The following is a 57,671-nucleotide window of genomic DNA, read 5'->3' on the forward strand; positions in this document are numbered from 1 at the left end:
AAACGGCAGTATCGCACCCAAACGAGTTACAAGCTGGATAGCCAGAGGCTCCGCCAGCAATATTCGGTGTCTGAGCCAATCCAAGCTGCTGGTTATTACTCAGTTGTTTTATACATTTTTTGTTCAGTGATATTTTCATGTCCATTTCCTTTTATGTAGTTTGCTCAATTAACGTACTGCCATATTGAATAAAAATCAACCAACCAATATCTTGACACAATACTTACGGTAAACTTTGTCCTTCTTAGTTTTCTCTACCATGATAAAATGAACGTTAATTGCTTTTGACTAAGGACTTCATCATCTATGAAACTCAGGATGCTCGCTTTCTTGTCTTTTCTGGCGTCCGCGCCGCTACAGGCCAGTGAACCGCAGGACCAGGATGACCTGGAGATAATAAAACAATGTGTACTGAACGAAATCATTGCCGGTGATCAACAACAAACCGTTGCCGAGCTCAAAATTTACTGCCAGCAACTACAAAAAACGAGCCTCAGTAAATTGGATCGCCGCATGGCGCGCGAGATGGTCACAGAGAATAACCGCAATGTGCTGACACCGCACAATCGCAACTATATCTTGCCGGTTACCTATGTCAAAAACCCAAATTCCAGGCCCTTTGATGGTCTGAAAGCCATTCAGGAAGAAGAAGGTGAGCCACTCGATCATATGGAGGTCAAATACCAGATCTCGATGAAAGTGCCCCTGTATCGACACTTTAAGGACAAAGACCAGGCAGTGTATGTCGGCGTCACACTGCAATCTTACTGGCAGCTTTATAACAAAGACATTTCCTCCCCGTTTCGTGAAACCAATTACGAGCCTGAAATCTTCTGGGTCAACTTCCTGGATGATGAAAACGTTCTGTGGGGCGACGAAATGGCCATTATTCTGGGTGCCTCGCATCAGTCAAATGGCCGCAGTCAGCCGAATTCACGTTCCTGGAATCGCATCTATGCCAATTTTATCTGGGAATATGAAGGCTTTGTGTTTAGTTTTAAGCCCTGGTATCGCCTGCCAGAAGATGATAAACCAGAGCCTCTGGTTGCCAAAGGCGATGACAACCCGGACATTCACAAGTACATGGGTTACTTTGAGCTCAGTGGTGCCTATCGCTACGGCGACCATGAATTTGGTTTTATGACCCGTAACAACTTCAACAGTGATAACCATGGTGCCATACAACTTGACTGGTCATTCCCACTGCTGGGCTCCTCTCGGGTGCGCGGATATGTGCAGTATTTTAACGGCTATGGCGAGAGTTTGATTGACTACAATGCCCATATTCAGCGTCTGGGCCTGGGTATTGCGGTCACTGATCTACTTTAAGGTCACTGTCACGGCCTGCGACAGCAGGCCGTACAAGCATTTATTTGATAACGACAAACAAGCCTTCAAATTTCGCCACCAGCACATCACCATCATAGACATTTACCGGCACCCGGTATTTCGCTTTGCCCTCATCGTTGAGTGCACTCAGCTCGCCATTGCACTCGGCCAGCGTGACCGTTGCACTGGGCGCGGTGGTCAGCGGTTTAAGATACTGAATATTGGCGTCGGCAAGGACAATATTCCCTTCCAGGGCCTGCTCTTTGAGTGCCAGATAGGTAGCACCCCACCCGGTTAATGTCGCCATACTGTAGACCGAACCTGCAAACATCGAATTGTGCAAATTCAGGTTAGCTTTCAGGTCTGCGCGAGTTGAAAACTGCCAGTCGGTGTAACTTTCTACCTTAATCCCCATCGCATCACTGATAGGGATCGACTCGCGCCAGGTATCCTGTAACACCTGAGTCCACTGCGGGTGACGGAACCAGCCAGGCTCAGATGGACGTTGCTTAACCATTTTCCAGTGCTGCACATCGCCATAAGACAGATGGGCTTTTTCAATCATCTGGTAACCGTGGCGTTCATAGAATGCCAGTGCTCGTTCTCTGGCAAACAACACCAGCTCTTCGGCTTGTTGCGTCCAGGCTATTTTTTCCAGCTCATGCAACAGCCGACTGCCTAGGTGATGGCCACGATGTGCCTCATCAACCGCCATATAACGGACTTGTGCCTGCTGTTGATTATTGAAATGCAGACGTGCCACACCAAGCACCTGACCTTCGTTATTTTTGATATAACGATGTTCGGCCTCCTGCTCAAGATCATCCTGTTCGCTGCCTCTGGGCTGCTCCCAGGGGGCCCGTAAAACCTGCCATCGTAGTTGATAATACGCTTGCCAATCTTCACTGCTCTGTGGCGCTGTTACTTGAAACATGGTGACTCCTGTGCTTTTCCTGTCGCCGAGGCGATACGCCCGGCCTGTGCAATCTGCTCCCGCTTTTTAACGGGGAACTTTTGTCTAATTTATGGACCTTACCTTACAAGAAAAGTGTGCAACAGGGAATGATCGGCCAGATTTGGCCAATTTGTCATGTAAATTCAACGCAACGCGGTGGCAGAACTGTGAGGCCAAGCTATGCTGATGTAACTATGCAAGATTTTATTACCGAACCCGGCACTATCAGTAACGAGTTTGTACACCAGAGCCATCAACTCGGGCATCTGTTGTATTGGCATAAACATGGCAAAATCAGCATACAGGTACGCCAGGAAAAAACCTTACGCTGGTTACTGATTAACGACACGCTGCAATCCGTGATTGAGCTCAATCATCCGGAGAGACTGCTTTTTCCACATTTACAGGTGTTAGCCGCGCTGTGGAAAAAGTGCCCCGCTCCTGGAAAAGTACTGGAACTGGGCCTCGGCGCAGGAGCTATCCGGGATTATCTGCATATCAGCTATCCGGACTGTCAGATCACCTCTATCGATAACAACCCTGATATTATTCACTGTTATAAACGTTATTTTGGTGGCGATCCTATCTCAAATGTTAGTTGTAGCGATGCGTATCAGGCGCTCGAGAATAATGGCCATTATGACTGGATCATCCTGGATTTGTTCAGTCAGCTCGATGCCCCCCGATTTTTGTACGAACACAAGTTTTACACACAAATTCGTGCCACCCTCAATGAAGGCGGCCGTTTATATATTAATTTTCTTGCAGAACATGATTCGCAACTAAAACAGCTGGAGCACCTGCTTATTACCAACTTTGGCAAAAAACCCTTCGTACACAAGGTGCCCGATTACGCCAATCACATTATTTCTTTAACCCGTTAGCCCTACTCGTCAGACCGACAAATTAAACGTGACTGGACCGTCATTGCACAGGCGCACCTGCATATCGGCAGCAAACCGCCCTGTGGCCACCCGTAACCCCGATTCTTTCGCCTTTGCTACAAAATACTCGTACAGTGCTTCGGCTTGTGCCGGTGTGGCAGCAGAAGAAAAGCTCGGGCGCATGCCTTTTTTGGTATCCGCCGCTAAAGTGAACTGAGACACCACCAGCAGCTCACCTCCGATGTCTCTCAGGCTCAAATTCATTTTTCCCTGATCATCGGTGAAAATACGATAGTTACTAATCTTGTGTAACAAGTTGTCTGCACTTTTTTGGTCGTCAGCCTTCTCCACCCCGAGCAATACCAGGATCCCCTGACCAATTTGACCAACGCACTCTCCCTCAACGACCACATTGGCCTGACTGACCCTCTGAATTAATCCCTGCACGCTTACCTCTAAAAATCATCACGTCATTAATATCCACTATGCCGCTAATGTGCCAGCTTACATAACAGCAGATCGGCGGCACGCCGTATGGCTTCAGAATATACTGCATTTGTGGCACAGTGCCCAACTTCTTCGAGGATCAGCAAACGCGCATTAAGCTGCTCTGCCAGAGCCTGAGCCATGGCAAAACGACAGACATAGTCGTGGCGGCTATGGATCATCCACACAGGCAAACTTGCTATTTTATCGGCCTGATGGAATATCTGTTGTTCCTCAATAAAACAGCGGGTATGAAAGTAATGCACCATAATCCGGGCTTGCTGGACCACAGCCTGTTCATGATCCAGCTGATAACGTTGCGCCTGGCTGCCAACGCTAAGCTGACGATCCCAGTCATGCCACTGCTGCGCAGCGCGGCGCACCGCCACTTCATCATCGCAATGCAATAGCTGGGTATAACGGGACAATACCGCTTTGTAATCCCCAAGTCCCTGACTGAAAACCTGATAACGCTCTGGATAGAACTGTGCCCCGGCACCGCTGATCCCATAGAGCCACTGCAAATCACTTTGGCACCCCAGAAAGGTCGCCCATAGCACTAATCCCTGCACTCGCTGCGGATAGCGCTGCGCAAACAAGAGGGCTAACGTGGCGCCCCAGGATCCCCCCGCCAGTACGCACTGACTGATATCTAAGTACGACAGCAGACTGTCTATATCCTGGAGCAGGTGTTCGGTGGTGTTGTGCGTAAGTTGCTGGGGGGAAGACTGGCCACAACCGCGCTGACTAAACAAAATAATACGATAGCGCTGTGGATTAAAATAACTGGCAGACTGACGACATAAGCCGCTGCCCGGGCCACCATGACAAATAATCACAGGCAACCCGGTCTCCAGACCAAACTCTTCTACCTGTATTTGGTGTCCATGAGACACCGCCATATGAAAACTGCGTCGTGGCGATTCCAGCCGATACAATTGAGTCATTGCACACCTCTTTATTGTGGTGTGTCTTGTTCCTCGCACTCCTTTTCGGACAAACAGGCAGTAAATTCAGCACCCAGCAGCACCACCATCCAGGAAAGATAAACCCAGACGAACAGAATTGGCACTGTGGCCAGCGCACCATAGATCACCTCATATGAGGGAAAATGGCTGATATACAGAGCAAAGCCTTTTTTGGTCAGTTCAAATAGCAAAGCCGCAAAAAATGCCCCTGGTATCGCTGCCTGATAAGACACGCGTGTATTTGGTACTAAAGTATAGAGCATAAAAAAGCCTGCCATGGAAATAACATAGGGCAAAAGCTTCAGCAAAAAGCCACTAAAGCCCGGGATCCCCTGATCGGCAAACGAGACCAGTGACACAATGTAAGATGTTACGCCAATGCTGGCCCCCAATAACACGGGACCCAAGGTCAGGACCATCCAGTAAATGGCAAAGGAAATCATCATTGGTCGTGACTTTTCGACTCGCCAGATGCGATTTAATGCGGCATCCACATTGCGGATCAATAACAGGGCAACCGCCGTCAAAAAGCCAATCCCCACAGCGGTCATCTCATTTGCATTGCCAGTAAAAGCACTGATATGGGATTTAATGGTGTCTGTTGAGGTAGGCACAAAGTTATTAAAAATAAAGTTTTCAATGGCATCTCTGGCATCCTGAAAACCAGGAAATGCACTGAAAATCGCCACCCCAACTGCCACCAGCGGGATGAGTGACAGCAAGGTCACATACGCCAGATAACCGGCGTTGATCGTCAATTGATCTTCCTGACAGCGTCTAAAAAAACGCTGCCACCAGTCAGGCTGACGTCTGACCATTGCACGACCTTGCAGGTTCAGACGCTGCAGCCGCAAGCGCCATAATTCATTCATCATTACACAGGTTTACAGAGTGAGTTTTGCACATCTTACCAATCCCAGTCATAATTCATAGGGTCAGATTTAAGTATAAGCCGTTATGTATCAACTGCATTAGGAAAGCCGATGAACAATTCTGTAATAAAAACGAGCCTCATAATCTTAAGCCTGAGCCTGCTCAGCGCCTGTCAAAGCGCGTACTACGCAGCCTGGGAAAAAGTGGGGGTGCATAAGCGTGAGATCTTAGTGGACCGTGTAGAAAATACTAAAGAAGCACAACAGGCCACACAACAAGAGTTTCAGTCTGCCCTGGAACGCCTGACCACCTTGATCAACTTTGATGGTGGCGAATTACAAAGTGTGTATCAACAACTCAATGATGATTATCTCTCCAGTGAAGCCGCTGCGCAGGACGTACGTACAAACATAGACAAAGTAGAAGATGTTGCAGAAGCCTTATTCTCTGAATGGCAGGATGAACTGGCTCAATACTCGAGTGCCAGCCTGAAACGCCAGAGCGAGCAAAAGCTCCGTCAGACGCAACGTCAATTTGACAAGCTGCTACGTTCGATGCGCGCCAGCGAAGCCAAAATGCAACCCGTTCTGGATTCACTCAAAGATAACGTGTTGTACTTAAAGCACAACCTTAACGCACAAGCGATTGCCGCCATCAAAGGCGAATTCAGTGGTTTGAAGCGGGATATTCAGTCTCTGATCAGCGATATGAATCGCTCGATTGAAGACTCAAATGCCTTTATTGCCAGTATGAATAATACCAATCAGCCATAAACGAGACGCCATGTTCAGCAACGGTTAGCGCTGTCAGTTAACCGTTGCTCCCGAGCTACTCGGCATAGATCACCTGCAAATCACAGTTAAAGATAGGGATGGCAGCATAACTGCGATGGCCCATTACCTGGTAAGTGGCAGCGGGTTTCTCTCCGAATCTCGTCTGCACTGTGTGTGAAATAACTTGATAGGCTTGCTGCATGGTCCCCTGACCGCTATCCCAAATCAGAGTTAGATACGGTTCGTTGTAGAGCCACTTCCCTTGCGTCATTGTGCCCGTAAGCAACCAGTCTCCAGTTGTCTTTAGCTCAATCTGAAATGCATCCAACGCGCAATTGTGTGAAAACACCACTTCAGGCAGAGCCACTTGCGCCAGCTCACCGGGAAAGTACAGGCCGTAATTTCCTTCACTGAAACGATGATATTCGCCGTTAAACTCCTGCACATTGAGCCCGCTATACCCTAACGCTTGTACCACCTCAGACAGCTGCGAGATCAGCACATCATTTTGATCCGCGGGAAAACGATTCAGGCGGACAGTATCACTGTCAGTGCTGTACTGTGCAGGCACAGCAAGGTCATTCAACACATAGTTTATATTGGCCTGTTCCAGCTGGTTCACCAGCTGATGTTGTTTTGTGTCGTCCAAAGAGGAGTGAAACACATGTACCACAGGCTGACTGCTACAGGCGCTCAAAAATAGGCACCCAGCCACTGACCATACTTTCATGAAAATTCCCTGTTCTTATTATTATGGTTTGAGTAGACCACAGCCGCCCGACATCTGTCCATTGTGCCATCGCGACTTACGGCATCAGTGACTACGTGTCAGCCAGTTTTGTACCGCGGTTTTGGGATACACAATTTCTTTAAACAAGCGATGACGCTCAAATTTAAGATCGCTCTCCTGACTGGGTAAACCAGCTTGAACCTGGCTGTGATGCTCATTGAATCGTGAGATCAAAGTCAGTTTGTCTCTGCCCTGATTGAGCTGAGTGTTGAGATAGCCACGCACATCATCTGCTGTCATTAACCCCAATGCCTCTAAATTCATCAGGTCTTTTTTTAATGCAGAACGGATCCCCATGGAATGTCTCCTGTTGTCATAATTTACAAAAGTCGCAGCGAATAACTGCCAAAAGTCCCGACCAATGGCCGCCCGACTCCGTATCGGCGTGCAAGATACACACCAAATGCTGCAATTACATTAAAGACACCACGATGTTCGAAAAAGTTTCGTGGTTCACCGCAGCGTCGCGCTATACTGTCGCAAAACATCCAACGGGGTTGTGATATGAATCAAGATTATATTGAAATCGAGCTCGAAGAAGAGCCAATTGAACTTTGTAACCTATTAAAAGTATTAGACTTTGCAGAGAGTGGTGGACAGGCCAAGCAGCTTATCGCCGCAGGATATGTGGGCGTTAACGGCGAGCTTTGTACGGTTAAACGCAAGAAATTGTACGCCGGAGATACCCTCTATTTTAACGAAGAAGCCTTTATGCTGACCCTGGCTGAGGGCGCCATTCCAGCCGAGCGCAGTCAGCCAAACCCGCCGCCTGCGCACCAGCACAGTGCACAGTCAGCTACTGACAAGGGCAGGCAGCCAAGCCAGCCTGGCAAAAAGCGACGCAATAAACAAAAGAATAATGTGGACAGCGTCACAGGCAGAAAACCTATTTCGTTTGGATAATACAGGAGATCACACGGTGAGTATCTGGTATCGCCCGGTCACACTAGCACAATGCCAAGCTCTGGATGAGGGGCTCCATCAAAAAGGCACGCTGATGCAAACCTTAGGGATCAGCATCAGTGAAATTGGCGACGATTACCTCGTTGCCACTATGCCCGCAACCCCGGCACATCATAATCCACTGGGCATGGTCCATGGTGGTGCCAATGTCGCGCTAGCCGAAACGGTGGCCAGTTATGCAGCTAATTTTGCTGTCGACTTTGAACGTTTTTACTGTGTCGGACAGGAGATAAACGCCAATCATCTCAAGGCCTCACGAAACGGGACGCTGACCGCCACGGCCCGCCCCCTGCACCTTGGCCGGCGCACCTCCGTTTGGGAAGTGAAAATCGTCAATGCACGTGATGAATTATGCTGTGTGGCTCGCATGACAGCCGCAGTCGTCGAGCGGCGCTAGTCCTAACGTCAGCGAAGTTGATATAGCGCAACCCGTTTTACTCTTTACAATATCACAATGATCTCACCCCCAGTTTGTGGAGGCTGAGATCATGAAGAAACAAAAACGCCTGATTATTATTCTGCACTGTGTGATTGTATGCGGCCTGTTACTGATCTTCACAGGACACACCCTGCTGAGCGCTCAGTGGTTGACGGCACTCGGTCCCAAGGGGTATGCACTAGGAGCGGCCTGTATAGCCATAGGCCTGATCTGCTCATTACCTACTAAGATTTATCTGACGATCCTACTAATGCGCCGAGAAAAGTCAGACTAATCGGGATTGCACTGCAACCCAATTTGCCACCTGTGGCTTTGCCTCTGCGTGGGCATTTCGCTACAATTTTGCCTTCAGTTGCTCATTCAGAGACATTCATGGACCATATAGATACAGTGATCATAGGCGCAGGGGTCGTTGGCCTGGCCATCGCGGCGCGCCTCAGTCAGACCCGCTCCGTTCTGGTCATCGATCAGATGGGACAATTTGGCGAACATACCAGTAGTCGCAATAGTGAAGTGATCCATGCCGGTCTTTATTATGCTGAGCATAGTCTTAAAGCACGTCTGTGTGTCCGTGGTAAAGCCTTGCTGTACGCACATTGCGAGCGCTTTCATGTTCCGGTTAAACGGCTTGGCAAAATTTTATTCGCGCGCACGACACACGAGCTGGATAAACTCGCAGCCATCGAGGCGCAGGCAAAACGCAATGGCGTGCATGATCTGACGCCACTCAGCCAGACACAAATTGCAAATATGGCTCCTGGCCTGCACACCAGTGCGGCGTTGTTTTCACCTTCAACCGGGATTGTCGACAGCCACCAGCTGATGCTGTCTTTAGTCCATCAGCTTGAGCACGCAGGTGGCAACCTGGTCTGTCACACCCGCTTTGAATCGGCGGAAAAAACAGCGTCAGGATTTGCACTGACGCTAAACTGCGACGGTGCCCCCTTTGAGCTGAGTTGCAATACTCTGATCAACGCTGGAGGCCTGTTTGCACAAGACAATGCTCAGCGAATCACGGGACTTGACAAGGACCAGATCCCACAAAGCCATTTATGCCGTGGTCAGTATTTCTGTTATCAAGGCCCCCACCCCTTCAATCACCTGATCTACCCGATGCCTGAACAACATGGTCTGGGGATCCATGCTACTTTAGACATGGCAGGTCAACTCAGGTTTGGGCCCGATGCCCAGTTTATTGACAAGCTGGATTACCAGGTTGACGCACAGGCCAAAGCCCGTTTTGTGCAAGCAATACAAAGCTACTGGCCCGCTCTGGACCCTGAGCGGCTGCATCCCGACTACGCGGGAATAAGACCTAAGTTGTATCGGGATCAGGGGCAAGACTTTGTGATTGAAGGGCATCAACACCATAGTATTAATGGTCTTATCAACCTGTTTGGTATTGAATCACCCGGGCTGACCGCCAGTCTGGCGATCGCCGAGTATGTTGAAGCACAACTATAGGTTAAATGCCTTCGAGCTTCTTGCTGCGCTCCTGCATTAACTTTTCAACGTTTTGTGCATCCTGGATCAACTTTTTAATGTCAGCAGGACTCATGTTTGCCGGTAAATCTTTCGGGATCCGGCCGGCATCCTGCTGCTCTTTTAGCTGCTTGAGAATGTCAGTATTTTCCGCCGCCATAATGGTGATCTTGCTGGGGTCCAGTGTCATTTCTTCACTCTGCCCACGCGCATTGGGACGGTCTGAATAGTGCCAGTTGCCCTGTGCGTCCTGCCATTTATAGATTTTTGCGGGTTTGTCCTGCGCTGTCGGTGCATCTTTACTGCTGACCATATCTACAGCTTTGTCTAGTTGCTGCTTAGATTCATTCAGCACTTGCTGTGCCTGAGTCTGTGCCTTGCCGAGGATATCATCCAGGCTCAGCCAGGTGCGCCCATCTGGGCGCTTTAAAACAAACAATGACGCCACACCAATCAGCATCACCATAATTAACAGATAACTTGCGTACTTCATTGCGGCACTCCTTTTATATCGAGGCCATACTTTAACAGTATAGAGCGATATTCGGTAGAGTGGCGAAAGCGCCCAAAGAAATCTCGAAATTGCGCACAGCCACGTAACCCCTGTTCTGAATGATTGAACTGCAGTTGTAAAGCCGCGGTATCAACCACTTTATGTACTTTAAGCGCGGTAATAAATTTAGGATTACTCAACTGCAGCCAACGGATCGCAGGCAGGCTCATCAGTGCAAAACGACGGTCTTCTTTCACAGGCGACGCCAGTGCATCCAGCATCTCCCGTTCCGAGTAAAACAGCTTTTGCTGAAGCTGTCCAAGCGCCAATGCCTGCTCAACCGTCGGATAGGTATAACCAAATCGCCCGAGCATAATAAAGTCCTGATAATCCTGGGTGGGCACGGTGGCATTCTGGTGTGTGATCAACACATCCTCTACCCAGTATAATCCCTGGCTCCAGCACATTGATGTTTTACCCCGATACCAGGACTCGGACTCCATACGTACCTGGATCTGATTATGGTTGATCAGCTTTTTTGAGCGCTCTTCCGGGATATAGTCCACATCCAGCGGTTTACCCTCAGGCGCAAAGTGTGCCAGCAGCTCAGGGATCACACCAGGCCGGTTGGGGTCGCCAGTGACAAAGGGGGGAAAGGCATTATAAGGCAAAGCAACACGCAACACCGGTAACTCAGTTCCGGTCGGCGGAAGGGGTGATACAGCAGCCTGGCCAGTGATTGGCACCAGCCACAGCAACAGACCAAACAGACTGTGTATTATGTGCATCGCAGTCACCTTCTCTTTCCCCTCGTTAGTCACAGTGTAGCGTTTGCAGCCCAATAGTGACAAAAAAGCGGACCGGGCTGTGTGGCCGGGTCCGCTGTTATGATTGCGCTCCGATAAGAATCGACTAAATGCCGTCACCATCAATATGTAAACCACATTCCCGGTTTAGACCAAAGAAGCGCGTTTCTTCTTCGCTCATACCCGGCTCAAGTTTACGGGTGGTATGCACATCACCCATAGACACATAGCCTTGTTCCCATAACGGATGATAAGACAAGCCATGCTTGGTCAGGTACTGATAGACGTCACGGTTATGCCAGTCGATAATCGGATACACCTTCACCGTGCCACGACTGATCTCTAAGATCTGTTTGTCGGCACGAGTCGAAGACTGCTGACGGCGTAAACCACTGAACCAGGTCCCGGCCTGCAACTCGTTCAGTGCACGGGTCATCGGCTCTACCTTATTCAGGGTGTTATAACGCTTAATGCCCTCTTCGCCCTGCTCCCATAGTTTACCAAATTTGGCTTCCTGCCATGCCGGGCCCTGTGTCGCACGATAGACTTTCAGATTCAGGTTCAGCTGCTCTGTCAGTTCATCAATAAAGCGATAGGTCTCGGGAAACAAATAGCCGGTATCGGTCAGGACCACCGGGATATCCGGACGCTGACGGGTTACTAAATGCAGCATCACCGCTGCCTGGATCCCAAAGCTGGACGATAAAATCGGGTTATCTGGCAGGTTTTCCAGTGCCCAGATCACACGCTCTTCAACACTTTTCTCAGCCAGCATACCGTTCGCATCATTCAATAATGCCTGTTGCGAGGCTTTATCCAGCGTTAAGATTTGCTTAAAGTCACTCATTACTCATTCCCAGTATTCACCACCACACAAAAGCTGTGGTCAAAGGCGCCGGGCGCCTTCTAAATTAAGCATGGAAGTCGGTTTTAGATACCTTCACTTCGGCCACAATTTCCTTACGGATCACAAAGTCACCAAAACACTCATCCGGCTGACGCTCTTTGGCCCACTGACCTATCAACTCATCCAGTGCCGGCAGGTAAACCTCTTCACCGACATTTTCCAGATACAGTTTCGGGATCCGCGTACCGGCACGGTTACCGCCCAGATACACGTTATATTTGCCCGGGCCTTTACCTACAAAGCCAATTTCTGCCAGCATGGCACGGCCACAGCCGTTTGGACAACCAACCACACGCAAGATGATGTCGTCATCAGCAATTTCATGTTTGGCCAGGATCGCTTCGGTTTTTTCAATCAGATCTGGCAGATAACGTTCAGCTTCTGCCATGGCCAATGGACACGTTGGCAAAGACACACAGGCCATCGAGTTTTTACGCTGCTCGGTGTGCGTGTCATCGATCAGGCCATGTTCACGGGCCAGCTGCTCAATTTCAGCCTTTTGCTCAGCAGGCACACCCGCGATGATCAGGTTCTGGTTCGCCGTCATGCGGAAATCGCCCTGATGGATCTCGGCAATCTTGCGACAACCGGTTTTCAGTGGTTTGCCCGGGTAATCCAAAATCCGGCCACTTTGAATAAACACCGTCAGGTGGTGCTTACCATCAATGCCTTCAACCCAGCCAATACGGTCGCCACGATGGGTGAATTCATACGGACGGCTCGGCGCAAAGGTCACACCGGCACGTTTTTCTACTTCCGCTTTGAACGTATCGGTGCCAAAAGTATCCAGGGTATATTTGGTTTTCGCGTTTTTACGATTCGCACGATTACCCCAGTCACGCTGTACGCCAACCACATGCTCGGCTACCGCCAGCGTGTCGTCCAGGCTGATAAAACCAAAGTCATCCGCCTTACGTGGGTAGGTGTTCACATCACCATGGGTCATGGCCAGACCACCACCAACCAGGACATTGAAGCCAACCAGCTTGCCGTCTTCAGCAATGGCTACAAAATTCAGGTCATTGGCGTGGACATCCACTTCGTTGTTCGGTGGAATAGTCACTGTGGTCTTGAACTTACGCGGTAAGTAAGTGCTGCCCAACACCGGCTCTTCTTCGGTGGTTTCCTGCTTTTCACCATTTAGCCAGATCTCGGCATAGGCACGGGTTTTTGGCAGCAAATGCTCAGAAATGCGTGCCGCCCACTCGTAGGCTTCCTGGTGCAACTCAGACTCAACCGGGTTGGTGGTACACAATACGTTACGGTTTACGTCACCCGCGGTGGCGATGGAGTCAATACCCACATCGTTCAGCGTCAGGTGCATTTCTTTAATATGTGGCTTAAGTACACCGTGGAACTGGAAGGTCTGACGCGTGGTCAGACGAATGCTGCCATACTCGGTTTTTTCTTCGGCAAATTTATCAATCGCCAGCCACTGATGCGGCTTGATGATACCGCCCGGCATCCGCGCACGCAGCATCACGTTGTGCATCGGCTCCAGCTTTTGCTTGATACGCTCGGCACGAATATCGCGGTCATCCTGCTGATACATACCGTGGAAACGGATCAACTGGAAGTTATCGGCGGTAAAGCCACCCGTTAATTGATCGCCCAAATCATTGGTAATGGTGCCACGCAGCAGGTTGCTCTGAGTTTTCAAACGCTCGTTATCAGACAGTTTGGCGTTTGGGTCGAGCTTACTGTTGGGTTTGTAATCGCTATTGCTCATCTTTATTCCTAAATTCTTACACTGTGACGGTGTGTACTGACTAATCCCGCAGGATTAGTACACGTCTTTTTGATAGCGACCCGCGCTGCGTAGCTCTTTGAGATACTCTTCAGCTTCCTCGTCGCTCTTACCTGCATACTGCTTAACGATGTCTACTAATGCCTGATGAACGTCCTTGGCCATACGGCTGGCGTCTCCACACACATAAAAGTGCGCACCATTTTGCAACCATGTATACACGTCCTGACCCTTTTCGCGTAAACGGTCCTGAACGTAGATTTTTTCTGCCTGATCGCGGCTAAAGGCCAGATCAATGCGATTCAGTACGCCCGATTTCACGTACTTTTGTAATTCAACCTGATACAGGAAATCCTGAGTAAAGTGTGGGTTACCGAAGAATAACCAGTTGTCGCCCTCAGCATCGCGTGCCTCGCGCTCTTGCAAGAAGGCGCGGAATGGCGCAATACCGGTACCAGGACCAACCATGATCACGGGGGTATTGTCGTCTGCTGGCAAACGGAAATTGTCGTTATGCTCACTAAACACTTTAACTTGTGTGCCTTCCTCAACGCGATGCGCCAGGAAGCCAGAGCAACCGCCCTGATGGGTTTCACCAAAGGCCTCAAACTCCACCAGACCCACTGTCAGGTGCACTTCTTCTTCTACTTCAGCCTGGCTCGACGCAATAGAATACAAACGCGGCTGGATCTTACGACAGCTGTCAACCAGCGCCTGCGCGCTGAGTGTTCCCGGCTGTTGCTTGATGATATCGAAAATCTGACGCGCTTCGATGTACTCACGCAGCTCGGCTTTGTCACCGGCCAGTGTACTCAGCTCTGCGTTATTCGTTGCAGCCGCATACTTTTCAACAAAGCCAGGGTAAGACTGAGTTAGTTCCAGTTTTTCAATCAAAGCAGTACGCAGTGTCAGTGTCTCGTTACCCAGCGTGACTTCGCTGTCGCCTTCAAGACCAAGCAGGGCGAGCACCTCGTCCACACGTTGTTCGTCATTGAGGAAGAAGACACCCAGTGAATCACCCGGCAGATATTGAATGTCAGACCCTTCGAGCGAAATTTCGACGTGGCGAACATCTTTGGTTGAATTACGGCCAGTGATCTTCTGTACCACAGAGATTTCTGCGCTGAACGGGTTTTGCTTAGTGTACTGGCTGGCATGCGCACCGGCCGTTGCCAATGGCATGGCTACTACATTGGCACCACCTTCTGCCTGCTGCGCCTTAAGCGCAGGTTCAAAGGCATCTAATGCACTGTCAATCCAGGCAGTTGCCTGATCTTCATAGTCCACGTCCAGATCAGCGCGCGCAACCACAGACTCGGCACCCAGCTTTTGCAAGCGCTCTTCAAAATCAATGGCCGTCTGACAAAAGAACTCATAGCTTGAGTCACCCAGGCCCAGTACCGCGATTTTGACGCCGTCCAGTTTAGGGGCTTTTTTGCCAGCCAAAAAGGCATGTAGGGTCTCAGCATCTTCTGGAGGTTCACCCTCACCATACGTTGAGACCGCAACGGCAATAAACTGTTCTTTTTTCAGGGCTGAAGGTTTGTAATCAGCCATATTGACCAACTTGGTTTGCAAACCACGTGCTTTAGCAGCACTTTCTAGTTGCGCCGCAACCCCTTTGGCATTGCCCGTCTGAGAGCCATATAAAATAGTCAAAGGCGCTGCCTCTGAAGCAGCCGCAGGTGCCTGTCCTAAAGTCCCCGCGAGCGCGGCAGTGTTGGCATTGGCAGCCAGATAACCACTGACCCAGGCCTGCTGGATCGGATTAAGCTCCGCCACTAACCCCTGTAATTTTTGCAGTTGTTCTTGTGTCAGCGGACTGGCCGCGGCACTGAGTTGACTTAACAACATGATGATTGTTTCCCCATAACCCTTATATAGCTTGCCCCGCCGAACTGCCTGCGGCTCCACCGCACAGACATGCAATTCGGTCATTTTCTTAGCATGCAGGATACGCAACTCACTGCGCGACAAAAAGAACAGTATCTGCTTTGTTATTCCATTTGGTTATGGATATTCAAAAACTCCAAATAAAACAGATTAAAAATCATTGTACCGATTTATACAATTAAAAAGTTAACGACAATGTAACAAAACTCCTTTAAACTCCCACTCGGTTTTTTACAACCAAACAACAATATTAATTAAAAAATAGAACACGGGAATAATAAAATGATTACAAGAAAAGGGCCTTTGTGCCTGACTATGGGCCTGGCTGGCAGTGCGTTAAGCCTGCTCAGTACCATGGCATGGGGACAGGTAGACAACGGAGATTTCGAACAATGGCAGCTGGGTAAACCCAGCGACTGGACCACCATTGATTCGGGTATCTCATTGACTACCGAACAGAATCGCGTTTACAGCGGACAGACGGCTGCCGCCGTCAATGTACAGACGACGACGCAGGGCAATACAGATCTGGCACAAACCGTCACGGTTGAAGCCGGCAAAACCTACACCTTCAGTACCTGGGTCTATCATACTGAAGGTGGCGTCAGGGCTCGTCTGGTCGCTGACGGTTATCACAATTATTCGGATCCGCAACAATTAAACCAATGGCAACAACTGAGCCACGATTATACGGCGACCAGCAATGGCCAAATCACCGTGGGTCTGCGTTTTTATGACGTCAGCGGATTTGACGGCAATGAAACCGTCTATGTTGATAACTTCCAGCCCAGCGGGACCACAAGCACACCACCACCAACCGGTGGTGCCTGCCAGGCCAATGTGCTGACCTTCAACCTGACCACGGACAGGTATGGTGAGGAGACCAGCTGGGTCATAAAAAATGCGTCCAATACGACCGTCGCAAGCGGACAGAATTATGGCGCCAGTCAGAACTATAGTGAAAGCCTGTGCCTAACCGATGGCTCATACACTTTTACTATATCTGATAGCTATGGCGACGGTATTTGTTGCAGTTATGGAAACGGCTCATATAGCCTGAACGGTCCATCCGGGACGGTAGCGTCGGGTAGTCAGTTCACTTCGTCGGCTTCGCACAGCTTCACGCTGGGTACTGGTAATGGCGGTGGTGACGGTGGTGGTGATACTCCGACTGGTTACTACAGTGCTGCAGCAGGTTTATCGGGTTATGCTCTTAAAACTGCCCTGCATAACATCATTGCCAGCCATAATAATCAGGGCTACAGTGCCATCTGGTCGTTCATCGATCAGTACGAGCGCGACCGCTACTTCGAGAACAATGGTACGGTGCTGGACCGCTATTCAGAAAAGCCATCCGGAACAGATAGTAATGAATTCACGGCCATCAGCGATCAATGTGGTACCGCCCGTACCGAAGGTGACTGCTACAACCGTGAGCATTCATTTCCGAAAAGCTGGTTTGGCGGCAAGGTTGAGCCAATGAACTCAGACATTCATCATATCTTTGCATCCGATGGGTATGTGAATACTCGCCGCAGCAGCTTCCCGTTTGGTGAAGTCGGCAGCAGTACCTATGTTTCAGCTAATGGCAGTAAACTGGGCAGTGCCTCGGGCATAGGTTACAGCGGCACCGTGTTTGAGCCGATTGATCAGTTCAAGGGCGACTTTGCCCGGGCCTACTTTTATATGGCCACGCGTTATCAGGATCGTATCAGTGGCTGGCAAACTAACTCCAGCTACAGCGACGCAGTACTCAATGGCAGCAGTGATCAGGTGTTCGAGGCCTGGGTTGTTACTATGCTCAAACGCTGGCATCAGGCCGATCCGGTTGATGCACTGGAGCGTGCCCGCAACGAAGGTGCCTATCAGTTCCAGGGCAATCGCAACCCGTTTGTGGATCACCCTGAGTTTGTAGAGCAGATCTGGTAACTTCTGCCAATGCATATCCATTAATACAGGTTCAGCGCACAAGGCCGTGGCTGAACCATACCAAAAAGGCAGACATCAGTTTGCCTTCACAGGTTTGCCTTTTTATCCATCGACTTTCAATCCACCACCACGCAAAATCATCCTGACCGTAGTCTGCCGGAAAATCTAAAACCGCACACCCTGAACAAACTGTTTCTGCTTATATTTCATTGTTCACGAAATAAAGTTATATCAATTTGCTTAATTCAGTAAATGGCCATATCTGTCCTCTTCTGACAAGATATCAGTGTGGGCGGTACAACCAGAACTAAGCCAACAAAAAAGCGAGCATACCCAAGGTATACTCGCTGAAGAATAAAAAAACCGGTCTAGTCCGTTAGACCGTAACCTACTCAACGGGTTGTGAGCTAATAAGCTAAGACAATGGGCTGGCCACTGGCTGTTATCTTGGCTCTATGGTTAAGGGAGATAATGTGATTTTTGCATTATTGCTGGCGCCCATATACCCGCTATAGTTCTGGCCTTCAAACAAGGTATAAAACACATCAACGTAGTCATCATCATTGCTGAACCAGTGATCTGGCATCGCTTTGATCAGCTGATTAGTCAGCTGAGGAATAATCGCATAACCCTGTACATTGGGATCCGGAATGGTGCGCATGACCTGAGTGACAATATCCAGGAAAGTCGTCGCTAAATCTTTGTAGTTGGTGTTGTCATCCTGCTCCATGAGCAATACATCAGCCGCTTGCCAGCGATAACGTTCCCAGTGGATAAGGATTTGATTCGGTGTATAGTCAGTGCCGTCATGGTCAAGGTAGGGCATATCAACAATATCCAGAACCGGCTCATCGCGCGACGGGCTCACACCGGTGACAATGCCATACACTTCAGCCTTACCCAGGATCCACGGCTCCTGATCATTGTTTAGACGAATGCGCTTCAAAACACTGGTCGAAATGGCTTCAGACTGAGTCGTCATCTGGTTCGCTTGCAGCATATCGCGAGATAAACGCTCAGCACCCTGTGTCTGTCTGGCGCTGCTAAAAATATCCTGCATCACGGCCAGGCCTTCGCGACGTACCTGTTGCTGATCCAACTCAAGCACAAGCACAGGACGCTGCGGCATTTGCTGGGCATCCAGCAGATGAAGCTGACCGTCACTGTCATAGGCCTCTACGTGGATCCAGGTCTTATCATCCCCTTTAGGTGCAAAGGCGATCAGCGGCTCTTCGCCTTCCTGCCATTGGCTCAGCATGTCTGCAGAGGCCAGACGTAATTGATACAGGTTGCTGTCACTTTGCGGCAATCCTTTCAGTACCCGGGTCTGTGTGCTTGCCTGGCCGATCAGCGATTGCGCCTGTTGCGATACCTGCATGTCCTGTACAGTCAGGTGTGACTGGCTTGCCAGTGTTGACTGCCAACGCGAACCCTGGCTTGACAACTCTTGCGCCAAAGATTTCGCCATCACCTTCTTAATATCACTGACCTGAAAAGCCTGTGGATTAAAGCGATCAATTTGTGCCAGTGGCGCCGCCAGGTTATTCACGGTATCTACCGGGGCTGCGGTTGCGCTCGCTGCTGCACTCAGGCTCAGGGCCAGTGCAGATAAGGTCATCTGAGATATGCGTTTCATTGTTATAATTCTCCAGAAATAATCCTGTTCTGGCCTCACCTGAACCACGGGAAGCCACCTCTCGTGTGCCAAATCAAGATAAAACACGAAAATCAAATTATCAACACATTAATATAAAATTTACACAACTTATTTAACAAATAAACACTAAAGCATTGTTATGTATAAATTTAAAATGTTAAAAAAAGAATGAAGATTAGATCCAGTTAGTAACAAGAGTGATGACTCTATTGGGATTCAGTCACTATTATGGGTTAAGGAATAATGGCGAGGCGGCACGCCAGCATAGTTGGATCCGTGCGGTTTATCGCGCTGATCCAACTCAACGAGCAATGACAGGCTAAATAGAAGGGATTATTTCTCAGCTGGATATAAGGTGATCTCCATCCCGGCACCAATAGCAGAGATCCGTAACAACGTATCGACGTGCAGTGCCTGGGAGTAACATTTAGGCTGTTCACCGCAGCTGAAACCGATATCAAAGGTCCGCTTAGAACACCCCAACCATTGCTTCAGTGCGGCCTTAGAGCATGACTCTATTAATTCACACAGGTGATTAATGGCTTTATCCGGGCTCGTCACCTGAGTGCTGGCTTCTATTCTCGCCAGCTGGCGGTACTCATCCTGATCATAGTGCAGTACCACCGCGTTCTTCTTAAGATCCGCAACCAGGGCAGAAATATCCTGCTTGGATTCTAACTCTAAATCGACATTTAAAAACTGGATTTCTGACATGACGGGACATTTACCTTGTTTCTTTTTGAGTAGTTCGCTGCCAGACCTGAGCCATGTTCACGCGACAGAACACATACGATTGGCAGGTGCGACAATATGTCACTATGGATTTTACGCGAATTCTCATAAGCTATCAGCAATTTTGACGAAAAAACAGCACTATGAATAAATCCAGCTTTAAACCCATCCGACAATTTCACAAGCTGGCCGGCTATCTGCTGGCATTACAGATCTTTGCCTGGCTGCTCGGTGGCCTGGTAATGAGCGCGATCCCTTTGGAAATGGTGCATGGTAAACACCTCGCCAAGCGTAATCTGAATAATCCTTTCACGCTCGCCGACTACCCGGCCGATTTAGACCAGCTGGCGCGCCGCGTTGACCAATTCAATGCGCTGACCTTCAGTCATTTTTTGGATCAGCCCATGATCATTGCCACTGGCGCAGAAACGGGTTATTTCACCGCCACAGGAGCCCCCTTTCCCAGTCCGACCGAAACACAAATCCGTGCTAATGCCCGCGCCCACTATCTGGGCGACGGCGCCATTGAATCCGCACAGCGACTTGCCCGGGGGCCACGGGAAGTTCAGTATCGGCCACACATCTGGCGGGTCATCTTTGCCGACACCTTCAGTACCACCTTGTATCTGGACGCCAACAGCGGTCAGGTGATCACCGTAAGAAGCACGCTTTGGCGTATTTTTGACTTTTTCTGGATGTTGCACATTATGGATTATGACGAGCGTGATGACTTTAACAACCCGCTACTTATAACATTTGCAGTCTGTAGTGTGGCTTTCTGTCTCAGTGGCATGCTGTTACTGTTGCAATCCCCGCCCTGGCGACGCCGCCGTTCACGAGGTTGAACTTTTAATTTGACGCCGCTGTCCTACACTTACTAATTGTGCTGCCGTTGACATTAATTAACAATCAATCCGGTCTTTATATTGTATTGTAGAAACAGTGTTGATAGTTTTTAGTGCAATGACTAAACAGGATAGAACCATGAAGCAATTCAGCAGCTTATACCTTGCCATCGGATTGGCCTTAACTGCGAGTGCACTCTCAGGGTGCGGTGGTGGTACAGACGGCGGAACAACACCCGATAACACCAACAGTAACGGTGGTAACAGCGGTGACGGTAGCACAGAACCGAGTTGGCAGGCCGGTGTATTTGCACCTGCCAGTAACTTCATTAATTTCTGCGCTAACCCGCGCTCGGGGGTCGATCAGTTTAACAATAATCAGCCTTTCCCTGACAAAGCGGGCACCGTGATGCACGAAAAAATGTGGTTGCGCTCGTTCAGTCATGAAACCTACCTTTGGTACAACGAGCTACCAGACAACAACCCGCAGGACTTTAACACCGTTGCTGAGTACTTCGCACAACTCAAAACCACACAACGTAATTCTGATGGGTCGTTGAAGGATCAATTCCACTACTCGGAAACCTACGAAAGCTATCAAAAAGAAAGTCAGTCGGGTGTGACTACCAGCTATGGGATCCGCTGGGCTGCAATAGAAACTGCACCACCACGTAATTTTACCATTGCTTACGTTGAACCCAATTCACCGGCAGCGCAGAGCGGGCTCGTACGTGGTGATAGTTTGCTCAGCATTGATGGCCTTGATTTCATCAACAGCGACGAAGTAGCACAACTCAATGAGGCTCTGTTCCCCACTGAAACGAAAGCCCACACGTTTGTCTTTCGCTCTGTTCAGGGCGATGAGAAATCAGCCGAAATGACCGCCATCGATTTTGCACTGTCCCCGGTACAAAATGCGAAGTACATAGATCATGGCGGGAAACGAGTCGGCTATGTGCAGTTTAATCAGTTTATTGCCAGTGCTCAGGGTGATCTGATCGAGGCTTTCAATGACTTTATCACAGATGGGGTTAGCGAGCTGGTGCTGGATATGCGCTATAACGGTGGTGGGTTGATCCACAGTGCCGCGCAGCTGGGCTATATGATTGCGGGCGATAGTTCGCTGGATCGTAATTTTGGTGTAACCACCTATAATGCTAAACGTCAGGACAACAATCGCATTTATACCTTTGAGCCTCGGCAAATAGACTGGACCCGGGAGGTATTCCTGAACGACACCACTTTACCGACGCTGAACCTCTCCAGAGTGTATGTACTCACTACCGACGATACTGCCTCAGCCAGTGAAATGGTCATCAATGGTCTGCGTGGTATCGACGTAGAGGTCGTGCAGATAGGCACCACCACACGAGGCAAACCCTATGGTTTTTTACCCGCACCTAACTGCGGCATGGTGTATTACACTATTCAATCAAAATCAGCCAATGAAAAAGGCTTTGGAGACTATGCTGATGGCTTTACCCCAACACCAGCAAGCCAGATAAACGGTGAAGCAGGGTTGGATGCCAGAGTGCCAGGCTGTCGTGTTAACGATGATTTCAGCAGTGCTTTGGGCGACGAAAATGAACGTCTGCTTGCTACCGCTTTGCATCACAGTGCAACCGGAAGCTGCTTGTTCAATGACGCCCCGCAAGGCGTCTCAGCCAGACCGGGAGATACCGACTCCAGTCATGCAGTGACTTTGCCATTCAGGCCACTACGTGATGGTGCCATTCACGCTACACTGGAAGGTCAGTGATTATGAAATGTTCGGGCTGGTTTGCAACGTTACTCACTTTGCTACTCAGTGGCTGCCAACACTCTAAAGCAACCCCTGTGTATGCGGCGTTAATTGAGCACACCACTCCGGCCATGATCCGTGAAATTCAAGACGCCATTGTCGCCCTTAAGGGCGGCACTGCGCCCCGACTGGCACATAATGTGTTTATGCAAAACTCAACGCTGTTGCTGGAAAAAGGCAACAGTCTGGACCCTTCTGGGCAGCCGATCCTGGGGAGCAAGGAAGGTGGAGTGACCGGCTTCGAGCTGCAAAAACGCGCTGAGCTGTGTGTCTTGTATTATCCCAGAACGAAAGCGTACCAGGTGTTATCCACTGTGCCCTGTGTGATCAATCCACAGCAGCCTGAACGCTGATAACACCGGCTACATTTTATCGCCTGCGGCTGCTTGCAACCCTTCCCTATATCGGTATTATGACGGCCACTAACTGAGGGAGTCGTATGTCGTTAACATCCACCAAACTGTTTACACCCCAGCTGCCATTTACCAGTCACAGCTGTGCCTTTCATATTGGAACCTATCAGGACAGCGATTTTGCAACTTTTGCTCAGCCATTGCCCGCCAAACTCAGCCGCGCCGTAGCCAAACGCAAAGCCGAATACCTGGCCGGACGACACTGTGCCAGTCAGGCACTAAAAGCATTGGGACTGCCACATACCATCATAGCCAGCGCAGAAAGTCGCGCGCCGATTTGGCCTGTGGGCATTCAGGGTACCATCACTCACACCCGGGAGCTGGCGATGGCCATGGTCTGTGACGATCCTGCAATACTGGGATTGGGAATTGATCTGGAAAGAAAGATGTCACTCAAGCAGGAGCAGGAGCTCCAGACACAGATCCTGGCAAAAGCAGAGCAACCGGCATTCGAACGGCTGGGCCAGGCGCATACCTGTCCGTTGACCCTGATTTTCTCCGCCAAAGAAAGCATCTATAAAGCGCTATACCCGGTGGTACAACGCTTTTTTGGGTTTGAAGCGGCATGCCTGATGGAATACAGCGATAATCAGTTATTCTTTACACTCACAGAAACGCTGCATGAAACTCTGCCGCAAGGCACTCGGGTCAGCGTGTATTTCCAATACAATGATGAACTAGTGCTGACCGAATGCTGTTTGCGCGCTGACGTCTAAGCCGGCTCAGTGTGCTTTGCTGGCGTCTCGGGCGCCACCTGAACAGCTTCACTCAGACACCCGTTGTCCATTTTAAGTAACCGATCAGCCAGAGCAAAATACTTGTCATCATGGGTGATCACCAGTACGGTTTTGCCCTGAGCGCTGAGCTCCGGCAGCAACTCACGATAGAATACCTCTTTAAAGACCGGATCCTGATCCGCAGCCCACTCATCAAAGATATAGAAAGGTCTGTCTTCCATATATGCCACCACCAGCGCCAGACGTTTACGTTGACCTTGCGATAGCTTTTGGGTGGTAAAGGCACCATCCTTAATCGCCACTTTGTGGTGCAGATTAAGTTTTCGGATCAGGGCATTGCCTTTATCTTCTAAATCCTGCCCCTGGCAACCCAGAACCCGATCAAAGAGATAAAAGTCACTAAATACAGTGCTGAACAGCTGACGATAATCATCAAATTGCTGAGTCTCAAGTACCTGATTGTCGACCTGGATTTTGCCTTCCTGAGCTTCATACAAGCCACACAGCAGCTTGGCAAAAGTCGTCTTACCGCTGCCATTGCCACCTACCAGATAAACCAGTTCCCCCTTGCGCAGAGTCAGATTAATAGGCGTGAGCGCAAAAACTTCGTCACTTTGTTCGTGATAATAACCGTGGCTAATGTCCTTAAGAGTCAGTTGCTCGAACGTGGTCATGGCGTGGTCGCTGTGCGGCATCAGGGCCATTTCTTCTGTCAGTGTGGCAATCGTATTGGCCGATGCTTTTGCTGCCGCAGCTTTAGGAATAGCCCCTAGCATCACTTCCAGTGGTGTGAGCATATACAAGAAAAGCAGTGCAAAACCCGACATCACTTTGCCGGTGTCTTCGGCTTGCCCTGACAAATAAAACAGTGCACCACCGATGAAAGCAAACACACTGAATCCACCCCAGGAAGCGGCGTAATGGTAAATACTCGCGCCCTGTACCCGACGTTTTTGCAACAGAGTAATGGTGTCTCCAATCACCTGATTTAAAAAGGTGATACGCTTTTCGCGATGCAGTTTAAGCTCTTTGGCACCGGCATAGATCGCATCAAACTGTTCATACAGCGTATCCTGAATGCTGGCGGCTTCAGAAACTTTTCTGAATGCGGTGGCATTCGCCAGACTGTAACCTACAGAGCCTAAGATCAGGGTTAACATAGCAAAAACAAATACCTGCCAATCCAGCCAGGCCATATAGACAAAACTTCCCAGTACAATCATGCCGTTACTCAGGATATTGGGCAGCCCCTGAAAGAACTCCGCAACCCGAAGACTATGCTCGGTCAGACACGACTTTATTTTACCGGCGCCTTGTGCTTCAACATGACTGAAGCGGGCACCTATAACGTGCTCCGCCACCTGCTGACGTACCGTCGCCTGACTGAGTTCACTGAGCTGCTCTGCCAGTATACGAGATACCAGCTGTAACACGACGCCCAGACAGGCCAGGATTGCAAACAGGGTGAACTGCTCAGCCCGGGATTCTTGGGTGCCATTGATGATTTCGTTGATAAGCGCGACCAAAGACACGCTTATTACACCAAACAGAATACTACTGAAGGCGGTCGCGATGAATCGCCACCAGGTATTTTGGATCAATTTTGCAAGCACTGTGACTCTCTCATTTGCTAACGCGAATTTACTTATATGGCTTGACGATCTGGAAGTAAAAAAATTCACCCTTCAAACGTCTTAACTAAGTCTTTTAAAAAGTAAGTGAAATCGAGGTTCTTTTGCTACCGACACTGCAGCCATTTTTTCAGGGGCCCTTTAGCGAATATGGCGATGCGATGGCACTGTCTCAGTCTCAGTCCGAACCGACGCTGGCACAATGTTTAGACGAACGCGGACTGCTGGCAACAGCAATCACTGGCTGGGCACATTCACAGGGAATAACGGCTGGGCGGGCACAGGCGTCTATCTGGCATATGTTGTATACCATCAGAGTGATGCCATCTGTATTACTGAGTCATAGCGTGTTGATGCGCCCTTTACCGCTGAGTACCCACTCAGTCCGACTGTGTCTGACAAGCCAGCGACTCATGCTGGCGCATTGCGGAGAAATCAGTCCACTCTCAGGCGATACTGACAGCAGATACCATGCATTGATATTCGGGCACTTTGCGCCTCTACACCACTATCTGAACGAACAGTTTGGTATTGCGGAGCGCGTGCTGTGGAGCAGCCTGGTGTATCGCCTGAACCACCTCAGTAAAACGATTGCTGAGCACCTGCCCAACCCGTCCCAGTTAAACCAGGATGTGCACTGGCTTTTGCATACTCAGCAATGGCGTGGTAAGCGCAACCCCTTGTTTAAAGCACACCAAAAAGGCTTTGATGTGGGTGCCATGCGTGTGCGGGGCGATTGCTGCCTGATGCACGAACACCCGGTTAAGGGTTACTGTGATGATTGCCCAAAACGACCTGAGCACATGAACATGCGCGCATCAGTTGCTAAATCTTTGTCGCAATAATACGTCTTGAACACATTCAATCAGTGGCAAATTGTTTCTCACTGACACGATTTGATGAACACGAGGAAGAAATCGCATGCATGCTGGTCACCTATCCGATGTCCCCCAACCCCTAGAGTTGGGGGAGTTCCGGCCTGAGCAAGATTGTTTGTTTGTTTCCGGGCAAAACTGCCTGGTTAGCCGTGGCGTGGCTCAGCGCTTTACGCTACCAATCAGTGACACTGACAATCTGGCCAACCGGTTACAGCAAGCCTTAAACAACGCCGCACAGACCAGCCAGGGTCAGGCCATTGCTTTCGGTGTGGTGCCCTTTTGCAAGCAACAGCAGGCACAGTTTATCATCCCGGAACAGGTCAGCACGCTGGACAAGCACCTGTTTGCTCAGTGCCTGAGTGCACAGCCTACACGTGCTCAAACGCCCAATCGCTTACAGTCAGTGCATTACAAGCAAGACAGAGCCCATTTTGAGCAAACCGTACGCGATGCCAAAACCCTGTTTGCCGACGGTGAACTGGATAAAATCGTACTCAGTAAGCAGGTTGAACTGCAGTTTGAGCGGCCACTGGATCAGGTTGGCGTGCTTTCACAGCTGCTGGCACAAAGTCCCAGCGGCTATCATTTCTCTATCCCCGGCCAGTTACACGATGCCCATGCGCAGCGCGATGCCGGCGTACTCATGGGGGTAAGCCCGGAGCTGTTGCTGCGCAAATCTGACGGACAGATCTTCAGTAATCCACTGGCCGGGTCAATTCCCCGCGATCCGTGCCCCAGCGTCGAAGCACAGCGCCGGTCAACTCTGTTCGCATCAAAAAAAGACCGCTATGAGCACGCTGTTGTACTGCAAGATATGGCACAGGTCCTCGGCCCACTGTGCTCCAAATTACACATACCGGAGCAACCCGATCTGCTTAGCACAGCCACCATGTGGCATTTATCGACTGTTATTGAAGGAACACTCACAGACCCCGAACAGCCTGCCATTGCGCTGGCCAACCGCCTCCATCCCACGCCTGCACTGTGTGGTAAACCCACAGAACTGGCATATCAGCATATTGATGCGCTGGAAGGTCATGGCCGTGGCCTGTTCTCGGGGATTGTCGGCTGGTGTGACAATCAGGGCAATGGTGAGTGGGTCGTGGTGATCCGCTGCGGTTACCTGCAAGCCAACCTCGCGACCTTATTTGCCGGCGCCGGTATTGTGGCCGCCTCCGACCCCAGCTCCGAGTGGCTGGAAACCGAAGCCAAACTAAACACTATGCTGAATGCGCTGGACGTACGGCATGCCTATCACTTAGCAACGAAACACACACTATGAGTATTGAATATACCCCGTGGCCCGAAGAGCTGGCCGCCCACTATCGCGCCCAGGGCTACTGGCAGGATAAACCACTCACCAGCATTTTGAACGAACAACTGGTGCATAACGGGCAAGGCATTGCCGTCGCCGATGCTAATCGACAACTGAGCTATCAGCAGCTCGATGAATACAGCAGCAACCTGGCGGCTCATCTGGCCAGTCAGGGACTGCAACAAGGTGATACCGCGCTTGTTCAGCTGCCCAACTGTGTGGAGTTTTATATCAGCTACTTTGCGCTGCTTAAACTCGGCGTGGCACCGGTGTGTGCCCTGTTTAATCATCAACGCACTGAGCTGCAAAGCTATTGTGAAATTTTGCAGCCTAAGCTGCTGTTGGTTTCTTCTGCTCAGCCACTGTTTGCAGATGAATCCTTTTCTCAGGAGTTGTTTAACCGCTTTGCCTGCATCAGCCACATTATGGTGGATCACAGTAAAGGCAATAGCGAACTGAAACAGGCGTATTTGCACGCACGCGCCTTCCGTGCGCCTGAGCTCAATCCAGAAGACGTCGCCTTCTTTCAGCTGTCCGGTGGCAGCACCGGTACCCCTAAATTGATCCCTCGCACCCACAACGATTACCTTTACTCTGTGGTTGCCAGTCGGGATATTTGCCAGCTGCACGGTGATACCCGCTATTTGTGCGCACTACCGGCACCGCATAACTTCCCGCTCAGTTCGCCAGGCGCACTGGGCGTATTCGCAGCCGGCGGCTCGGTGATCCTGGCCTCAGATCCCAGCCCCAGCCACTGTTTTCCTTTAATCGAACGCTTTGCCATAACCCACACCGCGCTGGTACCGCCAGCACTACAGCTGTGGATACAACACGCCGCACACAGCAATCATGACCTGAGCAGCCTGACGCTGATCCAGGTTGGCGGCGCTAAACTCAGCCGCACTGTAGCCGAACAGGTCAGGCCGGTGTTGGGTGCCCAACTACAACAAGTATTTGGCATGGCTGAAGGCCTGGTGAACTACACCCGTCACGACGATGATGACGAGCTGGTACTGACCACTCAGGGCCGCCCAATTAGTCCCGACGATGAGATCAAAGTAGTGGATGAGAATGGCCTGCCCGTCGCACCTAGTGAAGCCGGCAGACTCCTTACCCGTGGCCCTTATACGTTCCGCGGCTATTACAAGTCACCTCAGCATAATGCCAGTGCATTTGATGCTGACGGCTTTTATGCCTCCGGCGATCTGGTCAGGCAACTGCCCTCCGGCCACCTGATTGTGGTTGGCCGTGATAAAGATCAGATCAACCGAGGCGGCGAAAAAATTGCAGCAGAAGAAGTAGAAAACCATTTACTTGGCCATCCACATATCGAGCAAGTCGCCATAGTGTCTATGCCCGATGCCACTTTGGGCGAGAAAAGCTGTGCCTTCGTGGTGGCAGCCGAAAAACTCACCCCTTTACAGCTGAGAAAGTACCTGCGCCAGCTGGGGATCGCCGATTTCAAAGTACCCGACAAATTCCAGTTTGTAACCGACTTACCCCTGACTGCGGTCGGCAAGGTCGATAAAAAAGCCCTGCGCGCTACTTTCGACGGCCAGGCCTGATTAACAGAAGAAGCAAAAAGACAATGAGTATTCCTAAGTTATCCCATTACCCGTTACCCCGCGCTGCGGAGTTACCTGAAAACCGCGTTGACTGGCAGCTGGATGCCAGTCGTGCCGCCTTACTGATCCACGATGTACAGCATTACTTTGTGGGTTACTACGGTGACAATAACCCCCTGATTGAAACCATGATCAATCATATTCAGCGCCTTAAACAGTTCTGTTACGAGCAGGGTATTCCGGTGTTTTACACTGCGCAACCAATCAAACAGGGCCAGCATGAACGCGGGTTGCTGAGCGATATGTGGGGCCCGGGCCTGCAAGACCCGGCACAACAACCGATTGTCGATGCGCTGGCGCCCGGCGAGCAAGATGTCGTGCTAACCAAGTGGCGTTACAGTGCCTTTCAGAAGTGCGACTTTGAAGCGCAACTTCAAGAACGCGGTCGTGATCAGCTAATGATTGTCGGTATCTATGGCCACATCGGGGTGATGACCACCGCTGTAGATGCCTTTATGCGTGACATTCAGCCGTTTGTGATTGCCGATGCGATTGCCGATTTCAGCCGCGATGAGCATCTGATGGCGCTGAACTTTGTGGCGGGACGCTGCGGTAAAGTGGCTACCGTGGCCGACATTCTCGGTGAAGAAACTCAGGACATCACCACACTTGAGGGCCTTAAAGCGCATATCCTGCCGCTGATCGACTGTGAAGCCGATGAATTTGACGAGCATGAAAGCCTTATCGACTATGGCCTGGATTCAGTGCAGGTGATGAATCTCATCGCGTTGTGGCAACAACAAGGTATTGAAACAAACTTCATAGAACTGGCGCAGATCCCGACCCTGGCTGCCTGGATTGACTTGCTGGAAGAGCGTAAGGAAGACTAATGTCACAGGCATTGCCGTTAACGGACTCACAACAAGCTATGTGGTTGCTGCATACCATCAGCGGCCGTGGCGCGCTGTTCAATGTGGCCGAGTGTATTGAGTTTAAAGGTAAAATTTCAGCGACTATGTTGCAGCAGGCTTTTGCGCACGTCTGGCAAAGCAGTAACTGCCTGAGTTGTCGTTTTGTTCATGACAATGCTTTTACCCCGCAATTAAAGCCGTATGCCGAGGTGCCAACCCTGGATATCATCCAGCTGGATGCTCAGCCAGAGGATATTCCCGCCTTTGCCGAACAGTTTGTGACACCGGCAATGGCCAGGGCCTTTGTTTTAGAACAAGATGCCCTGCTGAAACTGACACTGGTGCGCGCTCCCGAGCAGGATTTACTGTTTCTGGTTGGCCACCACTTATTGCTCGATGGCTATGGGTTTGGTTTATTCACCCAGGCACTTAACCGTTGTTATAACGCGCTGCAAAAAGGCAAGCCACTGCCCAAGTTGCCATTTGGCCAGCAACAAGACTTGCTCACTTTACACAATAGTGAAGCCTATCTGGCACGCCAACAAGTCGCCCGGGCCACACTCAACAACTGGTTAGACGGTGTACCTGCCCCACTGAGCTTTAGTCACCAAAAAGAAGATGTAACAGAACCAAACAGACGTCTGAGTCAGGCCTTTACCCACACCGACTGGCATACCGTGATGTCTGCCGCCTCGGTATGTCAGGCGGGTCATGCCGAAGTCCTGCTCGCGGCGGTCAGCGCGGCACTGGTTGCCAAGACTGCGCAATATCATATAACGCTGGGCCTTATCATGATGAACCGCCAGCACCAGCATGAACTCAGCACGCCTTGTGTACAGAGCAATGTTATGCCGCTGCCACTGGAGCTGGCGACAGACATGACACTCAGCCAGTGTTGCCGGGTCATCAATCAGGGCATTAAAGCGCTCAAAGCACTGCAAACTTACCGGGTTGAGGATCTCAAGCGAACTCGTCAGCAGCAAGGTAAAGGTACACATATATTTGGCCCGACCGTTAACCTGCTGCCTTTCACCAGCAGTCCAAAATATGGTGGAATTGCCAGCCACTCCCATATACTCAGTGCCGGTACGACCGACGACATCATGTTGCAGTGGCATCTGTTGCAGGATCAACCAGCCAGGCTGGATGTCGATGCCAATGTGGCGCGTTATTCAGATCAGCAGCAACAGCAGGTGCAGGCTGCCATATTCCGGGCCGCTCACTACTGGTCTCAACATCCCACCCAAACACTGGGCAGCGTGGTCACAGCATTAAACGGAGTCTATGACCATGTCCTATGATGCACGACTACAGCAGGAGTATCAGGGTCAGATTGTCTGGATCAGTGGTGTGGGTCAGGGCATCGGGCTGGCAACAGCCCAGCGTTTTGCCGCCCTGGGGGCGAAAGTGATTGGCTTTGATCGCCAGTTCAGTGGCACCGACATACTCGAGCGTGCCGTGCGGTGTGATCTGGCAGATTTGACGCAACTGGAAGCCACATTAAACGAGCTGCTGGCTCAGGGCCTGGCGCCATATAACCTGATCAACATCGCCGGGGTCTTGGAGCTAGGTGAGGTAGAGCAGTTATCACTGGCACAATGGCAGCACTGCCTGAATGTTAATGCGGGTGCGGTGTTTACCTTTATTCGCGCCTGCACGCCCCACCTTAAACAACAACAAGCAGGGGCCATTGTGACAGTTGGCTCCAATGCCGCACACACCCCTCGTCAACAGATGGCAGCCTATTGCGCTTCAAAAGCCGCCGTTACTCAGCTTACGCTGAGCGCGGGGCTGGAACTGGCGAACTTTGGTGTACGTTGTAATGTGGTTGCTCCGGGTTCGACACTCACACCAATGCAAACCGGTATGTGGCAGGACGAGCAAGGGGCACAGCGCGTCATAGAAGGTTTTGCCCCCCAGTATAAGTTAGGGATCCCGCTTAAAAAGCTGGCCACGGCACAAGAGATTGCCGATAGCGTGGTATTTCTGGCGTCAAAGCTTTCATCTCACACCACCTTGCAAACTATCACCATCGATGGTGGTGCGACTTTCTAAGTTGTTCCGCACAATCAAACGAGCCCGGTTTTGGGCTCTTCCTGCTCTGTTTAGGTCAATGCCGCCAGTTGCTGTGCCTGACGCTGTGCGATTTGTGTTTCCTCAACACAAAATGCCTGGACCACGAGCTGATAAATATGCGCCAGATCGGCAATGTCCTGTATCTGTGCAGATTCATTGATTTGGTGGATGTTGTCGTTTTTCAAACCAAATTCAATGACCTGAGTATGATTAGAAGCAATAAAACGGCCATCCGATGTACCGCCATCTGTGGTCAGCATGGGGACCTGACCCACCACGCTCTCTATCGCACCACAGATCAGGGCAACAAACTCATCCGCCTGATTGAAATAAGGCGCACAAGGGCGCTGCCACTCAATGTCATAATTGAGGTCTAAATCCAGCAATATATCGTCAATCAGTCGTTTCAGCTCCGCTTCGTTAAAGCGACTACTGTAGCGAATGTTAAAGCACACATCGCAGGCACCCGGGACCACATTATCGACAAACTCACCACTGTTGAGCTGCGTCACCTGAAATGTGGTACCCGGCATTTGCGCACTGCCTTCGTCCCATTCCAGTGCCAGTAAACGCTGCAACAGGCGTGAGGTATGATGCGTGGCGTTATCACAGTTATGCGGATAGGCCACATGACCCTGACGGCCATAAACCCGAATATGGGCAGACAAGGAGCCGCGACGACCTATCTTAAGCACATCACCCAGCGTCTTACGACTCGATGGCTCTCCCACCAAGCAATAATGCGGCAGGTGATCTACGCCTTGTTGTTTCAAATGGCTCATGAGCACAGCTGTACCGTGTTCCGCCTCTCCCTCTTCGTCGCAGGTAATCAAAAACATCAGGCTACCGCGGCTGCATTGTTCGAGCAGAGACTCAACAGCCGCAATAAAGCAGGCTATTGCCCCTTTCATATCGGCTACCCCGCGACCATATAAGCGGCCATCCTGGATCTCTGCAGCAAAGGGCGGACATTGCCACAGCTCGACCGGCCCGGGCGGCACAACGTCCAGGTGACCGGCAAACGCCAGGGTTTCACCTGGTCCAAATACTCTTTTCGCCACCAGGTTTCTGACCCCCTGACGAGTGACTTCATGACAATCAAATCCGAGTGACTGAAGCTTACGGATCAGGAAACACATGCTGCCAGCATCTTCAGGTGTGATGGATTTATAACGTACCAGCTTCTGGGTCAATGCAATGGCATTTTCACTTAATGACTGGCATTTTTCCAAGGCAAAGTCGGCAACTAACATATTGGTTTCACTCACTCGTTTTAGCGCAAAGAACATATGGGGCAACGGCATTTAGCAACGTAGCCACGGTGAACTAGCTAGACGAGTTATTGACAAGAAAATTCACATTTTATGAGAATTTATTGCGCTCGCGCATGGTAATTATTTTTCCTTTACTTTTTGCGCTGATTGCACCTGACGGCCCCTAAAGAAACCCGCACATCTTTCGTCTTTATGACAATCAATATTATTTCACGCCCCCGTGCGTGCGATTTAAGGTAATCAAAGGCAGAAAAATGAAACTATATGACGTGATTGGGATCGGGTTCGGCCCGGCCAACCTGGCACTGGCCATCGCCCTGAAAGAGCAAAACAAACTGAGCGATCGAGTGTGTTTTATCGAGAAACAGCCGGACTTTTTGTGGCATGGTGGGATGCTGCTGGACAACACCGATATGCAGATCTCTTTCCTCAAAGATCTGGTTTCATTACGCAACCCAACCAGTCATTTCAGCTTCATTAATTATTTACATAATCAAAACCGCCTGGACAGTTTCATCAACCTGAAGACCTTCTATCCTTCTCGTCATGAATTCAATGACTACCTGCGCTGGTCAGCCAGTCACTTCCGTGATCACTGTCACTTTGGCGAGCAGGTCAATGACGTTGAGCCAATTATTGTCGAAGGTAAAGTTGATCACCTCAAAGTCACCAGCCGGGATGCCGAGGGCAATCAAAGCGTACGCCTGACCAAAAACCTGGTTGTGAGCGTTGGCGGCTCGGCGAAAATCCCTGCCCCATTTGACGCACTGAAAGACAGCAATCATGTTTGGCACTCGTCACAGTATTTGCACAACAAGCATAAAGTCAAAGCGGGAGATCGCGTTGCGATTATCGGTGCGGGACAAAGTGGTGCTGAGATTTTTGCTGATCTGGAAAACATGACTGAGCAACCACAGGTTGACTTAATCATGCGCTCCGGCGCGATGAAGCCTGCTGATTCAAGCCCATTTGTAAACGAGATCTTTGACCCTGCATTCACCGATGTGGTGTTCGACAAGTCGCCAGAGCAAAAAGACCGCTACTTTAACGAATTCAGAAGCACCAACTACTCTGTCGTCGATGAGCCATTGATTGCCAGTATTTATGCCAGCCTGTATGACCAGAAGCTCAAAGGAGGCGATCGCCTGGCCATTCGTCACCGTACCTCCGTCAATAGCGCAGCGATTGATACCGAAGGTAAGATCAATCTGGAGCTGGAAGATGTGCAAAGCCGCGGGACGCAAAAATACGACCATTTAATTCTGGCGACTGGCTACCAGTACCCCAGCCGCTCGCCGCTCCTTGAGCAATTGGCAGAATGGCTGAAGCCAGATATCAGTCGCTATTATCAAATTGAAACGGCCGACAACTTTATGCCAAAAGTGTTTACCCAGGGCGTCAATGAGCAAACCCATGGCATCAGTGACTCCTTACTGTCGGTGTTGGCGGTACGTTCAGCGGAGATCGTCGAAGCGCTCGACCTGTAATCAAATGTGCCGGGGAGGACATTCAGTCGCTCCCCAGCCCCACCGCTCAGAAAGAATAGCGGGATACTTCACGCCCGGCGTCATCCAGCAGCTGACAACTTTCATTGCTGGTACGCCAAAGCGCTCGCGGGCTGCTGAAGCTGTAGCCGCCGGTCTGCGGATCTATGTAGTTGGAATAGACCCGAGCAGGTGCCTGAGGCGCCAGCTGGGCCCCCTCCGGGAAAATAAATTGCGCATCCCCCTTTACGGCGCGAATTTGCCAGCCACTGATGTCCACACGGCAATCTGACATATTAAATAGCTCAACATATTCATCACTGAAATCTCTATTTAAACGCAGGCAGGGGGCTTTTTCTATCACACTTGATTACACCAGCCTGTGCGCACCCAGTCGATCTGCTGACACAAAAAAGCCGTGCATTCGCACGGCTTTTTTACCTTCGACTCTGACGTGCTTAATCAGTGCACAGCAAACTGTCGTAAACGGAGGTGAGTACCTCTTCGGCAGCAATGATCTGACGATGATCATAATCCAGATGCGTCACATCAAACTCAGCGTCCAGCTCTGCAAGATAGGCATCCATCGCTGCCTGATCTGCCTGATTTGACCACCAGGCATGCGCTTTTGCCGAGGCTTCCTGAGCATACTGCTGCGGCGCTCTGGCCAGGCGTTGCAGTTCATAACCCGCCGCCAGTAAAGCCGTTAATTCCGCTTCAGGCAGCTGACTGAGCGTATGCTCAAAGAGGTCAGCAAATTGCGCCTGATGCGTGATCAGCCACTGAGCCAGCGTGGCTGGGTCCCGGACAGTCTCATCCAGCCCCTGCTGCAATTGCGTCACCAGAGCGTGATGCAATGCACTGTCAGGTGCCAGACTGTAGCCGCCGATCCATGACAGCGCCCAGCTACGCCAGTCCAGACTACTTTGCGCCGCTTCACCGTGAGGGTTCCAGCTGTCAACCAGATACAGGTGACTCACCGTTCTGCCTCGCGCAGTCAGTGCATTGGCAACCAGTGCCGCCAACGCGCCACCCAAAGACCAGCCCAGCAGTTTGATGGTGCCATTCGGCTGAGCCTCATCCAGTGCCTTCGCATAATGCTGCGCCAAATCGGTCAGCGTACTGAACTGGGCGAGCTGTTTTGCAGCCGCCACACCGATACAATTAACCTTACCCGCCAGCTTCTCAGCCAGCGGACGATACGCGACCGTTAAGCCACTGCCTTCATGCAGACAGAAGAGATTATCTGCACCTGCCACGGCATCATTGAGCGGATGCAGGATAAGCTCGCTCTGGTGCGTCATCTCAGCCACCAGGCTCGCCAGATCCGGGGCTTGCCACAACTGTCTGACGGCCAGCGGCAGTGCATTATGTTGCTGCCACATACTGATCACTTTCAGACCATTGATAGAGTCTCCACCCAGCGCAAAGAAGTTATCCAGACGGCCAACCTGCTCTACACCCAGCACGGTTTGCCAGATAGCGGCCATCGCCTGTTCAACTTCCCCCTGGGGTGCCACAAAACTGGCATCACTTTGTAACTGTGCCTTTGGCAGGGCTTTACGGTCAATTTTACCATTGCTGTTTACTGGCAGATCCGTCAACGCCATGATCACTGCAGGAACCATATAATCAGGCAGGTTCGCCGCCAGGTTGGCTTTCAGCTCGACCTCGTCTGGTACACTCCCATCGTGACCACTCACATAAGCCACCAGGCGTTTACCAGCTGGGGTATCATCAGCAACAACCACTGCCTGACGCACGGTATTGTGCTTACGCAGCAGGGTTTCAATTTCCCCTAATTCAATGCGGAAGCCACGGATCTTCACCTGATGGTCGGTCCGGCCCAGGTATTCCATCAGCCCCTGCTCGTTCCAGCGCACCAGGTCACCGGTGCGATACAAGCGGCTGCCATCATCGGCAAATGGGTTCGCCACAAAGCGCTCCGCCGTCAGGTCCGGACGGTTCAGATAACCCCGTGCCAGACCGATTTCTTCGGCCATATACAGCTCACCTATCTGTCCCGGTAACACCCGCTTTAACTGACTGTCCAGCACCCAGGCCTGACGTTGTCCCAGCACCTCACCAATGGGCGCGTACACCGCATCAAACGAGCTGCCCGGCATCGCCTTCCAGGTCAAAGGCGTCACCACTGTCTCGGTCGGACCATATCCATTGATGAAAAAGTCCGGCTTCAGTACTCGCTGCGCCAATTCAAACGAGGCCTGTGGCATGGCATCCCCGCCAAAACAGTACACTCGCACTGGCGGTGGGTTACCCACCTGCTCAACATAGGCAGACAACTCGCGCAGGAATACAGGCGGGAACACCACGGTCGTAACCCCTTGCTGATGCAGATTCTGATAGGTTTGCTGTAAATCCCACTGCTGCTGTGGACGGATCACCACAGTGCCGCCATGGGTTACCGCAGACAACCATCGTTCATGGGCGCCGTCGAAACAGAAGGACATAAAGATCAATTCGCGATCTGCCGAGGTCAACTCGTAGCGGCGACCAATGCCGCGACAGTGTGCGGCAATTGAACCCCGACTCACTAACACGCCTTTTGGATTGCCCGTTGAGCCTGAGGTGTAAATCACATAGGCTCCCTGAGCCGGATACACCTGTGGCTGCTGCCATTGCTGGTTCAACGGAATATCTGCCATCCGATGCAAGCGGGCCTCCCCGGCAATCTCATTAAGACTATGATCGCTGACCAGGATGTGCTGCATCTGACTGTCGTTGATCATGTATGCCAGACGCTCTTTTGGATAACTCAGGTCCATAGGCACATAGACCGCGCCGGCCTTAAGTACCGCAAGGAAAGCCAAAGGTAAGTCGATGCCACGGGTCAGTGCCACCCCAACCCGCTGCTCTGGACCCACCCCCTGCTCACGCAGATAATAGGCCAGCTGGTTAGACTTTTCGTACAGTTCTTTATAGCTGTAACTGTTGCCCTCACAGGTCAGGGCTTCAGCATCAGGTGTTTGCTCGGCCAGCTGGTTTAACGTCGACACCACATCCTGATACTGGGTTGCGGCCAATTGTGGCGGCTGACCCGTCAGTAAGTAAATCGGCTCAACGGCGCCACTGTGCAACGGCGTGATTGCCTCACCAAAGCCCTGCTGTTGCAGTGCTTGCTGAATATCCAGTGGCATAATATCCAGATCCGACAGGTTCAATGTTGGCTGAGTTACAAAGGCGCTGAGGATCTGCTGTAAGCCCGCCATCAAAGTTGCGATCCGCTGCTCACTGAACAGCTCCTGTGCATAGTCCAGCTTCAGGGTCAGTTCACCGCTAAAGCTCTCGCTGGTATTGAGTACCAGATCGAACTGTGCCTTGGTCTTAGGCAATTCACTGGGTGCTATGCTCAGTTCCGGCAGGTTGACCAGCTCATTGTCATCCTGACGCTGGTGACTCATAACCACCTGAAACAGCGGCTGCTGACCTACGGTACGCTCCAGCGACAAGCTGTCCACCAGCTTTTCAAATGGTAAATCTTGGTTGGCCTGAGCCTCCTGCAAACGGGTTGCAACTTGTGCCACCACCTGTTGTAAGCTCAGCTCACCACTGAGTGTCGATTGCAGGACCTGAGTATTGGCAAAGAAGCCCACAATATCCTGGCTATGGCTGTGTTGACGATTAGAAATCGGCATGCCAACGCGGATCAGAGACTGGCCACTGTAGTGATGTAACAGCACGTGCCATGCCGCCATCAGCACACCAAATAAGGTGCTGTTTTGCGCTTGGGCAAAGCGCTCCAGTGCCTGTTTCAGTGCATCATCCACCACCACTTGCTGTGCAGCGCCATTGTTTTCATACAGATCACTGCTGCGATCCGTTGGCAGGGTCAGATGAGGATGTTCATCCCCTAACAGCGCCTGCCAGTAAGCAAGCTGACGTTGCTCCTCCCCACCGGCCAGCCAGTTGCGCTGCCACAATGCGTAATCACGGTACTCTGGCTGGGCTGCGTCAATGTGCAAAGTGTCACCTGTGACTGCGCTCTGATATGCCGTAACAAAATCACGCACAATCAGCTTCATTGACCAGCCATCCGACACAATGTGGTGCATCACAACGACCAGCTCGTGTCGGGTGTCATGATGTGCAATCACACCAACCCGCAATAAGGGGTCACGGGTCAGATCAAACGGTGTATTAACCAGTTTCGCCTTGAACGCCTGCTGCGCATGTGCACTGGTCGCTGTGCTGCGGGCAATCTCGCAGGCATAGTTATCATCCACGTACTGACTGATCTTACCGTCAGCATGCTCAACAAAGCGGGTTCTGAGTACACTGTGCTTACGCAGCACAAAATCAAATGCCTGCTGAAGCGCATCCCAATTCAGAACACCATTGAGGCTGAGGCCGCCTGCGATGTGATAAGCATCGCTTTGCGGCGCCAGTTTCCACAGGAACCACTGACGTGCCTGTGCATAGGATAACCCCTGGTAAGCCTGCTCAGGGGCGCTGCGCACAAGTTCAGGTATGCTGCTCTGCGCTGATCCGACCCGTTGCACCAGACTGTGCAGCTCAGGAGCCGCAAAAATATCGGCCAGAGATAAGTTCATACCACGCGATTGCGCCTGAGAGATCAGCTTCATGCTGCTGATTGAATCTCCGCCCAGCGCGAAGAAGTTATCCAGTCGGCCAACCTGCTCAATGTCTAACAGCGTTTGCCAGATAGACGCCATCGTCTGCTCCACCTCACCTTGTGGCGCTTCGTAGCTAACCAGGCTTTGCTGCTCTACCTTGGGCAGGGCCTTACGGTCAATTTTACCATTGCTGTTCACTGGCAGATCGGCCAGCACCATGATCACCGCCGGCACCATGTAGTCGGGCAACACTGAAGCCAGCTCAGCCTGCAATTCGCCACTGTCTACTGTCATCGCCTCATGGCCACTGACATAGGCAACCAGTCGTTTGCCCGATGGTCCTTCGTCTGCGACCACCACAGCCTCGCGTACGCCTTCAAGTGCGTACAACGCCGCTTCAATCTCACCCAGTTCAATACGGAAACCACGGATTTTCACCTGATGGTCGGTACGGCCCAGATACTCCAGCTGACCCGCACTGTTCCAGCATACTAAGTCGCCACTGCGATACATGCGGCTGCCATCCGCCACAAAGGGGTCTGCCACAAAGCGCTCAGCACTGAGATCGGCACGATTCACATAGCCACGAGCCAACCCGGCACCGGCAATGTACAGTTCACCGGCAACCCCCGGCGGACACAAGTTCAACGCTCTGTCGAGTACATAGAGACGGATCCCCGCAATGGGCGCCCCAATTGGCACAGGTAACGCCGCATCGCCATGACAGGTAAAGTGACTGACATCAACCGCCGCTTCCGTTGGACCATAAAGGTTGTACAATCTGGCTTCTGGCAGTTTACTCAATGCCTGTGCCTGGACTTCACTGGGCAGCGCTTCACCACTGCACAGAATGCGACGAATACTGGTCGCCGTGTGGACCTGTTCATGGCTAATAAACGCCTGTAACATAGACGGCACAAAGTGCAGGGTCGTAACGCCAAAGGTGTTAATGGTTTCGAGCAGCTGAGTACTGTCTTTGTGTGCACCCGGTTGCGCTATCACTAACTCAGCGCCATACATCAGCGGCCAGAAGAACTCCCACACCGACACATCAAACCCAAACGGCGTCTTTTGCAGCACTTTGTCATCGCACCCAATCGGATACGCCGACTGCTGCCAGGCAATACGGTTGTATATCGCGCTGTGCTGATTGCCAACCCCTTTCGGTTTACCAGTTGAGCCCGAGGTATAAATCACGTAGGCCAGCTGGTTCGGGGCTATGTGGTGTTGTGGCAGCTGCTGTGGATAATCTTCTAACGGCACACTACGATAAGGTACACACTGTGCAAGCTGAGACAGGCTCGCCAGTCGCTCTAGTGAATCATCCCCGATAAACAGCGACAAATCGCTGTGCTCGGCGATATAGGCAATACGCTCTAACGGCAGTGACGGCTCCAGCGGCACATAGGCTGCACCCGCCTTAACCACCGCCAGAATGCTGACCACCATCTCCAGGCTGCGTTCAAAGACCAGTGCAACTTTGTCTTCTGCACCGATCCCACGGGCATTTAGATAGTGGGCCAGCTGATTCGAGGCACGTTCAAGCTCACCATAGGTCATACTCTGCTGGCCAAATCGCAGCGCCACAGCATCACTGGTGCGGGCACTTTGTTCACTGATCAGAGTCGTGATCGGACGCTGATATGCATGCGCTGGCGTACCTGTACCCATCTCTATTAGGGTGCTGAGCTGTTGCTCATCCTGCAATGGCAGTAAAGACGCAAGCTGACACTGGTCGCCCTGTGTCATCGCCAGCAGCAAGTCTTTAAACTGAGTGGCCAGCGCACGGACATCGGCTTCAGCCAAAACACTGCCCTGATAATTGAAGCGCAGACGCAACGTCTCTTCTTGTATAAATAACACCGTCAGCGGGAAGTTCGTTTCATCACGATCTTCGATGATCTCAAAATGCGTCTGGCGCTCACCTTCTTGCATCAGTGCCTGATCGATAGGATAGTTTTCAAATACCAGTAAGGTATCGAACAGACCATCACGACTAAGCTCCAGCGATTGTGCCGCCAGTTTTTGGATTTCATACAGAGGCGTAAATTCGTGCTCACGCACTGCCAGTGCCGTACTTTGTTGCGCCTGCAACCAGTGCGTCAGTGACTGGGCCGGATCTACGCTCGCCACCATAGGGACGGTATTGATAAACATACCCTGGATAGCCTCGTGACCTGGCAGGTCGTTCGGGCGACCCGCAGTCGTCGCACCAAAGCACACGGTATCTCTGTCAAGATAACGGCTCAGCAACACCGCCCAGGCGCCCTGCACCAGGGTATTCTGGGTGATCCTGTGCTGCTGACAGAAAGCAGTCAGCTGCGCATACTCGCGCTCACTGAGCAGTACATCCAGACCACCGAATTGTCCGCTCTGTGGCTGAGCAAAAGCGCGACTCAGGTAGCTTGGCTCCTCCAGCTCAGCCAGCTGCCCCTGCCAGAATGCCAGATTCTGTGCTTCGTCCTGCGCTGTAAGATACGCAATATAGTCACCATACTGGCCACGTACCGGAGCAAGTGACTGACCTTCATATGCCGTCAACACCTCGCCCATCATCGCAGAGCGACTCCAGCCGTCGGTCAGAATGTGATGCATGGTCCAGATCAGCGCATGTTGCTGCTCGCCCAGTGTGATCAGAATAACGCGGTTTAATCCAGGCTCAGTGGTCAGGTCGAAACCGCGACGAGATTCATGATGTGCCAGCTCACGTAATCGTGTTTGCTGCTGCTCTGGCGTCAGCGTTTGCCAGTCCAGCTCCTGCCAGTCCAGTACAGCATCGCGATTCACATACTGCAAGGACAGGCCGTCCTGAGTAATAAACCCGGTACGCAGCGCATCGTGACGCTGCACCACCTGTGTCCAGGCGTCTTTAAATCGCGCACTGTCCAGGCGGGTGATCATAAAGCAGCTCTGGCTGACGTAGGCTTCGCTTTGCTCAAACAGGCTGTGGAACAACATGCCTTCTTGCATCGGTGACAATGGATAAATGGTACTGATCTGATCCAGCGGCAGCGGCAGCGACAGGGCGTCGATTTGCGCCTGAGACAAATCGGCCAGCGGCAGATCAGAGGGAGTAAAGGTGGCCGGAGCCTGCTCACAGTGAGCAATCAACTCAGCCAGTGCATCCGCAAAATGCGCAGCCAATGCAGCCACGCTCTGGCGCGCCAGTCGCTCTTTGCCATAACGAATACTCAACTGTAACTGACCCGCGATAACCTGGCCGGTGATCGTCAGCTCACTGTCCATGGCAAACTGCGGATCCAATGCCGTGCCTGTGTGTTCGTCCGCCGGGCGCCAGTTTTGTGTATCAGCTGTGCTGTTATCCAGCTGACCCAGATAGTTAAACTCAATGGCTGCACCACCCAGAGCGGCCAACTCTGCCTGCTGGGCTTCACTGCCATAATAGCGGAATGCCCCATACCCAATCCCTTTATTGGGTATGTCGCGCAGCTGTTCTTTGTTGAACTTGATGGTCTGAGCAAGTTGCTCATGGCGCGTCAGTACCACCGGGAAGAGGCTAGTAAACCAGCCAACCGTGCGGCTCAGGTCAACCGTGTCTGTCCAGGCCTCCCGGCCATGTCCTTCAAGGTTAATCTTATGGCTCGCCTGTCCGGTCCAGCGGTACAGTGCATCACTCAGGGCACTGAGCAATAAGTCGTTAACCTGAGTGCGATAGGCCTGACCCGCACGCGTCAGCAAGGCCTCGGTTTGAATCGCATCCAGCGTCACCTCAGCCACCTCTGAGTCTCGATAGTAGCGGCTGCCTGTATCGTTTAGCTCAGGCAAGACACTGTTGACTCCGGCCATACTCTGCCAGTAGGTAAATTCGTTTTCATGCTGTACCGGGTATTGCTGAATTTGTTGTGCCCAGAACTGATAGCTGTGGCTCTTAGTGCCCAGCTCGGCATCAGGTTGTTGCCACAACCGCGTTAAATCTTCCAACAAAATCCGCCATGACACGCCATCGACCGCGAGGTGGTGCACCACCAGTAATAATCGTGCACTGCCGTCTTCCACCGTCATGTGTACGGCGCGTAACAATGGACCTTCGCTCAGGCTCAGACTTTGCTGAGCCTGCTCCGCCAGCGCTGTGATTTGCGTAGAATGAGTATCCCGATACCAGATGCTTTGCTCGGCCATGTGTGCGTCAAACGCCGCATAGGCCTGCTGCCACTGTCCCGTCTCATTTTGCAGATAACGCAGTCGCAATGCATCATGGCGTTCGAGCAGGGCAGAAATAAGTTGCGTCAACAGCTGCGCCGCCATTGGCTCAGCCAGGTGCAGCATGACCGCCTGGTTCCAGTGAGTACGATTGACCATATCACGCTCGAAGAAGGCATGCTGTATTGGCAGCAAACTCACCGCGCCAGTCACCTCTTGTTGCGGTATGGCATCTTCGCTTAACGGGGTCATCAGAGGGGCCAGATTGGCAACCGTTTGGTGTTCAAAGATCTGCTTGGCGCTCAGAACAAACCCTGCCTGACGCAGTTTAGCGATGATCTGCAGGCTCAGGATCGAGTCGCCACCGAGTGTAAAGAAGTTATCGTCCCTGCCCACCTGCTCAAGTCGCAGTAACTGCTGCCATATCTCAGCAAGCAGCATTTCCTGCGCCCCTTGTGGTGCCTGATAGACTTTATCAGCCTCCGCCTGTGGCGCAGGCAGTGCTTTGCGGTCGACCTTGCCATTATGGGTCAATGGCATCTGTGGCAGTACCATGAGCAGGCTGGGTACCATGTAATCCGGCAGCTGAGCCGCCAGTGACGCGCTCACTTGCTGACTGTCCAGTTCAATGCCCGCAGCCGCGCTGACATACGCGATCAGGCGGGTTGAGCCAGTTCCCTGGTCAGCCACGACCACGGCGTGCTCTACTCCAGGGAAGGCCAGTAGTTTTGCTTCAATTTCGCCGGCTTCAACCCGATAACCGCGGATTTTAAGCTGCTGATCACAACGCCCGACATATTCCAGCTGACCCTGCTGATCCCAGCGTACCAGATCTCCCGTGCGGTACAGACGACTGCCATCGTTGTCGAACGGATTCGCGATAAAACGCTCTGCTGTGAGTCCAGGTTGTTCAAGATAGCCCCGCGCCATTTCAGCACCGCTGATATAAAGTTCACCCGTCATGCCATACGGCAGTAATTGCAGGCTTTCATCAAGAATATAAAGTGCGCGACCACCGATTGGCTGACCAATGGGCACATAGTTACTGCCAAGTGCAGCACCTTGTTGCTGAGTCCAGGCCAGCGGTGTGATCACCGTCTCCGATGGACCATAGGCATTGATAAAGCGAGTGTCTGGCGCATGCTCTAAGAGGCTGGCACAGTGCTGTGCAGACCAGGCTTCCCCGCCGACAATACATAAGCGAAGCGGTGCAGGCAGAGACTTAAATTGCTGCAAATACGCCGGTGTGAAGCCCATAACGGAAAGTTGCTTGTCCCTTGCAAACTGCTCAAGCTCGGGCTGAGACAGCAGCTTGAACTCATCCAGCACCACACATGCCCCAGCCAGCAACGGCCCCCATAACTGCTCAATTGAGGCATCGAAGCCAAAGGAAACAGATATCGCACAGCGGTCCTGTGCCTGATATTGATAAAGCGACTGTACGGCGTTGCAGTGACCCTGTAAGGCCTGATGACTAACGGCCACTCCCTTAGGAGTCCCGGTGGAGCCAGACGTATAAATCACATAAGCCAGTTGTTGAGAGTGGATAAGCGGCTCAGCTCGCTTGAGATCGTCATTGGCACACAACTCAGGGCGATACTGGATCAGCGTTTGCGCTTCGCTCTGATAGTCAGTATTCACAGTGACCACCCACTGACACTGCGCTGTAATAGTCGTGACACGCGCAGCAGGTAGCTCGGCATCAACAGGCACATAGCAGGCGCCGCTTTGCAAAATAGCCAGGAAACTCACCACGGTATCAATATCACGTCTGAATACCACCGCAACTTTGTCTTCGCTGCGAACGCCCTGCTCGATGAGGTAATGTGCGAACTGCTGGGCACGTGCCTCCAGTTCTGCATAGCTCAGTGTCTGGTCAGCCAGGCTCAGTGCCACGGCATCCGGCGTTAATGTCGCCTGGCGACGCAGTTGGGTAACCAGATTGTCAGCTTGATCGGCACCGGCCAGATAAGGAGTATACTCAGGCAGCAACCTTTGTTGCTCAGAATGTGGCAGCACATTGAGGGTGCCTACAGGCTGAGTCAGATCGTGCTGCATCGCAGTCAGGATTGTTGTCAGACCATAGAACAATGCCTCAGCACGCTCAGTACTGTATTTTGCGCTGACATAATCCAGTGACAAAGTCACTGAGCCGTCTTCGCGCTCCAAAGAATTTAATACCAGCTCAAACTGCGCAACCTGGGTATCAGCCTGGCCCTCCTGAGCTTGCAGACCGCCGAACTCAGTCAGGGCATTTTCTTCCACGCGTTGGTGGTTATAAAACACCTGAAACAACGGGGACGCTGCCAGGTTGCGTTCCAGATCCAAGCTATCCAGCAACTTTTCGAACGGCAGATCCTGGTTGGCCTGAGCACCACGCAGCGCCTGATTTATGCGAAGCAAGACACGCTCCAGTGAATCACTGCCTTGGATCTGACTGTTGATCACCTGAGTATTAACAAAGAAACCGACCATGGCCTGAGTGCCGCTATGATGGCGGTTGGCCACCGGCATGCCTACCCGGATCTCGCGCTGGCCACTATACTTGTGTAATAAGATCTGCCACGCGCTCATAAGCAGGCTAAACAGTGTGACACCTTGTGTCGCTGCCAACGCCTGCAATGTTTTGGTCTGCTCCTGGCTCAAGTCATGAGTGAGGGTGTTGCTGTGAAGCTGAGTATCATCCCCCTCAAGATCGCTGGGCAGAGCAAGCGTTGGATGCTCATCCCCCAACTGGGCCTGCCAGTAGGCCAGTTGCTGCTGCTCTGCACCATCGGCCAGGTAATCACGCTGCCACTTAGCAAAATCGCTATACCGTAAGGCGTCTGCTGCCACATCCAGTGTTTCACCGTTGCGGGCCGCTTCATAACCACGCACAAAGTCCGCAACAATCAGCTTCAATGACCATCCATCGGAGACAATATGATGCATGACCACCACCAGCTCATGCTGCTGTGGTGCATCACAGATCACACCGACCCGGACCAGCGGTCCCTGGGTTAAATCAAATGGCGTGGTGATCAGTGTCTGTTTAAAGTCACTGCGTTGTGCCTGTGTCGCACCAAGCTCCAGGTAAGCGATCTGACAAGGGCTGGCTTGCAGCGTCTGTGTCGAGACGGTGCCTTGCTGATCTTCAACAAATACCGTGCGCAGCGCAGCGTGCTTGTTCACCAGGTGATCAAAAGCCGACTGCAATGCGCTGCGGTCCAGCTCGCCGGTTAAGTGCAATGCGCTGGGTAAGTGATAAGCGATGCTCTGCGGGTCAAGCTTCCACAGGAACCATTGACGTTCCTGCGCATAAGACAGGCCACGATATTCATTTTCCTGACGCGGGATCTCTGCTATCGCACTGCCCGCATTGAGACTGGCAGCCAACGCCTGAAGTGTCTCGGCACCAAAGAGCGTCTGAATGTCGAGGGCTATCTCTTTGTGCTTGGCTTGCGCAATCACACGCAGGCTGCTGATAGAGTCGCCCCCCAGTGCGAAGAAATTGTCCAAACGACCAACACGCTCAACACCCAGCACATCCTGCCAGATGGCAGCCATCGCTTGCTCAATGTCGCCCTCTGGCGCCACATAGCTGACTTCGCTTTGCAACTCAGCTTTGGGTAAAGCTTTGCGGTCTATTTTACCATTGCTGTTCACTGGCAGATCCGGCAACGCCATGATCACTGCAGGTACCATATAATCCGGTAAGTTCGCCGCCAGTATGCTCTTTAACTCTGCATCGTTAGGCAGTGCACCATCATGTCCGCTGACATACGCCACCAGGCGTTTTCCTGCTGGCGTATCGTCGGCAACAACCACCGCTTGACGCACTGTGTCTTGTTTACGCAATAAGGTTTCAATTTCACCCAGTTCGATGCGGAAACCACGGATCTTAACCTGGTGGTCAGTCCGGCCCAGATATTCCATCAGGCCTTGTTCATTCCAGCGCACCAAATCACCGGTGCGATATAAGCGGCTGCCATCATTGGCAAACGGGTTGGCCACAAAGCGCTCGGCAGTGAGATCGGGACGGTTCAGGTAGCCCCTTGCAAGACCAATCTCTTGTGCCATATATAGCTCACCAATCTGTCCTGGCAACACCAGGTTGAGTTGGCTATCCAGCACCCAGGCCTGTCGCTGCCCCAGCACTTCACCAATGGGCGCGTACACCGCCTCAAATGAACTGCCAGGCATGGCCTTCCAGGTCAGTGGCGTGACCACAGTTTCAGTCGGACCATACCCGTTGATGAAGAAACTGGGTTTGAGCACGCGCTGCGCCAGCTCAAAGGATGCCTGTGGCATCGCATCCCCACCAAAGCAGTAAACCCGCACCGGCGGCGGATTACCTACCTGCTCCACATATGCCGACAGTTCACGCAAAAATACCGGTGGAAATACCACTGTGGTTACGCCTTGCTGATGCAGGTTTTGATAGGTTTCCTGCAGATCCCATTGACGCTCAGGACGGATCACCACCGTGCCGCCATGGGTTACTGCTGACAGCCAGCGCTCATGGGCACCATCGAAACAAAAAGACATGAAGATCATTTCGCGATCCGCGGCGCTCAGCTCATACCGACGCCCAATGCCCCGGCAGTGCGCTGCAATTGAGCCACGGCTGACCAGGACACCTTTGGGGTTACCTGTCGAACCCGAAGTATAAATGACATACGCCCCCTGCATTGGGTATACCTGAGGCTGCTGCCACTGCTCGGTCAGTACAATATCCGCCAGACAATGCAAAGTTGCCTCACCGGCAATCTCATCCAGACTGTTGTCACTGACCAGAATATGCGCCATCTGACTGTCGTTGATCATATACGCCAGACGTTCCTGCGGATAGCTCAAGTCCATTGGCACATAAACCGCACCAGCCTTAAGTACCGCCAGGAAAGCCAGTGGCAGATCGATCCCCCGTTGCAGCGCTACCCCAACGCGCTGCTCGGGCACAACCCCTTGCTCACGCAGGTAGAAGGCCAGCTGGTTTGATTTCTCGAACAATTCTTTGAATGTATAGCTGTGACCCTCGCATGTCAGGGCCTGTGCATCCGGTGTTTGCTCGGCCAACTGGTTCAGCGTCGACACCACATCCTGATATTGCGTGGCCGCCAACTGCGGCAGTTGACCCCCCGGAATATAGATGGGCTCCACAGCACCCGAGTGCAGTGGCGTGATGGATTCACCAAAGCCCAGCTTTTGCAGTGTCCGCTGCTGTGATTCACTGATCAGCGTAAGCGCCGACAAACGGCTTTGCGGTGACGCTATGATATTCAGCAGCAGGCGTCTGAATTGCTCTGCCAGTGCCTGAACATCGGCGCCGGCAAGCTCACTGCCCTGATAACTGAAATGTAACCGCAGCGTCTCTTCCTGAATAAAGCTCACCGTAAGCGGGAAGTTGGTTTCTTCTTTGGCCTCACCGACAGTAAATTTGGTCTGTTGTTCAGCACGGGTTTCAAGTGCTTCCGCAAGCGGATAGTTTTCAAACACCAGCAGGGTATCGAACAAGCCGTGCTTGTCCATTGCCAGATGTGTCGCCTGCTTTTGAATATCGTATAAAGGCGTAAACTCGTGTTCCCGACCGGCCAGGTTGGCCGATTGCAGCGCCTGTAGCCAGTGACTCAAAGACAGCTCAGGGCGCACTTCAACCATGACCGGCATAGTGTTGATGAACATCCCCTGGATCCGCTCTGCCCCTGCCAAATCGCTCGGACGCCCTGATGTCGTGGCACCAAAGCACACAGCTTCACGACCAAGATGGCGACTCAGCAAGAGTGCCCATACTCCCTGCATCAGGGTGTTTGGCGTCAGGTGCTGAGCTTTGACAAACTCGCCCAGCGCGGCATCTTCTTGCTCCGTTAGCAGTAAATCGAACGCGCTGTAACTGCCCTGCGAGGGCGTGGTAAAGGCCGAACTCAGATAGCACGGCTCCAACAATAAATCGGTTTGCGCCTGCCAGTAAGCCAGATTAGCGGACTGATCTTGTTGTGCCAGATAGGCGATATAGTCACGATATTGGGCCTCTGCCGGAGGCAAAGTGTGACCCTCGTACAAGCGTAACACTTCTCCCATCAGCGCCGAACAGCTCCAGCCATCAGTCAGAATATGATGTATGGTCCAGATAAAGGCATGCCGTTCAGGTGCCAGCTGTACTAACACAAAACGCAGTAAACCCGGCGTGCCATCAAGCTCAAAGCCCTGGCTACGCTGTTGCTGAGCCAGCTCATGCAGCTTCAGCTGTTGCTCATCCGCGCTCAGGTGCTGCCAGTCCAGTGTCTGCCACTGAGCAGCCAGGGTTTTAACAACAAACTGCAGCGGTTGTGGATCCAGACTTAAGAAGCCACTGCGCAGTACATCATGACGATCTATCACCGTCTGCCATGCGGCTTTAAAGCGCGTAGCATCAAGCCCGGTGATGTCCAGACTGGTCTGATTGATATAGGCTTCGCCCTGCTCGTAAAGACTGTGAAACAGCATGCCCTGCTGCATCGGCGACAGCGGATACAGGTCCTGCAACTCAGCACCGTTAATCGCTAAGGTATCCAGTTGTGACTGACTCAGTGCGGCCAATGGCACATCACTGGGGGTGAGGCAACCCGCTGCCTCTGTACAATGGCCGATCACAGCGACTAAGGCCGCCTCCAGATGCCTGGCAAAGGCCGTCATTGTCACTTCGCTGAGTCGCTGTGCACCATAGCTAATCACCAGTTGCAGGCGGCCATCGCTCACCTGACCATTGATACTGATCTCACTGTGTGGCTCAAAGTCCGGGCTAAAAGCGGCACCGCTGTGCTCATCGGCCAGACGCCAGGGGGCCTCTGACTGAGCCAGCGTATTGTCCAGCTGGCCAAGATAGTTAAACTCAATTTGTCCCAGAGGTTGGGCTGCCAGGCAGGACTGGGCTTGCGCATCACCATAGTATTTCAGTGCCCCATAGCCAATACCTTTGTTTGGCACGGTTCTGAGCTGCTCCTTGTTATGTTTCAGGGTGTCGCTCAGGGTGGCATGTCGGGTCAGCTGAACCGGATACAAGCTGGTGAACCAGCCTACCGTGCGACTTAAATCTGTGTCCAGATCCCAGGGTTCACGGCCATGTCCTTCCAGGTTGATCAAACACTCTGCCTGTCCGCTCCATTGATACAAGGCTTCACTCAGCGCGCTCAGTAATAACTCATTGACCTGAGTCCGGTAGCTTTTGCCAGCGTCGTGCAGCAAGGTCTGAGTTTGCTGTGTATCCAGTGTGGCCTGCACACTGGCACTGTGGGCAAGCTTACGGCTGCCCTCATGATTGAGGTCAGGCAAAGTCAACTCGGGAGCCCGCTGCTGTTGCCAGTAGTTCAGTTCGTCACTGTGAGTGTGAGCATAACCACTGAGCTGCCGCGCCCAGTACTGATAGCTGTGGCTTTTGCTGGCAAGTGAGGGGCTAACTTGCTGTTGTAACTGGCCATAAACCCGCGCTAAGTCGTCGAGCAAAATACGCCATGACACGCCATCCACCACCAGGTGATGGATCACCAGCAGCAAACGGGCACTGCCATCGTCCAGTGTCATATGCACCAGCCGGGTCACCTCAGCTTCGGCAATATTCAGGCTGCGCTGCGCTTCTTCGGCAAGCGCCGTTAATTGAGTCGCCTCAATACGACGCGACCAACAGCTGGCCGCTGCCTGCGTGGCATCAAATTCCGTATAGTGCTGCTGCCACTGCTGCGACGCATCTTTGACGAAGCGCAGACGCAATGCATCATGGTGTGCGATTAATGCAGACCAGGCTTGCTGGATCAGGGCCTCGTCCAGCGGTGTGTCCAGTGTCAGCAGCAGCGCCTGGTTGTAATGGTTTTTATTGTCCAGCTTGGTGGTCAGGAACTGTTTTTGAATCGGTAACAAAGCCACCTCACCTTCCACCTGCTGTGCTATCGCCTCAGCCTGGCTCAGTTCGCTTAACTGAGGCGCCAAACGGGCAATACTATGCAGTTCAAAAATCTGTTTTGGTGTCACCACATAACCGTGTTCACGCAATCCGGTAACAATCTGCAGACTCAGGATCGAATCGCCACCGAGTTCGAAGAAGTTATCCAGTCGACCAATTTTCTGCTGGCCCAACACGTGTTGCCAGACACTTGCCAGCGCCTCTTCACGCGCGCCTTGTGGCGCTTCAAATGGCGCCGATGAGGTATTGCTTACCTTTGGCAGGGCTTTACGGTCAATTTTACCGTTACTGCTTAACGGCAGCGTATCCAGCACCACTATCACCGCTGGCACCATATATTCAGGCAGGGCCTCGGCCAGTGTTGCTTTTAGTTGTTCGCTATCCAGAGTCTGCTCAGCGACGGCTGAAACATACGCAACCAGGCGTGTCGCAGCGCCACTGTCGTCAGCCACAACAACCGCTTCGCGTACCCCAGACGCTGCGTACAGCGCTGCTTCAATTTCACCTAATTCTATCCGGAAACCACGGATCTTAACCTGATGGTCGATACGACCGAGATAATCCAGCTGACCCTTAGCATTCCAGCTTACCAAATCACCACTGCGATACATGCGGCTGCCATCCGCCGCAATGGGGTCGGCAACAAACCGCTCGGCACTCAAATCAGGGCGACTCACATAACCGCGTGCCAGACCTGCACCCGCAATATAGAGTTCTCCGGCAATGCCTTGCGGACAGAGGTTCAAAGCGCGATCCAACACATATAACCGGATCCCCGCAATAGGTGCACCAATTGGCACTGGCAGATCAGCACGACCATGGCAGGTGAAGTGACTGACATCCACAGCCGCTTCTGTCGGGCCATACAGATTGTAAGTTGCAATGCCTGGTAACTTACGCATTGCCTGCGCCTGTACTTCGCTAGGCAACGCTTCACCACTACATAAGATCTGTCGAATGCTGGTGGCCGTAGCAACGGCTTCATGACCTAAAAACGCCTGTAACATTGACGGTACAAAGTGCAGTGTTGTCACGCCAAAGTGATTGATCGTGTCGATCAGTTGCGCACTGTCTTTGTGTGCACCAGGTGGGGCCACTATCAGCTCAGCACCATGCATCAGCGGCCAGAAGAATTCCCACACCGAAACATCAAACCCAAACGGGGTTTTTTGCAATACTTTGTCACCGGCATCAATGGGATAAGCCGACTGTTGCCAGGCAATGCGGTTGTATATAGCACTGTGCTGGTTACCGACGCCTTTGGGCTTGCCGGTGGACCCTGACGTGTAAATCACATAAGCCAGTTGGGTTGCGGGGATCTCATGGGTCGGCAAACTATGCGGATAGTGTTCAAGCGCCAGTGTCGAAAGTTCAACACGGGGCGCCAGATCTGCCAGGCTGTCCAAGCGTGTCAGTGAATGGTCACCCAAGAACAGGCTCAGGCCACTGCTATTGGCGATGTAAGCAATGCGATCTGCCGGTAAAGAAGGCTCCAGTGGCACATAAGCTGCCCCCGCTTTCACCACCGCCAGAATACTGACCACCATCTCGATGCTGCGTTCGAACACCAGCGCCACCTTGTCTTCCGCGCCAATACCTTGCGCGTTCAGATAATGCGCCAGTTGGTTTGTACGCTGCTCCAGCTCCCGATAAGTGAGGCTGTGCGAAGCAAAACGCACTGCAATCGCATCTGGTGTGCTGGCACTTTGCTGGCTGATCAGGGTTGTAACGGGCTGTGAATAGTCAAACACCTCAGCACCGGTCCCTGTGGTGATCAGGTCGGATACCTGTTGTGCACTTAGCAGAGGAACATTATTGACCTCAGCACTTGGGTCGCTCAGGCAGCTATCCAACATCATCTGCAATTGCGCCAGGCAAGCCCGCGCAAATTCAGCATCATACAGCTCACGGGCATAGATAAGGTTTAGACTCGTTCCTTCACTGAGGTCTTCAATCACATCCAGCTGCAGATCAAACGGCATACCGAAACGGTACATTTCGGTGTCCAGCAGAGAAACAGATTCCAGCTGGCTTAGATTGCGCTTATCTCGACGCAGGTAGTTAAACATCACCTGAAAGATAGGGTGAACACCGCTTTGACGTGCCGGCTTAAGTGCATTCACCAGCTGCTCAAATGGCAGATCCTGATTGTTCTGTGCCAGTCGGCTCATTGCCGTGTTTTTTTCTAATAACTGTACAAAACTGTCGGTATCTTCAAGCTGCAACGGCATCACCTGAGTGTTAACGAAAAAGCCGACAAGGTTCTGAGTTTCGCTGCGATGACGATTGGCAATCGGCACCCCGACACGAATATTCTGGCTGTCGCTGAGGCGCGCCAGCAGAGCCTGCCAGGCAGTCAGTAAGACTAAATAGGGTGTGACCTGATACTGACTTGCAAGCGCGCCGATGCGCTGCCATAGCGCTGCTGGCAATGTCTGTGTCTGCGTTGCAACCTGATAATTGAGGTCGTGTCTGTGCTGATTTTTGGCCGGCAAACGTAAGGTCTCTTCGCACTCTGTCAGCTGCTGCTGCCATACCGCCAGCTGGGTATCATAGCGTGGCTGATGGTCCTGCTCATTGTCCCATTTCGCAAACTCCAGATAGCCAGACGCTGGCGAGGCAATATCTTTACCAGCATAAAGTGCAATAAACTCATCTAACAACTGCTGCATTGACGTGCCGTCGGCGATGATATGATGCAAGGTCACGATCAGGCTGGTTCGCCCCTCGCAGCGGGCAATGGCAATACGCAACAAAGGCTCACTGCACAGCGCAAATGGTTGCTCAACGAAACGACGAATACTTGCCTGATCGCTATGATGCGCAAGTTCCAGCTCATGAACTGGCAAAGACTGATATCCGCCATCGCACTGCCAGACCTGCTCTTGCTCCTCAACAAACTGGATCCGCAATCCGGAGTGTTGTGCCAGCAAGGTCTCAAATGCTTGCCTGACCTGAGCGGTGTTTAATTCACCCTGAAAATGCAGTGCCCCGGCCAAATTGTAGGAGACATCCTGCGGGTCCAGCTTCCAGGCATACCAGAGGATCTTCTGTGCGGGTGTCAGCGGCACTCGCTCACCTGCTGTCAACTCAACCTGGAGCTGACCGGCATTGCTCTGGGCCTGGTCAATACGTGCTTTTAAGCGTTGTTGGTCTTCGGTTGATAGGGAGGAGATAGCGCGATTTCTTCTGGTACGTCTTTGCTGTGACATTCTGGCTCCACTGCAGTCAGTTTGATTCTGATTTCAAAATATGACTGCTAGACGAATGAACACGGCAAAAATCCAGCTTCGCGGGTAAAAAATGTGACTTTGAGCTAGGTACCTGAGTGGGCTGTACAGGGAGAGAAAAATGCCCGCTTACGCGGGCATGATAGGCTTACAAATTAAAAGGTGTAGCTGAACGAGATACCCATGTTTCTTGGGTCCGTGTAGTCACCGTAGATAAATATGTCTGAGCCGGTTACCCGACCTGCACTGATCAAGCTGTCATGATCGAAGGCATTGTTTACATAAGCATCGATACGCCAGTTTTCCTCAACATAGGCGGCAGAGAAATGAAACTCGGCGTAGTCGCCTGCCAGGTGCTCAGCTTTTTCACCCAGCTTGCTGTAATACTCACCCACATAGTTGCTACGCGCCGTTAGTTGGAACTTATCTGTGGCCCAGAATTCCAGCCCTAATCCAGCCGTGATATCGGCCGCCATTGGCAGCGCTTTGTCACGTACTGTTGGGTTTTCAGCATTCGCTTCGTCAACCGTGCTGTCCATCCAGCCAAAGCTTGCTGACAAGGTCAGATCTGGGTTGATGGCATAGCGCGCTTCAGTTTCAAAGCCGGCGCTTTTTACTTTCGCCAGGTTAATGATGCTAAAGTCATTCGGGTTACCCGTTGGGCCGGTACCGTAATACTGGTAATCCTCGAAGTCATTGTAAAACACGTTTACCGCGAAGTTTAAATCACCGTCCATAAGCGTAGAGCGCAAGCCGACTTCGAAAGTATCGACATACTCAGGCTCAAAAGTGTAATTGCTCATGCTAAACCAGTGGAAGTCACCGCCGCCCGAGCTGTACCCTTTGCGGAAGCTGGCGTTGACTGTGATGTTATCGTTTAAATCGTGCAGATAGGCCAGTTTTGGCAGGTAAATGCGATTATCAACATCGGTGACAAATTCGATATTAGGCATACCAAATCGCTTCGCCATTTCAGCGCCATCGAAGAATCGATACTGCTCTTCGTCCTCGATACGGCCACCAAGGACCACACGGCCCTGATCGCTCACCTTGATGGTTGCCTCACCATAGATTGCCTGGTTTTCACTGTCATCAGTCCCTTTGTAGTAACCTTCACGGAAGAAAGTCTGGTCGCGATCATTCATGTACAAACCCAGATAACCACTGACAGTCTCATTACCCGCAAAGCTCACCTTCGCATCATAGGTTTTGCCACTGTCATTCATGATGACATACCAGGGCTCAGGATACTGTCTGAACTCATAACGGTAGTCGGTATCTGACAACATGATTTCAAGGTTAATCGCGTCATTTATCTCATAGCGGGTGCGTAACGACCAACGGTCATATTCTGTGTCTTTATCACGCGCATACGAGCCTGCGACTGGACCCGCGGGTGTTGGTACCACCTGATAAGACACAACACGGTCTGATAACTGCGGACCAATTTTGGTATTTTCCGGATCATTGCCATTTAATACCGGTCCCTGGAAGCCCCAATGACGCTCACCGGTTTCTTCACTGCGTGAGTAATGAAGCAGCATATCCAGGCCACTGAGTGCAGCGGGTTGCCATTTTAGCTTGATGTCCATGCGGGTATCTTCAAGCTCTTTTGGATTAAATGGATACACCACCAAAGGAGAGGTGCCTTTATATTCCATGTACGACTCACCTTCGTTACGCTGAACGGTGGCGCGCAGTGCAAGCTGATCTTCCAGCAGTGGCACAGAGACCATGCCCGACAGTTCCGTGTTTTCGTTCAGGTCTGAATAGCCAATGCGGGTTGCAGCTTCAAAATCAGTCAGTGAGGGCTCTTTGGTCTTGATGTAAACAATACCACCAATGCTGTTGCGGCCACTGTTTGACGATTGTGGGCCACGCAGTACTTCGATTTGCTCAACGTCCCACAGGCCAAAATCGCCGCTTAGCTTAGCAACAAACGGGTCTGAAACACCGTCACGCATAACAGACACACGCGGTTTAGCACCCGATGAAAATGAACTAAAGCCCTGTGATACACCTTCACCTTGCAAGCCACGGATCGTCGGCAGACTATCCGTAAATACAACGTTTGCAATGCCTGATAAGGCATCCAGCAGGGAATTAACCTGACCACTTTTTAGTTGCTCTTGATCAATAACGGCAATAGACGACGTGGTGTCTTTTAGTGAACGTTGGGTGTTTTCACCATACACCACTATCTGTTCAATCGACTTCAGGTCTTCTTTACTATCGTCTGCCATGACGGCATTGGAAACGGCGAGTGCGAGCGGCAGTAAGCTGTATTTGAGTGGGTTCATTGTTTCATCCTAGTTGTATTTATGACACCCAGACGAACTCCCCCCGCACAAATTTAGTACGAATTATAATAATTATCAAAAAGATAACTTCAGCTGCATTTACTGGTAAATTTGCTACTCAACTGTTTACTTTTAAGGCATGGGTTGGTGCAATTTCATCTCCAGCAAACAAGGTCTGAATCCTGCTTTTTCATAGGCTCGAATAGCGGCTGCATTGTCGCTGTAGACGTCTAAATAAAAATCATACACTGACTGATGATTACACCAATCCATCAACTTTGTCATGATCTGCTGATTGAACCCTTTGCCACGATGCTCCGGATGCACGTACATAAAGCCCAGATAGCCATGTTGTGCATGGTCAAGTTGCGCCTTGGAGTGGCGGATTTGGGCATAGCCTGTTGCGATGATGCTGCCATCAATTGTGCCAACAATAA

The 57,671-nt window shown here is 51.7% G+C and carries 39 protein-coding genes (2 of these 39 running past the window's edge); 19 read left to right on the plus strand and 20 right to left on the minus strand.

Going from position 1 to position 57,671, the window contains the following annotated elements; genetic code table 11:
- Positions 1 to 139 carry the 5' portion of a hypothetical protein gene (locus tag ACXAH1_RS01505; RefSeq protein WP_138545198.1) on the minus strand. 65 nt of this gene lie to the left of the window's left edge, so only the first 139 of its 204 coding nucleotides appear in the window; it begins with the start codon at positions 137 to 139; the stop codon falls past the left edge of the window.
- A gap of 167 nt (positions 140 to 306) precedes the next feature.
- Here ACXAH1_RS01505 and ACXAH1_RS01510 point away from each other — a divergent pair, with 167 nt between their 5' ends.
- Positions 307 to 1,329, plus strand: a complete 1,023-nt coding sequence (locus ACXAH1_RS01510) for a phospholipase A (RefSeq protein WP_475193221.1) — start codon at positions 307 to 309, stop codon at positions 1,327 to 1,329.
- Between the two features lie 40 nt (positions 1,330 to 1,369).
- On the opposite strand, the gene ACXAH1_RS01515 is transcribed toward ACXAH1_RS01510, so the two are convergent.
- The gene (locus ACXAH1_RS01515; RefSeq protein ID WP_475193224.1) at positions 1,370 to 2,263 is read right to left on the minus strand and encodes a bifunctional GNAT family N-acetyltransferase/hotdog fold thioesterase; all 894 of its coding nucleotides are present in this window, start codon (positions 2,261 to 2,263) and stop codon (positions 1,370 to 1,372) included.
- A 215-nt stretch (positions 2,264 to 2,478) separates the two neighbouring features.
- Here ACXAH1_RS01515 and ACXAH1_RS01520 point away from each other — a divergent pair, with 215 nt between their 5' ends.
- Entirely contained in the window at positions 2,479 to 3,168 is a 690-nt protein-coding gene (locus ACXAH1_RS01520; protein WP_475193297.1) for a spermidine synthase, read from the plus strand.
- 9 nt (positions 3,169 to 3,177) lie between these two features.
- Here ACXAH1_RS01520 and dtd read toward each other — a convergent pair whose 3' ends face one another.
- Genes dtd through ACXAH1_RS01535 form a run of 3 tightly spaced genes read right to left on the minus strand, consistent with a single transcriptional unit; the run spans position 3,178 to position 5,494 of the window.
- Complete coding sequence (dtd, locus tag ACXAH1_RS01525) at positions 3,178 to 3,615, minus strand: D-aminoacyl-tRNA deacylase (RefSeq protein ID WP_475193225.1); 438 nt, start codon at positions 3,613 to 3,615, stop codon at positions 3,178 to 3,180.
- 44 nt (positions 3,616 to 3,659) lie between these two features.
- Positions 3,660 to 4,601: an alpha/beta fold hydrolase gene (locus tag ACXAH1_RS01530; protein ID WP_253050361.1), complete on the minus strand. Its 942-nt coding sequence runs from the start codon at positions 4,599 to 4,601 to the stop codon at positions 3,660 to 3,662.
- Positions 4,602 to 4,612: 11 nt separating this feature from the next.
- The gene (locus ACXAH1_RS01535) at positions 4,613 to 5,494 is read right to left on the minus strand and encodes a virulence factor BrkB family protein (RefSeq protein ID WP_475193299.1); all 882 of its coding nucleotides are present in this window, start codon (positions 5,492 to 5,494) and stop codon (positions 4,613 to 4,615) included.
- Between the two features lie 111 nt (positions 5,495 to 5,605).
- Here ACXAH1_RS01535 and ACXAH1_RS01540 point away from each other — a divergent pair, with 111 nt between their 5' ends.
- Positions 5,606 to 6,268, plus strand: a complete 663-nt coding sequence (locus tag ACXAH1_RS01540; protein ID WP_138550858.1) for a DUF2959 domain-containing protein — start codon at positions 5,606 to 5,608, stop codon at positions 6,266 to 6,268.
- Between the two features lie 55 nt (positions 6,269 to 6,323).
- Here ACXAH1_RS01540 and ACXAH1_RS01545 read toward each other — a convergent pair whose 3' ends face one another.
- Together ACXAH1_RS01545 and ACXAH1_RS01550 are read right to left on the minus strand one after the other, a co-directional pair.
- On the minus strand, positions 6,324 to 6,998 hold the full coding sequence (locus ACXAH1_RS01545) for a hypothetical protein (RefSeq protein ID WP_475193227.1): 675 nt from the start codon (positions 6,996 to 6,998) through the stop codon (positions 6,324 to 6,326).
- Between the two features lie 84 nt (positions 6,999 to 7,082).
- Positions 7,083 to 7,355: a hypothetical protein gene (locus ACXAH1_RS01550; RefSeq protein WP_054014929.1), complete on the minus strand. Its 273-nt coding sequence runs from the start codon at positions 7,353 to 7,355 to the stop codon at positions 7,083 to 7,085.
- A 207-nt stretch (positions 7,356 to 7,562) separates the two neighbouring features.
- Between ACXAH1_RS01550 and ACXAH1_RS01555 the strand changes: the two genes are divergently transcribed.
- From ACXAH1_RS01555 to ACXAH1_RS01570, 4 genes are all read left to right on the plus strand, one after another.
- Positions 7,563 to 7,961, plus strand: a complete 399-nt coding sequence (locus ACXAH1_RS01555) for an RNA-binding S4 domain-containing protein (RefSeq protein WP_475193229.1) — start codon at positions 7,563 to 7,565, stop codon at positions 7,959 to 7,961.
- Positions 7,962 to 7,977: 16 nt separating this feature from the next.
- Positions 7,978 to 8,418, plus strand: coding sequence for a PaaI family thioesterase (locus ACXAH1_RS01560; protein WP_138550861.1), 441 nt, complete (start codon positions 7,978 to 7,980; stop codon positions 8,416 to 8,418).
- A gap of 91 nt (positions 8,419 to 8,509) precedes the next feature.
- Positions 8,510 to 8,734, plus strand: coding sequence for a hypothetical protein (locus ACXAH1_RS01565; protein WP_253050348.1), 225 nt, complete (start codon positions 8,510 to 8,512; stop codon positions 8,732 to 8,734).
- 98 nt (positions 8,735 to 8,832) lie between these two features.
- Complete coding sequence (locus ACXAH1_RS01570; RefSeq protein ID WP_475193231.1) at positions 8,833 to 9,924, plus strand: NAD(P)/FAD-dependent oxidoreductase; 1,092 nt, start codon at positions 8,833 to 8,835, stop codon at positions 9,922 to 9,924.
- Position 9,925: 1 nt separating this feature from the next.
- Here ACXAH1_RS01570 and ACXAH1_RS01575 read toward each other — a convergent pair whose 3' ends face one another.
- The 5 genes from ACXAH1_RS01575 to ACXAH1_RS01595 all read right to left on the minus strand — a co-directional run bounded on the left by ACXAH1_RS01575 (position 9,926) and on the right by ACXAH1_RS01595 (position 15,749).
- Positions 9,926 to 10,435, minus strand: a complete 510-nt coding sequence (locus ACXAH1_RS01575) for a DUF4124 domain-containing protein (RefSeq protein WP_475193234.1) — start codon at positions 10,433 to 10,435, stop codon at positions 9,926 to 9,928.
- A complete protein-coding gene (locus ACXAH1_RS01580) occupies positions 10,432 to 11,223 on the minus strand; it encodes a hypothetical protein (RefSeq protein WP_475193236.1) in 792 nt (263 codons plus the stop codon). The genes ACXAH1_RS01575 and ACXAH1_RS01580 overlap by 4 nt, the downstream gene beginning before the upstream one ends.
- 124 nt (positions 11,224 to 11,347) lie before the next feature.
- Positions 11,348 to 12,088, minus strand: coding sequence for a phosphoadenylyl-sulfate reductase (locus tag ACXAH1_RS01585; protein ID WP_253050340.1), 741 nt, complete (start codon positions 12,086 to 12,088; stop codon positions 11,348 to 11,350).
- A gap of 64 nt (positions 12,089 to 12,152) precedes the next feature.
- Positions 12,153 to 13,877 (minus strand): assimilatory sulfite reductase (NADPH) hemoprotein subunit, encoded by a 1,725-nt coding sequence (gene cysI / locus ACXAH1_RS01590; protein WP_475193237.1) that lies wholly within the window; start codon positions 13,875 to 13,877, stop codon positions 12,153 to 12,155.
- A gap of 54 nt (positions 13,878 to 13,931) precedes the next feature.
- Positions 13,932 to 15,749 (minus strand): assimilatory sulfite reductase (NADPH) flavoprotein subunit, encoded by a 1,818-nt coding sequence (locus ACXAH1_RS01595; RefSeq protein WP_475193240.1) that lies wholly within the window; start codon positions 15,747 to 15,749, stop codon positions 13,932 to 13,934.
- A 321-nt stretch (positions 15,750 to 16,070) separates the two neighbouring features.
- Between ACXAH1_RS01595 and ACXAH1_RS01600 the strand changes: the two genes are divergently transcribed.
- Positions 16,071 to 17,717 carry an endonuclease gene (locus tag ACXAH1_RS01600; protein WP_475193243.1) on the plus strand — a complete coding sequence of 549 codons (1,647 nt, stop codon included), beginning with the start codon at positions 16,071 to 16,073 and terminating at the stop codon, positions 17,715 to 17,717.
- A gap of 442 nt (positions 17,718 to 18,159) precedes the next feature.
- Here ACXAH1_RS01600 and ACXAH1_RS01605 read toward each other — a convergent pair whose 3' ends face one another.
- On the minus strand, positions 18,160 to 19,353 hold the full coding sequence (locus ACXAH1_RS01605) for a DUF3103 family protein (RefSeq protein ID WP_475193244.1): 1,194 nt from the start codon (positions 19,351 to 19,353) through the stop codon (positions 18,160 to 18,162).
- 354 nt (positions 19,354 to 19,707) lie between these two features.
- On the minus strand, positions 19,708 to 20,088 hold the full coding sequence (locus ACXAH1_RS01610) for a hypothetical protein (protein WP_138552605.1): 381 nt from the start codon (positions 20,086 to 20,088) through the stop codon (positions 19,708 to 19,710).
- 161 nt (positions 20,089 to 20,249) lie between these two features.
- Between ACXAH1_RS01610 and ACXAH1_RS01615 the strand changes: the two genes are divergently transcribed.
- From ACXAH1_RS01615 to ACXAH1_RS01630, 4 genes are all read left to right on the plus strand, one after another.
- Positions 20,250 to 20,951, plus strand: coding sequence for a hypothetical protein (locus ACXAH1_RS01615; RefSeq protein WP_253050328.1), 702 nt, complete (start codon positions 20,250 to 20,252; stop codon positions 20,949 to 20,951).
- 139 nt (positions 20,952 to 21,090) lie between these two features.
- On the plus strand, positions 21,091 to 22,710 hold the full coding sequence (locus ACXAH1_RS01620; RefSeq protein WP_253050326.1) for a S41 family peptidase: 1,620 nt from the start codon (positions 21,091 to 21,093) through the stop codon (positions 22,708 to 22,710).
- 2 nt (positions 22,711 to 22,712) lie between these two features.
- Complete coding sequence (locus tag ACXAH1_RS01625; protein ID WP_253050322.1) at positions 22,713 to 23,105, plus strand: hypothetical protein; 393 nt, start codon at positions 22,713 to 22,715, stop codon at positions 23,103 to 23,105.
- Positions 23,106 to 23,191: 86 nt separating this feature from the next.
- Entirely contained in the window at positions 23,192 to 23,881 is a 690-nt protein-coding gene (locus ACXAH1_RS01630; RefSeq protein ID WP_475193247.1) for a 4'-phosphopantetheinyl transferase family protein, read from the plus strand.
- On the opposite strand, the gene ACXAH1_RS01635 is transcribed toward ACXAH1_RS01630, so the two are convergent.
- A complete protein-coding gene (locus ACXAH1_RS01635; protein ID WP_475193250.1) occupies positions 23,878 to 25,515 on the minus strand; it encodes a cyclic peptide export ABC transporter in 1,638 nt (545 codons plus the stop codon). The genes ACXAH1_RS01630 and ACXAH1_RS01635 overlap by 4 nt on opposite strands.
- Before the next feature lie 122 nt (positions 25,516 to 25,637).
- On the opposite strand from ACXAH1_RS01635, the gene fhuF reads away from it, so the two are divergent.
- From fhuF to dhbA, 6 genes are all read left to right on the plus strand, one after another.
- Complete coding sequence (gene fhuF, locus ACXAH1_RS01640; protein ID WP_475193251.1) at positions 25,638 to 26,378, plus strand: siderophore-iron reductase FhuF; 741 nt, start codon at positions 25,638 to 25,640, stop codon at positions 26,376 to 26,378.
- 76 nt (positions 26,379 to 26,454) lie between these two features.
- A complete protein-coding gene (locus ACXAH1_RS01645; RefSeq protein WP_475193253.1) occupies positions 26,455 to 27,693 on the plus strand; it encodes an isochorismate synthase in 1,239 nt (412 codons plus the stop codon).
- Complete coding sequence (locus ACXAH1_RS01650) at positions 27,690 to 29,291, plus strand: (2,3-dihydroxybenzoyl)adenylate synthase (RefSeq protein WP_475193254.1); 1,602 nt, start codon at positions 27,690 to 27,692, stop codon at positions 29,289 to 29,291. Before ACXAH1_RS01645 ends, ACXAH1_RS01650 begins: the two co-directional genes overlap by 4 nt.
- A 23-nt stretch (positions 29,292 to 29,314) precedes the next feature.
- Positions 29,315 to 30,181 (plus strand): isochorismatase family protein, encoded by an 867-nt coding sequence (locus tag ACXAH1_RS01655; RefSeq protein ID WP_138545167.1) that lies wholly within the window; start codon positions 29,315 to 29,317, stop codon positions 30,179 to 30,181.
- Entirely contained in the window at positions 30,181 to 31,503 is a 1,323-nt protein-coding gene (locus ACXAH1_RS01660; RefSeq protein ID WP_475193255.1) for a condensation domain-containing protein, read from the plus strand. The genes ACXAH1_RS01655 and ACXAH1_RS01660 overlap by 1 nt, the downstream gene beginning before the upstream one ends.
- A complete protein-coding gene (gene dhbA, locus ACXAH1_RS01665; protein ID WP_475193258.1) occupies positions 31,493 to 32,257 on the plus strand; it encodes a 2,3-dihydro-2,3-dihydroxybenzoate dehydrogenase in 765 nt (254 codons plus the stop codon). The genes ACXAH1_RS01660 and dhbA overlap by 11 nt, the downstream gene beginning before the upstream one ends.
- Positions 32,258 to 32,307: 50 nt before the next feature.
- Here dhbA and dapE read toward each other — a convergent pair whose 3' ends face one another.
- Positions 32,308 to 33,531: a succinyl-diaminopimelate desuccinylase gene (gene dapE, locus ACXAH1_RS01670; protein ID WP_475193259.1), complete on the minus strand. Its 1,224-nt coding sequence runs from the start codon at positions 33,529 to 33,531 to the stop codon at positions 32,308 to 32,310.
- Between the two features lie 275 nt (positions 33,532 to 33,806).
- Here dapE and ACXAH1_RS01675 point away from each other — a divergent pair, with 275 nt between their 5' ends.
- Positions 33,807 to 35,039, plus strand: a complete 1,233-nt coding sequence (locus ACXAH1_RS01675; RefSeq protein ID WP_475193260.1) for a lysine N(6)-hydroxylase/L-ornithine N(5)-oxygenase family protein — start codon at positions 33,807 to 33,809, stop codon at positions 35,037 to 35,039.
- A 46-nt stretch (positions 35,040 to 35,085) separates the two neighbouring features.
- Here the strand turns inward: ACXAH1_RS01675 and ACXAH1_RS01680 are convergent, their stop codons facing one another.
- The 4 genes from ACXAH1_RS01680 to ACXAH1_RS01695 form a co-directional block, all read right to left on the minus strand.
- Positions 35,086 to 35,400: a lamin tail domain-containing protein gene (locus tag ACXAH1_RS01680; RefSeq protein WP_475193263.1), complete on the minus strand. Its 315-nt coding sequence runs from the start codon at positions 35,398 to 35,400 to the stop codon at positions 35,086 to 35,088.
- 94 nt (positions 35,401 to 35,494) lie between these two features.
- Complete coding sequence (locus tag ACXAH1_RS01685) at positions 35,495 to 54,916, minus strand: non-ribosomal peptide synthase/polyketide synthase (protein ID WP_475193264.1); 19,422 nt, start codon at positions 54,914 to 54,916, stop codon at positions 35,495 to 35,497.
- A gap of 173 nt (positions 54,917 to 55,089) precedes the next feature.
- On the minus strand, positions 55,090 to 57,234 hold the full coding sequence (locus ACXAH1_RS01690) for a TonB-dependent receptor (RefSeq protein WP_475193267.1): 2,145 nt from the start codon (positions 57,232 to 57,234) through the stop codon (positions 55,090 to 55,092).
- 132 nt (positions 57,235 to 57,366) lie between these two features.
- Positions 57,367 to 57,671 carry the 3' portion of a GNAT family N-acetyltransferase gene (locus ACXAH1_RS01695; protein WP_475193268.1) on the minus strand. The gene runs 157 nt beyond the window's last position, so the window shows 305 of its 462 coding nt (coding positions 158–462); its start codon lies off the right edge, out of view; its stop codon occupies positions 57,367 to 57,369.

The organism is Pseudoalteromonas sp. AWH4_217, assembly GCF_056161105.1.

What these genes read in the sequence shown, in the direction of transcription:
- ACXAH1_RS01510 (WP_475193221.1), top strand. Translation starts at nt 307, where the DNA reads ATGAAACTCAGGATGCTCGCTTTCTTGTCTTTTCTGGCGTCCGCGCCG.
- ACXAH1_RS01515 (WP_475193224.1), bottom strand. Translation starts at nt 2,263, where the DNA reads ATGTTTCAAGTAACAGCGCCACAGAGCAGTGAAGATTGGCAAGCGTAT.
- ACXAH1_RS01520 (WP_475193297.1), top strand. Translation starts at nt 2,479, where the DNA reads ATGCAAGATTTTATTACCGAACCCGGCACTATCAGTAACGAGTTTGTA.
- ACXAH1_RS01530 (WP_253050361.1), bottom strand. Translation starts at nt 4,601, where the DNA reads ATGACTCAATTGTATCGGCTGGAATCGCCACGACGCAGTTTTCATATG.
- ACXAH1_RS01535 (WP_475193299.1), bottom strand. Translation starts at nt 5,494, where the DNA reads ATGAATGAATTATGGCGCTTGCGGCTGCAGCGTCTGAACCTGCAAGGT.
- ACXAH1_RS01540 (WP_138550858.1), top strand. Translation starts at nt 5,606, where the DNA reads ATGAACAATTCTGTAATAAAAACGAGCCTCATAATCTTAAGCCTGAGC.
- ACXAH1_RS01545 (WP_475193227.1), bottom strand. Translation starts at nt 6,998, where the DNA reads ATGAAAGTATGGTCAGTGGCTGGGTGCCTATTTTTGAGCGCCTGTAGC.
- ACXAH1_RS01550 (WP_054014929.1), bottom strand. Translation starts at nt 7,355, where the DNA reads ATGGGGATCCGTTCTGCATTAAAAAAAGACCTGATGAATTTAGAGGCA.
- ACXAH1_RS01555 (WP_475193229.1), top strand. Translation starts at nt 7,563, where the DNA reads ATGAATCAAGATTATATTGAAATCGAGCTCGAAGAAGAGCCAATTGAA.
- ACXAH1_RS01565 (WP_253050348.1), top strand. Translation starts at nt 8,510, where the DNA reads ATGAAGAAACAAAAACGCCTGATTATTATTCTGCACTGTGTGATTGTA.
- ACXAH1_RS01570 (WP_475193231.1), top strand. Translation starts at nt 8,833, where the DNA reads ATGGACCATATAGATACAGTGATCATAGGCGCAGGGGTCGTTGGCCTG.
- ACXAH1_RS01575 (WP_475193234.1), bottom strand. Translation starts at nt 10,435, where the DNA reads ATGAAGTACGCAAGTTATCTGTTAATTATGGTGATGCTGATTGGTGTG.
- ACXAH1_RS01580 (WP_475193236.1), bottom strand. Translation starts at nt 11,223, where the DNA reads ATGCACATAATACACAGTCTGTTTGGTCTGTTGCTGTGGCTGGTGCCA.
- ACXAH1_RS01585 (WP_253050340.1), bottom strand. Translation starts at nt 12,088, where the DNA reads ATGAGTGACTTTAAGCAAATCTTAACGCTGGATAAAGCCTCGCAACAG.
- cysI (WP_475193237.1), bottom strand. Translation starts at nt 13,877, where the DNA reads ATGAGCAATAGCGATTACAAACCCAACAGTAAGCTCGACCCAAACGCC.
- ACXAH1_RS01595 (WP_475193240.1), bottom strand. Translation starts at nt 15,749, where the DNA reads ATGTTGTTAAGTCAACTCAGTGCCGCGGCCAGTCCGCTGACACAAGAA.
- ACXAH1_RS01600 (WP_475193243.1), top strand. Translation starts at nt 16,071, where the DNA reads ATGATTACAAGAAAAGGGCCTTTGTGCCTGACTATGGGCCTGGCTGGC.
- ACXAH1_RS01605 (WP_475193244.1), bottom strand. Translation starts at nt 19,353, where the DNA reads ATGAAACGCATATCTCAGATGACCTTATCTGCACTGGCCCTGAGCCTG.
- ACXAH1_RS01610 (WP_138552605.1), bottom strand. Translation starts at nt 20,088, where the DNA reads ATGTCAGAAATCCAGTTTTTAAATGTCGATTTAGAGTTAGAATCCAAG.
- ACXAH1_RS01615 (WP_253050328.1), top strand. Translation starts at nt 20,250, where the DNA reads ATGAATAAATCCAGCTTTAAACCCATCCGACAATTTCACAAGCTGGCC.
- ACXAH1_RS01620 (WP_253050326.1), top strand. Translation starts at nt 21,091, where the DNA reads ATGAAGCAATTCAGCAGCTTATACCTTGCCATCGGATTGGCCTTAACT.
- ACXAH1_RS01625 (WP_253050322.1), top strand. Translation starts at nt 22,713, where the DNA reads ATGAAATGTTCGGGCTGGTTTGCAACGTTACTCACTTTGCTACTCAGT.
- ACXAH1_RS01630 (WP_475193247.1), top strand. Translation starts at nt 23,192, where the DNA reads ATGTCGTTAACATCCACCAAACTGTTTACACCCCAGCTGCCATTTACC.
- ACXAH1_RS01645 (WP_475193253.1), top strand. Translation starts at nt 26,455, where the DNA reads ATGCATGCTGGTCACCTATCCGATGTCCCCCAACCCCTAGAGTTGGGG.
- ACXAH1_RS01650 (WP_475193254.1), top strand. Translation starts at nt 27,690, where the DNA reads ATGAGTATTGAATATACCCCGTGGCCCGAAGAGCTGGCCGCCCACTAT.
- ACXAH1_RS01655 (WP_138545167.1), top strand. Translation starts at nt 29,315, where the DNA reads ATGAGTATTCCTAAGTTATCCCATTACCCGTTACCCCGCGCTGCGGAG.
- ACXAH1_RS01660 (WP_475193255.1), top strand. Translation starts at nt 30,181, where the DNA reads ATGTCACAGGCATTGCCGTTAACGGACTCACAACAAGCTATGTGGTTG.
- dhbA (WP_475193258.1), top strand. Translation starts at nt 31,493, where the DNA reads ATGTCCTATGATGCACGACTACAGCAGGAGTATCAGGGTCAGATTGTC.
- dapE (WP_475193259.1), bottom strand. Translation starts at nt 33,531, where the DNA reads ATGTTAGTTGCCGACTTTGCCTTGGAAAAATGCCAGTCATTAAGTGAA.
- ACXAH1_RS01675 (WP_475193260.1), top strand. Translation starts at nt 33,807, where the DNA reads ATGAAACTATATGACGTGATTGGGATCGGGTTCGGCCCGGCCAACCTG.
- ACXAH1_RS01685 (WP_475193264.1), bottom strand. Translation starts at nt 54,916, where the DNA reads ATGTCACAGCAAAGACGTACCAGAAGAAATCGCGCTATCTCCTCCCTA.
- ACXAH1_RS01690 (WP_475193267.1), bottom strand. Translation starts at nt 57,234, where the DNA reads ATGAACCCACTCAAATACAGCTTACTGCCGCTCGCACTCGCCGTTTCC.